The sequence below is a fragment of the Streptomyces sp. NPDC091412 genome (genome assembly GCF_044756885.1).
Taxonomy (GTDB): domain Bacteria; phylum Actinomycetota; class Actinomycetes; order Streptomycetales; family Streptomycetaceae; genus Streptomyces.
On the sequence record NZ_JBIVTV010000018.1, the window covers coordinates 57672 to 113988 of the forward strand.

Below are 56317 nucleotides of genomic sequence, written 5' to 3' on the forward strand. Positions count from 1 at the left end.
CTCCGCCTTTCCGCGCCCGGACGCGCCCCGGTCACCGTCTCCGTCCCCGCGCCGGGCGACACGGTGACCGTGGAGATCTTCGGCGAGAAGGTGGAGGCCGTCCCGGCGGACGCGGCCGCCCACGCCTGGTGCAGCGGCCTCACCGGGGACGACGTCCGCCTGGTCCACCTGGACGACCCCGCCACACGCCGGCCCGTCGACCCGGCCTACGCCCTGCCTGGCGAGACGGTGAGCTTCGCCGACGCCTTCCCGCTGCTGCTCACCACGCTCTCCTCGCTCGCCTCCCTCAACTCCCTGATCGCCGAGGGGGATCACGCCGGCGAGGGCCCGCTGCCCATGAACCGCTTCCGGCCCAACGTCGTGGTGGCCGGCACCACCGCCTGGGCCGAGGACGACTGGTCGCGCATCGCCATCGGGGAAGTCACCTTCCGGGTCGCCAAGATGTGCGGACGGTGCGTGGTGACCACCACCGACCAGGCCACCGGAACACGCGGCAAGGAACCGCTGCGCACCCTCGGCCGCCACCGCCGCTTCGGGGGCGAACTGGTCTTCGGCCAGAACCTGGTGCCCGAGTGCACCGGCACCATCCGGCTCGGCGACCCGGTCACCGTCCTCGAATGACGCCCGGCCACGGGCCGGGAACCCCGGAGCGCGGACCGGTCGTTGGGCTTTCGTGAGGAGTTCGTGAGAATGCCCGGCCCGAGGTGATTTCCCTCTCTCTTCGGCCGGCGAGGGGGCGAACCGCCCCGGCCGGGGTTATCACGGAGGGGAAGGGGGGTTCGGTAACCGTGCGAGCGATCAGCGGACTCTGGCGCTGGCGGCACAACCCGCTGCGGCGCAGGACCGATCTCGTCGAGGCCTGGGTGGCCCTGGCGGCGCTGCTGCTCGTCCTGGTCGCCGCCCCCGTGATCGGCTCCCTCGCCGGTTCCCTCGCCCAGGACGCCCTTCAGCAGTCCGTGCGCGAGCAGCGCCAGTCCCGCCACCCGGTGGCGGCCACGGTGGTGCGGATACTGAACCGGCCGGATCCCGACCCCGAGATCACCACGGGACGGGAGCTGCGCAGCCGCGTCCTCGCCGACTGGACGGCCCCGGACGGCACCCGGCAGCACGGCCCGGTCACGACGGGCCTGGGGTCCCCCCACCCCGGCGACCACTTCACGCTGTGGACGGACGGGCACGGCCGCACCGTGACCCGCCCCCTGGACTCCACGACGGCCACGACCCATGCGGTGCTGGCCGGTTGCGGCGCGGGCATGCTGGCCGCGGGCCTGGTGGAGGGGATACGCCGGCTGATCGTCTGGCGCCTGGTCCGCCGGCGGTACGCGCGCTGGGACCAGGCCTGGGACCGCGCGGGCCCGGACTGGGGCCGTACCGGCACCGGCAGCTGACGGCCTTTGGGCTCTGGTCAACCGAGCGTCCGCGCGCACGCTACGGTGGACCGGCCGACGCACTCGGCATCAACCAACCCGCGTACGACGAGGTGGGGGCACAGCAACGCCATGGCACAGGGCACGGTCCAGGTGACGCACACCGGCACATCGCGGTGGCGGCGCCGCACGGGTGAGTACACATCGCTCGCCGCCGCCCTGGAGGCCGCGGCCGACGGTGACGTGCTCACCGTCGCCCCGGGCACCTACCGGGAGAACCTCGTCGTACAGCGGGCGGTGACCCTGCGCGGCCCCGAGGGCGCCCCGGGCTCGGTGCGCATCGCCCCCACGGAGGGGGTGCCCCTGACCGTGCGTGCCTCCGCGGTCGTCCAGGACCTGCACGTCGAGGGCCAGGACTCCGCCGCGCCCGCCCTGTTGGTCGAAGAGGGTGCGCCGGAACTCAAGGACGTGCGGATCGTGACCCGGTCCGCGGCCGGCATCGAGGTGCGCGGCGGCGCCCGGCCCACCGTGCGGCGCTGCACGGTCGACAACCCGGCCGGTGTCGGCATCGCCGTACTCGACGGCGGCGGTGGGGTGTTCGAGGAGTGCGAGGTCGTCGCGGCCGGGCAGTCGGGCGTGGCGGTCCGCGGTGGCGCCCACCCCCGGCTGGAGAACTGCCGCATCCACCACGCCTCCGGCGCGGGCCTGACGGCGACAGGCGACAACTCCGCCCTGGAGGCGGTGGGTTGCGAGGTCTACGAGGTCCGGGGCAGCGGTGTACAGATCACCGGCCGGGCCACCGCGCACCTCACCGACTGCGATGTGCACCGCACCGCCGCGGACGGTGTCACGCTCGACACCGACGCCGTGCTGACGCTGGCCGACTGCCGCATCCACGACATCCCGGAGAACGCGGTGGACCTGCGTTCCCGCTCCGTGCTGACGCTGACGAGGACGACGGTGCGTCAGTTCGGGCGCAACGGCCTGTCGGTGTGGGATCCGGGCACGCGTGTGGACGCCAACCAGTGCGAGATCTTCGACAGCACCGGCGACTACCCCGCGGTGTGGGTCAGCGACGGCGCCACCGCGGTGCTCGACTCCTGCCGGGTGCACGACGTGCCCGACGCGCTGTTCGTGCTGGACCGCGGCTCCCGCGCGGACGTCGTCGACAGCGATCTCTCCCAGGTGCGCAACACGGCGGTTTCGGTGAGCGACGGCGCCACCGCGCAGCTCGACGACTGCCGGATCAAGGACGCGGCCACGGGCGCCTGGTTCCGCGACCACGGCAGCGGCGGCACGCTCAACAACTGCACCGTCGACGACACCCAGACCGGTGTGATCGTCACCAAGGGCGCCGACCCCACCATCGAGCGGTGCACGGTCACTTCCCCCGCCGAGGCCGGTTTCTACGTCTCCGCCGGCGGCCGCGGCAGCTTCCTGGGCTGCCGGGTGACGGGCAGCGGCGGCTACGGCTTCCATGTGATCGACGGCTGCCGTACGACGCTGAAGAAGTGCCGTACGGAGCGGTGCGCCCGCGGGGGTTACGAGTTCGCGGACGGCGGGCCGGACGCCGGGGCCGGGTCGGGCCCCGTGGTCGAGGACTGCACCAGCGACGAGAGCGGCGGCGTGCGCCCGCTCGTGGCCCGGGAGGCGGCCGTGCAGACCACGCCCCCGTCCACCGGCCTGCTGGGCGCGATCCCCGGGCAGCGCACCACCGAGCAGGAGCCGCTGGTGACCGCCGGTGAGCCGGAGGTGCCCGCGCGGACCGCGAAGGACGTCCTCGGCGAACTCGACACGCTGGTCGGCCTGGACAGCGTCAAGCGGGAGGTGCGCGCCCTGACCGACATGATCGAGGTGGGCCGGCGCCGTCAGCAGGCCGGGCTGAAGGCCGCCTCGGTCAAGCGGCATCTGGTCTTCACCGGCTCCCCCGGCACCGGCAAGACCACGGTCGCCCGTCTGTACGGCGAGATCCTGGCCTCCCTCGGTGTCCTGGAGAAGGGCCACCTCGTGGAGGTGTCCCGCGTCGACCTGGTCGGCGAGCACATCGGATCCACCGCGATCCGCACCCAGGAGGCCTTCGAACGGGCCCGCGGCGGAGTGCTGTTCATCGACGAGGCGTACGCGCTCTCCCCGGAGGACGCCGGGCGCGATTTCGGCAAGGAGGCCATCGACACGCTGGTGAAGCTGATGGAGGACCAGCGGGACGCGGTGGTGGTGATCGTCGCCGGCTACACCGCGGAGATGGAACGCTTCCTGTCCGTCAACCCGGGTGTGGCCTCCCGCTTCTCCCGCACCATCACCTTCAGCGACTACGGCCCCGACGAACTGCTGCGGATCGTGGAGCAGCAGGCGGAGGAGCATGAGTACCGGCTGGCTCCGGACACGGCCGAGGCCCTGCTGGCGTACTTCACCGCGGTCCCCAAGGGTCCCGCGTTCGGCAACGGCCGCACGGCGCGGCAGACCTTCGAGGCGATGGTGGAGCGGCACGCCGGCCGGGTCGCGCAGCTCGCCGAGCCGAGCACGGACGATCTGACGCTGCTCTACGCCGAGGACCTGCCCACGCTGCCCTGAGAGCCGGGCCCGCTCGGCGGCTCCGGACCGGTGTCCGCTTCCGAGGCGGGTGCGTCGGGCCGCCCGTGCCGGGGCGACGGCAGGTCCGGGCGCAGCCGCGCCAGCAGCCGGCGGCGTTCCTCGTCGAAGGCCGGGTCCGCCTGGTAGTCGGAGTGGCCGAGGATCGGGGCGGGCAGCGGATGGCGTGCGGTGCGGCCGTAGGCGAGCGGGTCCTTGAGCGGGGCGCGGTCCACCTCGGGGCCGCAGTCGCCGGGCAGCCGGACCGGGCCGCCGATGGGGTCGGTGAGCCGGTACAGGTTGCGCCAGCAGTCGACGTCCCGGTGCAGGGCGCCGAGCGCGGCCGGGCCGAAGTGGGCAGGGAACCACCGTCCGTAGAGCCGTTCCAGCGGGGATCCGTAGGTCAGCAGGGCGACCCGCTTGCGGACCGGCGGGGTGAGCTGCCACGCCGCGGCGGCGGCCAGCACACTGCCCTGGGAGTGCCCGGACAGCACCAGCCGTCCGCCGGTGGCCCGGGTCCAGGTCGCCATCCGCCAGGTGAGGTCGGGCACGGCGCGTTCGGCGTAGCAGGGCGGGGCGAAGGGGTGGGCGGCCCGCGGCCAGAAGGTGCCGACGTCCCACAGGATGCCGATGGTGCGCCGGGCGGAGGCGTCCTTGTAGGCGCGCCGGCCCCAGGTGACGAAGAGTATGAAGCCCAGTCCGATGAGCCAGGAGCCCAGTGCCTGCGCGGTCTGGGCCGCACCGTGCAGGACGGGGTGGGTTCCCGCCGCGGCCCCGGCAGGTGTCCGGTCGGTGCCGAGGGCGCCGACGAGTGCGCCGGCGCCCAGGAGGAGGGTGACGGCGGAGGTGGTGCCGACCAGGAGGGGGCCGTCGTCGGTGAGGGTGGCCATCGCCCGGGTGCGGGCGATCCGGCGGGTGCGCTCGGGGTCGGCCGGCTCGCCGGGGTGGTCGCGTTCCACCGCGAGACGCTCGGCGCGCGCGAGCCGCCGGGCGCGCCGGGCCGGCCGGGCACAGAGCGCCAGCAGCACGACGAGCAGCGGCGGGATGACGGAGGCCTGCCAGGTGAGCAGGACCGGCGGGCCCGGGATCGAGGCGCCGGTGCCGTCCAGCCAGTCGGCCACGCGCTGGCAGACCCCGCCGGACATCACGCCGCCGAGCGCGCAGGCCAGCGTCGCGACCGCGGGTCCGCCCAGGCCCCGCAGCGCGGCTCGCGGGTCGGGGCGGGTGCGGTACAGCGCGTGGGCGACGGCGGCGAGGACGACGACCAGGAGGCCTTGACCCAGCGCGATGCCGCCGAAGGCGGTGTCGCCCGCCAGCCGTCCGGTGGACTGCCAGCCCGGGCGCGACCATCCGGCGTACACGGCGGTGAGCAGGAGCAGCAGGAGGGCGCCGAGCGGCAGCCGCCGGACGAGGTGGCGGTCCAGCTGCCGGTCGAGCAGGTGCTCGGTGCGGCCACGGCGGCAGACGACCCAGACGACGGCGGCGGACCACACGAGCAGGACGGTGAGCAGGAGCCGGCCCGCCGTGTCGAGGGCCTGGGCGCCGCCGGGGCCGCGGTCGAGGGCCGCCGTGGGCACGGCGATCGTCGCGGCGACCGTCAGCAGGCCCGCGGCGGTGTGCGCGGCGCGCAGCCTGGCCACCAGTCGGCGCCCGTACCAGAAGCCGGGACGGCTCAGGGATCCGTTTCCGGAGTCGTCCTCGGGCTCCGGGTCGCGGGAGATCGGCTGCTGGGACTCGTAGGCGCTCCAGGTGCGGTGCGCCAGGTACCACAGCAGCCCGGTGAGCGCGGCGGGCACCAGGGCGGCCAGGGCGAGGCGGCGGCCGGGCGTGCTCCACCAGCCGCCGGCCTCGGGCGACAGGAAGCCCAGCCAGGAGTGCCGTGCGGCACACGCGTGCGTGCCCGCGCACTGCCAGGCCGTGAGGTCGAGGGCGACCTCGCAGGCGGCGGCGACGAGCAGCACCGTCAGGGTCAGCCCCGCCATCCGCACCAGCAGTCCGTACAGGCTCACGGCGCGCGGGCGGCCGGGGGCGGCGGGGCGCATCCAGTGGGCGAGGTTGACGACCATGAACGGCAGCAGCAACAGCCACAGGGCGCGGGCGCCGTTGCCGGAGGTGAGGTTGCACCAGACGTACGCCTCGGGCACCGGCGTGCCACGGGGCTCGCTCTCCTCGTCCGGGCGGCTCTCGGCGTCGACGTCCTCCGCGCGCCGGAAGACGGCCGCGGTGTCGTCGCCGGTGATCCGCACCGTGCGCGGGGCGTCCAGCATCTTCTCGGGCGTGGTGCCGCCGACGCCGTGGACCAGGAGTTCCAGGGTGCGTCCGGTCGGCTCGTCAGGTGCGGCGGGGCCGTCAGCCCCGGCGGTCTCCGGTTGCCGCTGCGCACGTTCCACTGTTCGCACTTCCCCCGTGACGCGTCCGTCGGTCTGTGTCCGTGCGGACACCAGGATCGCCTCCCGTGGCACGCGGCACATCCCTCGTCACCGAATCTCCCCGATCCGGGTGACGAGAGGCGCGTACGGGAGGGCAACGATGTCATGCGCGCGTCGGTCGGGCGATGGCGCGGTGCGGACCGCCCCGTGAAAGGATGGGACGTCCGCGCGCCGGAGGACATGACGGACCTTCTCGTCGCCGGCGGCTGCGCGGGGCGGGTCGGACGGCTTGAGGCGAAAGGAACCGGAGCGCACGTGAGTGAGAATCAGAACCTCCTCGCGGAGCAGCGGCGCGCACTGATCCTGGACGAGGTCCGGCGCCGCGGCGGTGTCCGGGTGAACGAACTGACCCGGAAGCTCGGCGTGTCGGACATGACGGTGCGCCGCGATCTGGACGCGCTGGCCCGGCAGGGCGTGCTGGAGAAGGTGCACGGCGGCGCGGTTCCCGTGGTGGAGGCCAGTACGCACGAGCCGGGCTTCGAGGCCAAGTCGGGTCTGGAGCTGACCGCCAAGGAGGACATCGCGCGGGCGGCGGCCGGGCTGGTCTCGCCGGGCACGGCGATCGCCCTGTCGGGCGGTACGACGACGTACGCGCTGGCCCAGCACCTGCTCGACGTGCCCGATCTGACGGTGGTCACCAACTCGGTCCGGGTCGCGGAGGTCTTCCACTCGGCGCAGCGCACCTCCGGCCGGCGACAGGGCGCGGCGACGGTCGTGCTGACCGGCGGAGTGCGCACGCCGTCCGACTCGCTGGTGGGTCCGGTGGCCGACCAGGCGATCGCCGCGCTCCACTTCGACGTGCTGTTCCTGGGTGTGCACGGGATATCGGCCGAGGCGGGCCTGTCCACGCCGAACCTGGCCGAGGCCGAGACCAACCGTCGGCTGGTGCAGTCGGCGCGCCGGGTGGTGGTGGTCGCCGACCACACCAAGTGGGGTGTGGTCGGCCTGAGTTCCTTCGCCGCGCTGGACCGGATCGACACGCTGGTGACGGACGCGGGGCTGCCCGCGGAGGCACGCGCCGAGATCTCGGAGCACCTGCGGCTGGTCGTGGCGGGCGAGCCCGGGGACGAGACGGACGCCTGAGGGGCCGTCAGCGAGGGCGCGCCGTGCCCCGTCCGACCGCCCGCCCACTCCGCTGCCAATCCGGGGCCGGCCGGTCCCGAGGACCTGGACCGTCCGGCCGTACCGGCCCTCTCAGCCCGGCCACTCGCCGGTCGTCAGGAACGACTCCAGCACCTGTGTGTACGGGGCGCTGTCGAGGCCCTGTGCGGTCAGCCAGGCGTCGGAGTAGTACTTGTCGAGGTAGCGGTCGCCCGGGTCGCACAGCAGGGTCACGACACTGCCCTGGCGGCCCTCCGCCAGCATTTCGGCGACGATCTTCAGGGCGCTCCACAGTCCCGTCCCGGTGGAGCCGCCCGCCTTGCGGCCGATGGCCCGCTCCAGGGCGCGTACGGCGGCCACGGCGGCGGCGTCCGGCACCTTCATCATGCGGTCGATCGCCCCGGGCACGAAGCTCGGCTCCATGCGCGGCCGCCCGATGCCCTCGATACGCGAGCCGCAGTCGCAGGTGACGTCCGGATCGCCGGTGGTCCAGCCCTCGAAGAAGCACGAGTTGTCGGGGTCGGCGACGCAGACGCGGGTGTCGTACTGCATGTAGTGGACGTAGCGCGCGAGGGTCGCGGAGGTGCCGCCGGTGCCCGCGGTGGCGACGATCCACGCCGGCTCCGGGAAGCGCTCCAACTCCAGCTGCCGGAAGATGGACTCGGCGATGTTGTTGTTGCCGCGCCAGTCCGTGGCCCGCTCGGCGTAGGTGAACTGGTCCATGTAGTGGCCCCCGGTCTCGGCCGCGAGGGCGGCGGACGCCTCGTACATCGTGCGCGGGTCGTCCACGAAGTGGCACCGCCCGCCGTGGAACTCGATCAGGCGGCACTTCTCGGCGCTGGTCGTGCGCGGCATGACCGCGATGAAGGGCACGCCGATCAGCTTCGCGAAGTACGCCTCCGAGACGGCCGTCGAGCCGCTGGATGCCTCGATGACCGGGCGGCCCGGGCGGATCCAGCCATTGCACAGCCCGTACAGGAACAGCGACCGCGCCAGCCGGTGCTTGAGGCTTCCGGTCGGGTGGGTCGACTCGTCCTTCAGATACAGGTCGATGCCCCACTCCTCGGGCAGCGGGAAGCGCAGCAGATGGGTGTCGGCCGAGCGGTTGGCGTCGGCCTGCACCTTGCGGACGGCTTCTTTCAGCCAGTCCCGGTATCCGCTGTCGCTGCGGTCGACGTCGAGGGTGTCGCCGGTCCGGCGCTGCTCGGTGGTGCTCACGGCGGGGCTCCTTACGCTGTGCGCCGGCAGCGTCCCGCGCGGCCGGACACGCTCGATGATAGACACCTTCAACACGCTTCTCACCTGCATAAACGCATCTTTGAGCGGCTCAAGGAGACGCTTGGGAGCAGACCGAGCCCGGGCCGATCCGCGGCGAGGGGGCGCACGTGTGGGGGCGCGTTCGCGCGAGTGCTCCGGGCGCCACCCGCGAGCGCTCCCCGCGCACTGGTGCTCCGTGCCGAAGGCGTGCAGACTGCACCGCGGCGGGACGAAGCGCCCGCCGTGACACACGGGATCTCGAACGAGCCGGGCCGGCTCGTGGACCAGGCGGAGCGGGAACCGGCGACACGCACGAAAGGGCGGGGAGATGGCCGAACCGGAGTTCACGGCCACGGGCGTACGCATCGACAAGCGGCTGCGCTCACTCACCCGGGCCGGACGGGTCCGGATCCGCGACGGCAGGCTGGAGCTGCTGACCAGCTACGGCAGTGAGATCGACAGCGCTCCGGTGCGGTCGGTGCGCGCATCCCAGCCCTGGTACGCGCCGGACGACCGGGCGCTGGCCGACCTGGGCGGCCAGCGGTACCTGCTGACCCTGGGCGACCACGACCCCGCACCGGGCGAGCCGGGGCCGCCCGCGGCCCGCCGGTTCGTCGAGGCCGTCCGTCGAGCGGCGCGGCGCGGCGGCTGAGCGAGGCGAGTTGCGTGACCCCACACCGTGGGCCACGCTTGTCTCACGTCACTCAGGGTTTACCGGCGATAACGCTGCGAACCAGCCCGCCGGCCAGACAGCAGGCGGCAATGTCACGCAGGCGTCCTGCTGCATCCGAAACGTCGTGTTCTTCCGGACCTCAACGTCGGGGAGTCGCAGCCGTGATCAGTCACCCGAGCAGGCACTGCACGGTGGAGCTCCAAGCCCTGCCGTCGCGGATCGGCCAAGTCCGCAGAATCGTATCGGCGCACTTGCGCTACTGGCATCTGGACCCTCTGATAGACCGGGCCGCGCTCGGTGTGACGGAGCTGTTGACCAACGTCCACCGGCACGCCCGGCCCGACAAGCTGTGCACCGTGGAGCTCGAACTGCTGCTCGAGCGACTCACGGTCTCCGTGCGCGACCACGACCCTCGGCTCCCCGTGGTGGAGAAGATGGGAGACATCGCGCCGCTGGCCACCGAAGGGCGGGGGCTGGCGATGGTGGCCGCGATGAGCGAGAGCTGGGGCGCGCGGCCGGACGGCGAGCAGGGCAAGGTCGTCTGGTTCACCCTGCCGACCGCCGCCCCCTCGGTCGCGGTGCCGGCCCGGGCACCGGCGCTCGTGACCGCGGAGCGGTCCGCGCGCCGCTTGGCCGAGGCCGCCTCCGCGCTCGACGCCGTCCGGCCCGTCCGGCCGGTCCACGCTCCGGCCGGCTCCGCTTTCGTCAGTTGACCGCGTCCGCCGTGGTCGGCTGACGGGGGTGGCGGCCGGGGCGGTGACGGGCTGAGGGCGGTGACGGGCCGGGGCCGTAGCCCGTGACGGGCCGAGGTGACGGGCCGAGGTGACGGGCCGAGGACGGTGACGGGCCTTAGGCCGTGACGAGTCCTGGGCGGTGACGGGTCCTGGGCGGTGACGGGTCCTGGGCGGTGACCGGGTTGCCGTCCGGTCACCGCCCGGCGGTGTGCCGCAACCCGGCGGCCACCGCCCGGTGGTGTGCCGCAGCCCGGCGGTGGCCGCCAGGCCGGTGACCGCCGGGACCGGAGTCGCAGTAACCGCCGGGCCGGAGTCCCGCGGTGGCCGCCGGGGGCCGGAGACCAGCGGAGACCGCCGGGCCGGTAACTGCCGGGATCGGAGTCGCAGTAACCGCAGGGCCGGAGTCACAGTGCCCCCGGCCCCCCAGCCCCGGTGCTCACTCGGTGGCGATGGCCCTCAGCACGTCCAGGCGGGCGGCGCGCCGGGCCGGGCGCAGCCCCGCGAGCCCGCCCGCCGCGATCCCCACCAGTGCCACCACGAGCAGCTGCGCCGGCGGTACCGCGAAGGCGAACGAGGTGCCGCTCTCGCCGTCGGACGCCTTCACCAGCACCCAGCCGAGGAAGGCGCCCAGAGCGAGTCCGCCCGCCGTGCCGAACGCGGCGACCAGGACCGATTCCCAGCGGACCATGGCCCGCAGCTGGGACCGGGTCTGGCCGACGGCCCTGAGCAGGCCGAGTTCGCGGGTCCGCTCGTGGATCGCCAGGGTGAGGGTGTTGGCGATGCCGAGGAGTGCGATGAACACCGCGAGGGCGAGCAGCGCGTAGACCAGGGTGAGCATCATGTCGATCCCGGCCGCCGAGGACTGCGCGTACTCGTCGCGGGTCTGCACCTGCGGGTCGCCGTACCGGGCGGCGACCCGCTCGACGGCTGCCTTGCCCGACTGCACGCTCACGCCGGGCCGGAGGGAGACGGCGACGAGCCTGTCGGAGTCCTGGGTGCGGTGCGGAGCCCAGGCGGAGCGGCTGACGACGTAGTCGCCGGCGAGTTCGGACCGGCCGTAGACCGCGCGGACGGTGAAGGTCCGCGTGGTGCCGTCGGCGAAGGTGAGCCGTGCCCGGTCCCCCGTCGTCAGGCCCCGCCGGTCGGCCTCGTCACGGGTGACGGCGAGGCCGTCGGTGCCCAGGCCGTTCAGGGAGCCGTCCACGGTTCCGAGGTCGAAGGTCCGGGCGAGCGCGACCGGGTCGGTGACGGTCAGGGCCCTCCCCTCGCCGTCGACCTCGGCGACGCCCCGGCCGAGTCCGACGGCCGTGTCCACCTCGGGCAGCCGCTGGATCGCTCCGGCCAGCCGGGGGCTCAGGCCGCTGCCGCCGGCGCCGAAGGACGGGGTGCTCACGGCGAGGTCGCCCGCGAACGACCGGGAGACGGTCTGGTCCATCGTGGCCTTGAGCGAGGCGCCGAAGACCGTGAACAGCGACACCACGGCGACCCCGATCATCAGCGCGCTCGCGGTGGCCGCGGTGCGCTTCGGGCTGCGCAGCGCGTTGCGCCGAGCCAGACCGCCGGTGATGCCGCGCAGCCGGCCGAGGGGGCTGCCGAGCAGGCGTACGGCGGTGGCGGAGGCGACCGGGCCGAGCACCACGAAGGCGGCCAGGGCGAGGACGGCGCCGACTCCGGCCGCCCATACGGACGGGGAGACCAGGACACCGGCGAGGGTCGCGGCGACGGCCGTCGCCGCGAGGACCGCTCCCGCCACGGCACGCGGGCGGGAGGCGCCGGAGGTGTCGACGGCCGTCTCCCGCAACGCGGCCATGGGCGCGGTGCGGCCGGCCCGTACGGCGGGCGTCAGCGCGGAGCCGAGACAGACCACGACACCGACCACCAGCGGCAGTGCCATCGACAGCGGCCGGACGACCAGGCTGCCCTCCGGGAAGGGGAATCCGATCGCCGGGAACAGCGCCTGGAGCCCGGCGGCGATCCCGATGCCGCCCGCCAGCCCGGCGGCGGACGCGGTCAGGGCGACGGCGCTCGCCTCCACGAGGGTGGCGGCGGTGACCTGCCGGCGGGAGGCGCCCAACGCCCGCAGCAGCGCGTTCTCGCGGGTGCGCTGGGCGACGACGATCGCGAACGTGTTGTGGATGGAGAAGGTCGCCACCAGCAGCGCCACGCCCGAGAACACCAGCAGGAACGTGGTGAAGACGGTCAGGAACTGGCTGGAGACCATGTCGGTGTTCTCCCGCGCGGCCTCCTGGCCGGTGACCGCCTCGACGCCCTTGGGCAGTGCGGGAGTCAGCCGCCGCACCAGCTCGGCCCGGCTCACCCCGGGTCCGGCCCGGACCCCGATGCTCGCCGCCTCTCCGGGCCGGGCGGTCAGGTACTTCTCGGCGTCGGCCCGGGTCAGTCCGGTGAAGGTCACCTGCGCCATGCCGTCCTCGCCGCCGAAGGTCGCCAGTCCCACGATCGTCACCTCGACGGGGTCGGGGGTGCGCAGCGTCGTGGTGTCGCCGATCCGCAGGCCGCCCTTCTTCGCGGCGCCGCGGTTGACGACGGCCTCGCCGGACTTCGCGGGGGCGCGCCCCTCGGCGAGCCGGTACGGATTGAGCTTCGGGTCGTTGATCCAGTTGCCGGCGAGGGTGGGCGGACCCTGGCCGCCGACGGGCTCGCCGTCGCGGCCCAGGAGCTGGCCCGCACCCTGGATGTCCGGGGCGGCGGCCGCGACCCCGGGCAGCCGCTCGATGGTCCTCACCAGCGCGGTGTCCACCGGCCGGCGTACGCCCTGGCCCTCGCCGGCCGCGGTGATGACGTCGGCGCTGCGGACGACGGCGTCCGTGCCGTCGGTCGCCTTGCCGAACATGGAGTCGAAACTGGCGCGCAGGGTGTCGCCCATGACCAGGGTCCCGGCCAGGAAGGCGACGCCGAGGAACACGGCGAGGAAGGTGCCGGCGAAGCGCCGCCGGTGGGCCCGCAGGGAGGAGAGGCTCAGGCGGAGGGAGGCGTTCACGTCCGCACCTCGAAGGCCTTCATCCGGTCCAGGACCCGGTCGGCGGTCGGGGACTCCATACGGTCGACCAGGCGTCCGTCGGCGAGGAAGAGCACCTCGTCGGCGTGGGCGGCGGCGACCGGGTCGTGGGTGACCATGACGACCGTGCGGTCCGTCTGCCGCACCGCGCGGCCGAGCAGGCCGAGCACCTCCTGGCCCGAGCGGGAGTCGAGGTTGCCGGTGGGCTCGTCGGCGAAGACGACGTCCGGGCGGGCGGCGAACGCGCGGGCCACCGCGACGCGTTGCTGCTGTCCGCCGGAGAGTTCGGCGGGCCGGTGGTGCAGGCGGTCACGCAGGCCGACGACCTCGACCAGCGCGTCGATCCACTCGGGATCGCCCCGCCGGCCCGCCAGATCGAGGGGCAGCGTGATGTTCTCGGCGACGGTCAGGGTCGGCACCAGGTTGAACGCCTGGAAGACGAAGCCGACGCGGTCGCGGCGCAGCAGGGTCAGCCGGCGGTCGTCGAGGCCGCCCAGTTCGGTGTCGCCGATGAACGCGCTGCCGGAGGTGAGCGTGTCGAGCCCGGCCGCGCAGTGCATCAGGGTGGACTTTCCGGAGCCCGAGGGCCCCATGATCGCGGTGAAGCGCCCGGCCGGGAAGCCGACGCTCACGCCGTCCAGGGCCCGTACGGCGGTGTCACCGGCGCCGTGGACCTTCACGGCGTCGACGACCCGCGCGGCCGTCCTGGTGGCGGATGTGGTGGAAGAGGCGGTGGAGGCGGGCGTGGTGGTCACCGGGCACCGCCGGTGCGGCCGAACTGCTCCTCCAGCACCGACAGCCGGCGCCAGTACTCGTCCTCGTCGATCTCACCGGAGGCGAAGCGGCGGCCGAGGACGGCGAGCGGCGAGTCGGCGGCGGGGCGCCCGTCCGGGCCGCGCCAGGGCCCGGTGTCCATGCCGCGCCAGGGGGCGCCGCGGCCGCGCCGGGCGGTACGGCGCAGCAGGGTGACGGCGCCGACGACGACGGCCGCCCAGAACAGCGGGAAGAAGAGGATCCACGGCCCGGGGCCGCCGTCCCAGTTCGCCAGGGTCTGCATCTTGGTTCATCTCCCTCGAGGGGTCTGCCGAGAGGCTGCGGAGAAGTTCTCCGGTGCTGCGTCGACAGTGGCTCGGGGAGGGGCTCCGGGTCGTCGTACGGCCAGCGGCAGTGCGGCTACCTCCCGGGGAGTACGGGGGCGTGCCGCGGCTGCTCCGTCCGGCCCGCCCCGGCGTGCGGGACGGATCCGGCGCGGGCCCGCGGTCCGGCGGGTGGGGAGCCGCGGGCTACCGCGCGGGAAGTACGGGGGGGGCGCCGGGCCGGGTCAGGTCAGGGCGGCCAGCGGGTCGTCCAGGACCGGCTGCCAGGCCAGTTCGGCCGCGCCGACCAGGCTGTTGTGGTCGAGGGTGCAGGAGAGGATCGGGACGACGCCGCTCCGGCCCCACAGGCTGCGGTCGGCGACGACGGCGCGCAGACGGTCGGGGGCGGCGTCGAGCAGGGTGCGGTGCAGGCCGCCGAGGATGATCCGGTCCGGGTTGAGGATGTTCACCAGGCCGGCCAGGCCCAGACCCAGGCGGTCGACGAGGGCTTCGACGGCCCCGCGGACGGCCGGGTCGTCGTACTGGTCGCGGATCAGGTCCTCGGCCTGTCGCAGCAGGGACACCTCGGGGCCCGGTTCGCGGCCCGCGGTGGTGAGGAACGCCAGCGGGTCCGTCTCGACGTCCAGGCAGCCGCGGCTGCCGCAGTGGCAGGGACGGCCCTCGGGGTTGACGGTGAGGTGGCCGACCTCCAGCGCCAGGCCCGAACTGCCCGTGTGCAGCCGCCCGTCGAGGACCAGCGCGCCGCCCACGCCCCGGTGCCCGGTCGCCACGCACAGCAGGTCACGGGCGCCGCGCCCGGCACCGTGCCGGTGCTCGGCGAGCGCGGCGAGGTTGACGTCGTTGGCGGCGAAGGCCGGTCCGGCGATTCCGGCCGCGCGCACGCACTGCGCGAAGATGCGCCGCACCGGTGCTCCGGCCGGCCAGGCCAGATGGAGCGGGTTGAGGGCGAGGCCCTCCGGCTCGGCGACCGCGGACGGCACGGCGAGTCCGGCGCCGACGCAGCGCCGGCCGGTCGTGCGGAGCAGCTCCGCGCCGGCCTCGACGACGGAGCCGAGCACGTCGGCCGGGTCGGCGTCGACGGTCCCGCGGCCGGGCGCGGTCGCCACGATCCGGCCGCCGAGGCCGACCAGGGCGGCGCGGAATCCGTCGGCGTGCACCTGCGCGGCGAGGGCGACGGGCCCGTCCTCGGCGACCGCCAGGCGGTGCGAGGGGCGCCCCTGGGAACCGGCCGCCGCGCCGGGCCGGGCGTCCACCCGGATCAGGCCCAGCGCCTCCAGTTCGGCGGCCACCGCGCCGGCCGTCGCCCGGGTCACGCCCAGCTCGGCGGTGAGGACCGCGCGGGTCGGGGCGCGCCCGGTGTGCACGAGTTCCAACGCGGGCCCGAGCGCGCCGCGCCCCCGGTCCAGCCGGGTCCTGGAGGTGCTCCCTTCCCCCGCCGTCCGGGGGTCCGCCTTGCCGCTCATGGGGGCGAGTCTCCCATGATCCGTACATCCGGTGACCAGCGACTCGTCCGGCGGGCCGGGCTAGAGGCCGCTCACCCTGAGGGTGAGGTTCAGCCGGCCGGTCAGCCCCAACTCGGCTGGTGCCGTGCCCGGATGGACGCGCGGCACCCCGTGGTGGGCGAGGCGGGACGGCCCGCCGAACACGAACAGGTCTCCGCTGCGCAGTTCGACGTCGGTCCAGGGCCGGGTGCGGGTCCCGCTGTTGCCGAAGCGGAACACGCACGTGTCGCCGAGGCTCAGCGACACCACCGGCGCTCCGGACTTCTCGTCGCTGTCGCGGTGCATGCCCATGTGCGCCTCGGCGTCGTAGAAGTTGATCAGGGCGATGTCGTACGGCGCCGGGCCGGCCGCGCGCGGGCCCAGCGCGTCGGTCACCGCGCCGCGGGCCAGCTCGTCCAGCCACGCGGGGAACGGCTTGACCGGGGCGCCGTCGCCGTCGACGGCGGTGTCGGCGTAGCCGTACGGGTACCAGTGCCGGCCCAGGCAGACCTGCCGGGCGGTCATCGTGCCGCCGCCGGGAGTGCGCACCGTGCGCAGGCCGGCCGGTGGGCGGGCCCACTCCCGGCAGGCGGCGAGCAGCGCGCGCTGCCGGGCCGGATCCAGCCAGTCCGGCAGGTGCACGGCGCCCGGCGCGATCTGCCTGCGGTCGCGCGGGAACAGCTCGGCGTCCATGCTTCCCATCCTGCCGGACACGCCGTGAGCTGCGGCTCCGCTAGCCTTGACGAGCCATGAACGACCGTATGACCACACCGTGGGGCGAGCTGGAGCTCGCCCGGTTCCCGCAGGACCCCCGTGACCTGCTGCGGGCCTGGGACACCGCCGACGAGTACCTGCTGGGGCACCTCGACGAGCAGGGGACCGACCTGTCCGGGACCGTCGTGGTCGTCGGCGACCGCTGGGGCGCCCTGGTCACGGCGCTGGCCGCGCACCGGCCGGCGCAGATCACCGACTCCTTCCTCACGCAGGAGGCGACCCGCGCGAACCTCGCCCGGCGCGGCGCGGAGCCCGGCGCGGTGCGCCTGCTGACCACGCAGGATCCCCCGCCCGGCCGGATCGACGTGCTGCTGGTGCGGGTGCCCAAGAGCCTGGCGCTGCTGGAGGACCAGTTGCTGCGCCTGGCGCCCGCGGTGCACGAGGGCACGGTCGTCGTCGGCACCGGGATGGTGAAGGAGATCCACACCTCCACGCTGACGCTGTTCGAGCGCATCCTCGGACCCACCCGGACCTCGCTCGCGCGGCGCAAGGCCCGCCTGATCCTCTGTACGCCGGACCCCTCCCTGGAGCGGCCCGCGAACCCGTGGCCGCACACCTACACGCTGCCCGACGGCATCGGTGCCGCCTCCGGGCGGACCGTCGTCAACCACGCGGGCGTCTTCTGCGCCGACCGGCTCGACATCGGCACCCGGTTCTTCCTGCGGCACCTGCCGGACGGCGACGGCCGCCGGGTCGTGGACCTGGGCTGCGGCAACGGCGTCGTCGGTACGGCGCTGGCGCTGGCGAACCCCGGCGCCGAGGTGCTGTTCACGGACGAGTCGTTCCAGGCCGTGGCCTCCGCGGAGGGGACGTACCAGGCGAGCGGCGTGCCGGGGCAGGCCGAGTTCCGGGTCGGCGACGCGCTGGCCGGGGTGCCGGCCGGCAGCGTGGACCTGGTGCTGAACAACCCGCCCTTCCACTCGCACCAGGCGACCACGGACGCGACGGCCTGGCGGATGTTCACCGGGGCGCGGCGCGCGCTGCGCCCCGGCGGCGAGCTGTGGGTGATCGGCAACCGCCACCTCGGCTACCACGTCAAGCTGCGCCGGCTGTTCGGCAACAGCCGGCTCGTCGCGAGCGACCCGAAGTTCGTGGTGCTGCGGGCCGTCAAGAGGTAGGTGCCGTACGGCGCGAGCCGATCACGCCGATGAGCCGCTCCACCTCCCCCACCATCGCCTCGCGGCCCACGCTGAGGTACTTGCGGGAGTCGACCGCCTCCGGGTGGGCGGCGAGGAAGTCGCGGATCGCGGCGGTCATCGCGAGGTTGAGGGCGGTGCCGACGTTGACCTTGGCGATGCCCCCGGTGACGGCGGCGCTCAGTTCGCCGTCGGGGACGCCGGAGGAGCCGTGCAGGACGAGCGGCACGTCCAGCGCTCCGGCGAGTCGCTTGATGAGGTCGTGGTCGAGGGCGGCGGTGCGCTCGGTCATGGCGTGGGTGCTGCCGACGGCCACGGCCAGGGCGTCCACCCCGGAGCCGGTGACGAACGCGTGGGCCTCGGCGGGGTCGGTGCGCGCGCCGGGAGCGTGGGCGTCCAGCGGCGGCGCGCCGTTCTTGCCGCCGACCTCACCCAACTCGGCCTCGATCCACAGCCCTTGGGCGTGTGCCCAGGCCGCGGCGGCGCTGGTCGCGGCGAGGTTCTGCGCGTACGGCAGCCGGGAGGCGTCGTACATGACGGAGCTGAAGCCGGCGTCGGCCGCCTGGCGCAGCAGGTCGTCGCTCTGCACGTGGTCGAGGTGCAACGCGACGGGTACGGTGGCGCGTTCGGCCGCCGCGGCGGCGGCGCGGGCGAGTGGCAGCAGCCGTCCGTAGCGGAACATGACGGCGTTCTCGCTGACCTGGAGGACCACCGGCACGCCGGCCGCCTCGGCCCCGGCGACGACGGCCTCGACGTGTTCCAGCGTGATGATGTTGAAGGCGGCGACTGCGGAGCGCGCGGCGGCCGCGTGGGCGACCAGCTCGCCGGTGGCTGCAAGCGGCACGGTCTGTCCTTTCCGGTACCGGTTCGGGTGACGGGGCGTCAGGGGGTCAGGATCACCGAGCGGGTGAGGTGGCGGGGCTGGTCCGGGTCCAGTCCGCGGGCCGTGGCGACGGCGACGGCGAGCCGCTGGGCGCGGATCAGCTCGGCGAGCGGGTCGAGTGCGCCCTCGATCCACAACGCGCCTGTGGCACGGACCTGTTCGGCGAGCCCTTCCGGTGCCCGGCCGAGCATCCAGGTGGCCGTTCCGTCGGTGGTGACGCTGATCGGGCCGTGCCGGTACTCCATCGCCGGGTAGGCCTCGGTCCAGGACAGCGAGGCCTCGCGCATCTTCAGTCCGGCCTCGTTGGCCAGTCCGACGGTCCAGCCCCGGCCCAGGAAGGTGAACTGCGTGCAGTCGACGAGCCGTTCGGGCAGCGGAGCGGACAGGGCGGTGCGGGCGTCGACGACGACCTCGTCGGTGTGCAGTCCGAGGTGGGCGCGCAGCAGGGTGAGGGCGGTGGTCGCGAACCGGGTCTGCACCACGGAGCGTTCGTCCGCGAAGTCGAGGACCACGACCTCGTCGGCCGCGTCCATCACGGGGGTTTCGGGGTCCGCGGTGATCGCCGTGGTGCGGGTGCGGCCCTTCACCTCCCCCAGCACGTCGAGCACTTCGGTGGTGGTGCCGGAGCGGGTGAGGGCGAGGACCCGGTCGTAGGAGCGGTCGCGGGGGAACTCCGAGGCGGCGAAGGCGTCCGTCTCCCCCTGTCCCGAACCCTCGCGCAGCGCGGCGGCGGCCTGGGCCATGAAGTACGACGTGCCGCAGCCGACGATCGCGACCCGCTCGCCCTGGGCCGGCAGCGCCCGGCCATGGACGGCGACGTCGGCCGCGACGCGGGCCCAGCACTCGGGCTGACTGGTCAGCTCGTCCTCGACATGGCTCATGGCCCCTCCTCCTGCTCGACACGGATGCGCGTGAATGCGATGCGTGTTTATGCAAGATATCGTCGAGTTTCGAGCAAAATCAAGCATCCAGGGGAATGCCGAGTGCGCTAAGGTCACGGAGAACCCAGGGAACGGAGGAGGCGGATGTCACGCGACGCCCGCTGGAAGGCGCTGCTGGAGCTGCTCGTCGAGCGCGGCCGGCTGGACGTCGAGGAGGCGGCGGCCGGACTGGGGGTGTCGGCCGCGACGATCCGGCGGGACTTCGACCAGCTCGCCGAGCAGCAGATGCTGGTCCGCACCCGGGGCGGCGCCGTGGTGCACGGCGTCTCCTACGAGCTGCCGCTGCGCTACAAGACCGCCCGCCACGCCTCCGAGAAGCAGCGCATCGCCAAGGCCGTCGCGGATCTCCTGGCGCCCGGCGAGGCGGTGGGCCTGACGGGCGGCACCACCACCACGGAGGTGGCCCGTGCCCTGGCGGTGCGCGCCGACCTCGCGTCCGGCTCCCCCGCGCTGACCGTGGTGACCAACGCGCTCAACATCGCCAACGAGCTCGCCGTCAGGCCCCAGTTCAAGATCGTGCTGACCGGAGGGGTCGCACGGCCGCAGTCGTACGAGCTCATCGGGCCGCTGGCGGACGGGGTGCTGAGTCAGGTCACCCTCGACGTGGCGGTGCTCGGAGTGGTCGGCTTCGACGTCGCGCACGGCGCGGCGGCACACGACGAGGCCGAGGCCGCCGTCAACCGCCTGCTGTGCGAGCGCGCCGAGCGCGTCGTCGTGGCCGCCGACTCCAGCAAGCTGGGCCGGCGGGCCTTCGCCCGCATCTGCTCGGCCGAGTCGGTGGACACCCTGGTCACGGACGCGGCGGCGGGGCCGGAGACAATCCGCGCGTTCGAGGAGGCGGGCCTGCGGGTGCTGGCCGTCTGACGTCGCCCGTCCCGCCGCCACGTCAGATCCGCACGAAGCCCACGCCGCGGACGTCGTTGCAGCCGCAGGGTGTGGTCCGGCCGTCGTCCGGCCGCCCCTGGCGGGCCTTGAGCGCCACACTCATCAGGCTCATCAGCAGATCCACGTCGGCCGAGGCGTCGAGGCGAATGGTCACCCACGAGGAGCCCGGCACCACGCGGACCGCGGCGAAGCGCCGCAGGTCGCCCTCCAGGCGGCGGATCGCCCGGGCGGTCAGGTGGAGGTCAACGTCCCGGCCGGAGTGGAAGTGGGCGATCTCCCCGCCCGCCGAGCTGAGCGCCTGCCCGCTGCCGCAGCTCGGCACCGCCTCCGTGAGATCGGGCCAGGTTGCCAGCTGGGCGAGAGCGCGCGCGGCGAGCGTCATGGCTCCATCATGGCGCGCTCACCGTATGGCAACGGCCCCGCGAGAAAGCCTTAACCGTTCCGTGTCCGAAGGTCCGGCGCGGACCGGTGGTCCGTGCGCGGGGACGGCCGTACCACCGGCCCCGGCCCCCCTCGCCGGGCTCCCCGGAAGCCATGGATCGCACCTGGGGGCACACTGGTCAGTGGGGGCCGTCGGTGCTCACGAGGGGGTGTCGAAGGTGACACGTCGTGCGGGAGTGTGGCTGTGGCGATGGCGGCGCAATCCGCTCAGGCGGACCAGCGACGTGGTGGAGGCGTGGATCCTGCTCGTCGCCTGGGTCCTCGCCGTGGTCGGCGGTGTCCTCGCGGGTGTGCTGACGGCGGGCGCGATGCAGCGGGCCGCGGACCGGGTCCGCGCCGAGACCCACCCCGTGCCGGCCGTGGTGACGCAGGAGGCGGCCCGCGGGGGGATCCGCCCGGTGAGCAGTTCCCTGGGCTGGGGGACGGTCCGCTGGACGGACGCCGACGGCTCGGCGCGCACGGGCCGGACCAGGGTCCCGGTCTCCGCGACACCCGGCGCCCATGTCACGGTGTGGACGAACGGGCAGGGCACGCTGGTCCCGCCGCCCGCCTCACGGGCCGACATCGCCTTCCAGACGACCCTGGGCGGACTCTGGGCGGGTTCGACCGCCGTGGGCGTCGTCTTCGGCGGTGCCAAGCTGGCCCGGACCCGGCTCGACCGCCGGCGCTTCGCCCAGTGGGACGAGGAGTGGGCGCGCGTGGACACGCCCTGGGGCTGGAAGACAGGCTGAGGACGGGTCGGGCACGAGGGAGGGGCGCCTCTCCCCGGAACTGATCGCCGTACACTTTGAGCCCGAATGACCGGGCGGGCGGCACCGGCCCGCCCGGTCCCGGCGATCAGAGCGAGGGAGTGCCCGTGCCCGGCCACCGTTCCATCACCGAGGCGGAGAAGCTCGCGCAGGCCAAGCTCGGTGGCATCCGCGTGCGCCGGGAGCAGATGGCGGCGGTCGCCAACATCTACCGGGCCGCCTCCGCGGTCCGCCAGCACCTGGAGAACTCGGTGCTGCGCGGCTCGGACCTCACCTGGACCGCGTTCGTCGTGCTGTGGGTGGTCTGGGTGTGGGGCGAGTCGGAGACCCGGCACGTGGCCGAGGAGGCCGGCATCTCCAAGGGCACCCTGACGGGCGTCTCCCGCACGCTGGAGTCGCGCGGGCTGCTGCGCCGCACCGGGCACCCCACCGACGGACGGCTCGTCCTGCTCTCGCTGACCGCCGAGGGCGAGGAGTTCATGAGCCGGGTCTTTCCGGAGTTCAACGAGGAAGAGGCCTTCGTCACCTCGCAGTTGAGCGGCGAGGAGTGCCGGGGTCTGGCGGAGATGCTGCGGCGTGTGGTCCTCCAGGTCGAGGAGCACGGCGAGGAACGCCGCCGGTCGCTGCTGGACGGCGCGGACCCGGCGCCGCGCCGCAGCGGACGCCGCGCCAAGGGCTGACCCGTCGGGTTCCGCGCCGCCTCCGGTGCGCCGGGGTACTCAGGCGCGGGCCGCTCCCACCAGCGCGTCGAACAGGCGCCGCTGCGCCGGATCCTCGTGCGCGGTGTCCTCGGGATGCCACTGCACGGCCACGAACCAGCCCGTGCCGCGCCGCCTCCGGTGCGCCGGGGTACTCAGGCGCGGGCCGCTCCCACCAGCGCGTCGAACAGGCGCTGCTGCGCCGGATCCTCGTGCGCGGTGTCCTCGGGATGCCACTGCACGGCCACGAACCAGCCCGTGCCGTCCGCGCGCTCCACGCCCTCCACGGTGCCGTCGGCGGCCCGGGCGGTGACCGTCAGGCCCTCGCCGAGCCGGTCGATGTGCTGGTGGTGGTAGCAGGAGGCCTCCACCTTGTCGGCACGGGTGATCCGGGCCAGTGCCGAGCCGGGGGCGAGGGACACGGGGTGCCGGACGTGCCGGTGGTCCTGGCCGGGGCCGCCCATGTCCTGGTGCAGCGTGCCGCCCAGCACGGTGTTGACCACCTGGAGACCGCGGCAGATCGCCAGCAGCGGCAGTCCGGACCCCAGGGCGCGGCGGGCCACCTCAAGGTCGAAGGCGTCCTGGAGGTCGTCGACGTCGTACACGCTGTCGTGGGCGTCGGCGGCGCCGTACCGGTGCGGCGCCAGGTCGCCGCCGCCGGGCAGCAGTACGCCGTCGAAGCGGGCGAGCCGCGCGGCGACGTCGTGCCCGGCGGGGTCCGCCGGGTGGATGGTGGCCGGCTCGCCGCCGGCCCGCCACACCGCCTCGACCAGGGCGCGGGCGTTGACCTCGGCGGCGAAGCGCAGCGCGGAGGTGGTGGCGGAGAAGCGGGCGGGGACCGCGATCAGGGGACGCACGGGGGTTCGGCTCACAGCTGGATCCAGGTGGTCTTCAGTTCGGTGTACTTCTCCAGGGCGTGGACGGACTTGTCCCGGCCGTTGCCCGACTGCTTCATGCCGCCGAAGGGGACGGTGAGGTCTCCCTCCTCGTAGCAGTTGACCCAGACGGTGCCGGCCCTCAGGGCGCGGGAGACGCGGTGCGCGGTGGACAGGTCGGAGGTCCACAGGCCGGCGGCGAGACCGTACTCGGTGGCGTTGGCGAGCGCGACCGCCTCGTCGATCCCGTCGAAGGTCAGCACGGACAGGACCGGACCGAAGATCTCCTCGCGGGCGAGCCGGCTGCGCGGGTCGACGCGGTCGAAGACGGTGGGCTCGGCGTAGACACCGCCGGTCTCCGCCAGGATGCGCCGGCCGCCGGTGCGCAGGCGGGCCCCGTCGCTGGCGCCCTGCCGGACGTGGTCCAGCACACGGCCCAGGTGGGCCTCGCCGACCAGGGCGCCCATCTCGGTGGCGGGGTCCAGGGGGTCGCCCACCCGCAGCTCGCGCGCCCGTGCCACGACCGCCTCGGTGACCTCCTCGGCGATCGAGGAGTGCACGAGCAGCCGGGAGGGCGCGGTGCACATCTCGCCCTGGTTGAAGAAGATGCCCCAGGCGGCGGTGGCGGCGGCCCTCGCCAGGTCGGGGGCGTCGGGCAGGACGAGGTTCGGCGACTTGCCGCCGAGCTCCAGCCAGACCCGCTTGAGGTTGGAGTCGGCGGAGTAGCGCAGGAAGTGGCGGCCGACGGCCGTGGAACCGGTGAACGCCAGCACGTCGACGTCCGGGTGGAGGCCGAGGGCCCGCCCGGCCACCGGCCCGTCGCCGTTCACCACGTTGAGCACCCCGGGCGGCAGCCCTGCCTCGGTGGCGATCCGGGCGAGCAGCAGCGCGGACAGCGGCGCGTTCTCCGAGGGCTTCAGTACGACGGTGCAGCCGGCCGCCAGCGCGGGGGCGACCTTCCAGCCGGCGAGCGTGAGAGGGAAGTTCCAGGGCACCACCGCGCCGACGACGCCGGTCGGCTCCCGGGTGACCAGGGCGAGCGCGTCCGCGGCCGTGTGCGGGGACTCGTCCGTGAGCTTGTCGGCGAGCTGCCCGTACCAGCGGAAGGTGTTGATCACGGCGCGCAGTTCGATGTCGTGGGCGTCGCTGACCGGCTTGCCCATCTCCAGGCTCACGGCGAGGGCGAGGTCCGTACGCCGCTCCTGGAGGAGATCGGCGATGCGCAGGAGGACCCGGCCGCGGTCGGCGGGCGCCCACCGCGGCCACGGTCCGCTGTCGAAGGCACGGCGAGCGGCGGCCACGGCGGCGTCGACCTCGGCGGGGCCGGCGTCGGCGACCTCGGTCAGCACCTGGCCGTCCCGGGGCGAGACGACCCGGAAGGCGCCGTCGCCGGGCTCCTCGGCGCCGTCGATGTGGTGCGCCCGAGGGGGCTGGAACTCCTTGGCCCGGTGGAGCCATTCGTCGTGGGTGACAGCGGACATGCGGTCCTCCAGACCACGTTGATCGTGCGTCGTTTCAGAGTGGGTGAGGGGGTTACGGCGTCGCCGCGCGCCGTCGCCCGACCCGTTCGTTGACCGCGCCGAGCGCCAGTACCGCCGGCACCAGGAGGGTGAGGCACACGGCCGTGCCGGTCGAACCGCCGATCAGGGTCGTGAAGTTGACGAGGATCAGCCAGATCGCGCCCGCCAGGCCCAGCACGCCCAGCACCGGGGCGACGAGCGTGTTCCACACCCGGCTGTCCAGGCGCTCGCGGCGGAAGAAGACGACCACCGACACCGAGGTCAGCAGGTAGAGCAGCATCATCGCCAGGACGGCCACCCCGCTGAACCAGGAGAAGAGGGTCAGCACCGGGTCCTTGCCGGTCAGCGCGAACGGGACGACCAGGGCCACGGCGACCACGGTCTGCACCCAGCCGGCGGCCGCGGGCGCGTGGCGGGAGTTGAGCCTGCACAGGCCCGGCGGCAGCAGCCCGTCGCGGCCGAGCGAGAACAGGTAGCGGTTGGCGGAGTTGTGGAAGGTGAGGATGCCCGCGAACAGGGAGGTGGCGAGCAGGATCGGCAGCACCTGGTTCACCCAGCCGCCGAACTCCGCGGCGATCGGCGCGAAGACGAAGCCGGTGGAGTCCCCGCTCGCCAGCGCCTCGCCCGCGGCCGCCGACGCCTTCGAGGCGCCGTAGGCGGAGATCAGCATCCAGGAGGTCAGCGCGAAGAAGCCGGTGACCACGACGACGGACAGGTAGGTGGCCCGCGGCACGGTTCTGCTGGGGTCGCGCGCCTCCTCGCCGTAGATCGCGGTGGCCTCGAAGCCGAACATGGAGGCGACGGCGAACATCACGGCGACCCCGGGTGCGCCCCGGAGCGCCGCGGACGGCGAGAAGCTGTCGGTCACGCCGAGCCCCTCGGGCCCGCCGCCCTTGAACAGCATGACCAGTCCGAACACCAGCAGGATGCTGAACTCGGCGGTGACGAAGACGGCCAGTACGCGGGCGCCCATCTCGATGCCGGCGGCCCCGAGCACCTTCACCACGGCCATGGTGGCCAGCGCCCAGACCCACCACGGCAGGTCCAGGCCGGTGTGGTGGGCGACCAGTCCGCTGACGATGGAGCCGTACAGCCCGTACATGGCCGCCTGGATGACGCAGTACGAGAACAGGGCGAGGCCCGCGCTGCCGGCTCCGGCGGTACGGCCGAGCCCGGTGCCGATGTAGGTGTAGAAGGCGCCGGCGTCGACGACGTGCCGTCCCATGGCGACGAAGCCGACCGAGAACAGCAGGATCATGGCGCCCGCGAGCACATAGGCGGCGGGTGTGCCGGCTCCGTTGCCGATGGCCACGGAGATCGGGGCCGCCCCGGCGATCCCGGTGAGGGGGGCCTGCGCGGACAGGACGAAGAAGAGGATGCCCAAAACGCCCAGCGCATTGGGCTTGAGCGTGGCTGCGGTGGATGTGTCCCGTACGGTCCGCTCCGCGGAGGCCGTCTGACTGTCCACTCGGATCACCTGCCAGAGAAAGGAGGGTCGTTTCAGGCCAAACGAGTTGCCTCATCGTGAGGGCGGAACTATCCGTTTGACAAGGGGGTGAGGGCGGGGAATCCGTGCGGATCGGCGATTCCTGCGCCACCGTGGCCCACGGCCCTGGCCGCGCCGGTGCGGCGTACGGGTCAGGCCTCGTCGGGGTCGGCGGCGAGCTGCCCGAGCAGTTCGCGCAGCCGGGCGAGGGCCTCTTCGGTGACCTCGCGCTCGCCGAACACGAGCTGGTGCAGGACCAGGCCCTCCAGGGCCGCGAAGACCAGCCGGTACAGGCCCCGGTCGACCGGCCGGGCGAGCATCTGGGACAGCTCCCGCCGGGTGGCGCCGAAATACTCCTCGTACAGGGCGCGCAGGTGCGGCATGAGCTCGGGACGGCGGCGCGCCTCCAGCAGCAGCTCGTACTGGAAGGCCTGGAGGTCCGGGCCGGACTCCACCATGTCCGACAGCCCGGCGGAGAAGTCCGCGACCCTGCCCGTGCCGGGTTCGAGCGCGCTGCTGTTCAGTGAGGAGCGCACGGCGTGGGCGAGTGCCTCCTCGATCAGGGCGTCACGCGAGCCGAAGTGGTGCACGACGAGCCCGTGCGTGACCCCGGCCTCCTGCGCCACGGCCCGGTAGGTCAGCTTGCGCAGCCCGCCGCGGGCCACCACCCGCACGGCGGCGTCGAGCAGCGCGTCCCGGCCGGCCCCGTAGTTCCGCACGCGCTTGCGCGACCGCCGGCCAGGACCGGCTGCGGCGGGCGCGCCGGACTCCACGGCCGCATCAAGCCCGGTGGCCTCACAGGGTTCTACGGCTTGGTCGGGCCCGGCGGCCTCATGGGACTCCTCGGCCTGGTCCATCCCGTTGGCCTCACCGGACTTCACCCCGGAAGCGGAAGCCGCAGACCCGGCGGGCGCCCCCGTCCCCGCGGTGGGCGCGGGGGCGGCGGGGCTGCCGGGAGCCGTGAGGTCCGTGCTCTCCGCGGGTGCCCCGGACTCCGCTGCCTCGTCTGGCTGTCCGGGCTCGGTCATCGAGGTACCTCCGAGGAAACCCCCGCCTTCAGGCAGGGGAGGAATCGGACTCCTGCGGAGCAGGGCAGGGAATGGCGAATCGCCGCTGGGCGATTCGTTGTCCACCAGCCGGATACCAGCAGATCGTCACAGGCTGATTTGATAGTTTGTGAGGTATGACGGCCATTCAGGTGAAGCGGGCGTTCAAGTACCGCTTCTATCCGACCGATGCGCAGGCAGCCGAGCTGTCGCGCACGTTCGGCTGTGTGCGCAAGGTCTACAACATGGCACTCGCGGCCCGTACCGAGGCGTGGGCGCGGCAGGAGCGGGTCAACTACAACCAGACGTCGGCGATGCTGACTGAATGGAAGAAGACCGAGGAACTGGCCTACTTGGGCGAGGTGTCCGCGGTGCCGCTTCAGCAGGCGCTGCGACACTTGCAGGCGGCGTTCACAGGCTTCTTCGGCAAGCGGGCCAAGTACCCGCGGTTCAAGTCGCGCAAGAAGTCGCGCAGGAGCGCGGAGTACACCACCAGCGGGTTCCGGATCCGGGACGGGCAGCTGACGCTGGCCAAGATGGACCGGCCGCTGGACATCGTCTGGTCCCGGCCCCTGCCTGAGGGCGCATCCCCGTCCACGGTGACCGTCTCCCAGGACAGCGCGGGGCGCTGGTTCGTGTCGATGCTGTGCGAGGACCCCAGCGTGCGCCCGCTGCCGGCTGCGGACGCGGCGGTCGGGATCGACGTGGGACTGGACCACCTGCTGACCCTCTCGACCGGTGAGAAGATCGCCAACCCGAGGCACGAACGCAAGGACCGCGCCCGCCTGGCCAGGGCCCAGCGGGAGCTGTCCCGCAAGGCCAGGGGCGACGGCGCCAACCGGTGCAAAGCCCGGCTGAAGGTCGCGAGGATCCACGCCCGGATCACCGACCGCAGGCGTGATCACCTGCACAAGCTGACCACTCGACTCGTGTGTGAAAACCAAACGCTCGTGATCGAGGACCTCACCGTGCGCAACATGGTCAAGAACCGGAGCCTGGCCCGCGCCATCAGTGATGCGGCATGGTCTCAGTTCAGGAGCCTTCCGGAGTACAAGGCCGCCTGGTACGGGCGGGAAGTGATCGCGGTCGACCGCTTCTTCCCGTCCTCCAGGCTGTGCTCCGCCTGCGGCGCTCTCGCCGAGAGCATGCCGCTGAGCGTCCGTACCTGGACGTGCGCCTGCGGGACGACCCATGACCGGGACGCGAACGCGGCGGAGAACCTCCTGGCCGCCGGGCTGGCGGCGTCGGTCTGTGGAGCCGGTGTAAGACCTCAACGGAGAACTCCGGACGGGCAGTCGGCGACGAAGCAGAAAACCTCACAGCGCGAGCCGTGAGAATCCCCCTCCTTCAGGAGGGGGAGAAGTCAAGGCACCGACCCTATCGAGCACGGGCCGTTCAGCGGCGTGGTGGGCGGATGCCACGGAATTCCCAGTCGCCGCCGAGCGCGGTGGACAGCACCTCCTCGGACTCGGTGGGCTGGGCGCCGACGTCGGTCCGGATCGGGGTCGGACCGGTGACGACGTGGTTGGTGAGCCGGCCCAGTCCCTCGACCTCGACCTCGACGACGTCGCCCGGCCGGACGGGACGCGAGTTGGCGGGAGTGCCGGAGAGCAGCACGTCACCGGGGTGAAGGGTGATGGTGCGGGCGATGTCCGCGACCAGGTAGTGCATGTCCCAGGTCATCTCGTCGGTCGAACCGTCCTGGACGACCTCGCCGTTGACGTAGGTCCGCAGCCGCTTGCCGTGGAAGTCCCAGTCGGTGACCAGGCCGGGGCCGAGCGGGCAGAGGGTGTCGGAGCCCTTGACGCGCAGCATGGAACCGGCGTCGGTGTCGCGGAAGTCGTGCAGGCCGTAGTCGTTGGCGACCGTGTACCCGGCGATGTACTCCCCCGCCTCGGCCGGCGAGATGTTGCGCGCCGTCCTGCCGATGACGATGGCGACCTCGCCCTCGTAGTTGAGCCACTTGCAGCCCTCGGGGCGCACGATCGCGCCCTTGTGGGAGTTGAGCGCGGAGGTCGGCTTGTGGAAGTACGTCGGGGTGTCGGGCAGGCCGATCCGGAACTCGTCCACCCGGCTGCGGTGGTTGAGGTGGACGGCGATCACCTTGGACGGGACCACCGGGGGCAGGTGCTGCGCGTCGTCGGTCTTGACGCGGCGGCCGTCCCCGGCGACCAGCTCGTCCCCGTCGACGGTGACCTGGACGGCGGCACCGTCGAGCAGGATGCGGCGGTACTCGGGCATGAGGGGCCTTTCTAGGCGGTCGGGTGCGGGGCGGTGGACGTGGGCAGACCGCTGCCGGTCCAGCCCTCGGCCGGGCGGTCGAACCACAGGTGGACCTGGCCGGTGCCGATGGAGTTCTCGTACTCGCCGTACTGGCGGGCCCTGGCGACGCAGGCCCGCTCGCCGAGCGCGCCGGCCATCATCAGGTAGTGGAAGAACTTCGCCTCGGGCTTGTACCTCCAGAACTCGTCCATGGTGTCGAGGACCCTGTCGTGGCGGCCCTCCTTGAACCAGGCGATGCGCTCGTGGTCCGCCTCGCGGGCCTCGGGCGTGAAGATGTGGGCCGGGTCGCTGGCCTCGTGGTCGCGCAGCTCGCGCAGCGGCCAGAAGGTGTGCGACAGGGCACCGGAGGCGATGAGCAGGACCCGGCGGCCGGGGGTGGCGGCGATGCCGTCGGCGAGGGCGCGGCCGAGGCGCAGGTGGTCCTCCATGTCGCCGGTCTGGCAGACACCGATGGTCACCCACCGCTTGTCGGGCAGTCCCTCGCCGAGGAACTTCCACAGGTTGATGGTGGCGTAGTAGATCGGCAGGTACTCGTCGTCGATCGCCGTGATCCAGGTGCCGTGCTTGTCGGCGAACGAAGCGATGTTTCGCGCGAGTTCGGGGTCGCCGGGGAAGTCGAAGGGCATCCGGCACATGCCGCGCGGCAGCTCCTCGGAGGTGAACAGGCCCGCGCGCCGGTGCTGGGCGGTGACGACGAACTCGACGGTGGTCGCCCAGTGGGAGTCCAGGACCACCACAGTGTCGTATGCGTGGGCGTCATCACGTGCGAAGACGTCCTCGCGCAGCTGCTGAAGGCCGGTGACGAGGGTGATCTCCTTGCCCTCGTTCAGCTCCAGCCGCGTCTCTTTCGGCAGTACGACGGTGGGGACGTGGGCGAGCAGCCCCGCCCCGACGATCTCACCCATGGTCCTTCCATCCCTCCGGGGCGGTGACGGTGTTCTTCAGGTCGCAGTAGAAGTCGAAGCTCCAGGTGCCGCCCTCCCGGCCGACGCCGGAGTGGCGGGAGCCGCCGAAGGGGGCCTGGAGGTCGCGGACGAAGAAGCAGTTGACCCAGACGGTGCCGGCGACGAGCCGCGCGGTGACGCGTTCGGCGCGCTCGTGGTCGCCGGTGGTGAGGGTGGCGGCCAGGCCGAAGCGGGTGTCGTTGGCGAGGCGGACGGCCTCTTCCTCGGTGCCGAAGGTCTGGAGGGTCAGCACGGGGCCGAAGACCTCCTCCTGCACGATCTCCGAGTCCTGGGCGACGTCGGTCAGCAGCGTCGGTGCGTAGAACCGGTCGTCCTTCCGGTGGCCGCCGATGACGGCCCGGGCCCCGGCCGCGAGCGCCCGCCGCACGAAGCCGTCGATCTTCTCCAGCTGGCGGGGGTGGATATTGGGGCCGATGTCGGTGGCCTCGTCGCGCGGGTCGCCCTGCACCAGCCGGGAGGCCTTCTCCCTGAAGCGACGGGTGAACTCCTCGGCGATCGACTCCTCCACCAGCAGCCGGGTGCCCGCCAGGCAGACCTGGCCGGCGTTGTCGTACTGCTCCACCGCGAGGTCCACGGCGAGGTCGAGGTCGGCGTCGGCGAACACCAGCAGCGGGGACTTGCCGCCGAGTTCGAGGCTGAGCGGGGTGAGGTTCGCGGCGGCCGACGCGGAGATGCGCCTGGCCGTCGGGACAGAGCCTGTGAAGCTGATCCGGCGCACGTCCGGATGCGAGGTGAGCGCGTCGCCGATCTCCGAGCCGAGGCCCTGGACGACGTTGAGGACGCCGGCCGGGAGCCCGGCCTCGGCGGCGATGTCGGCGAGCAGCGAGGCGGTCAGCGGGGACCACTCGGCGGGCTTCAGGATCACCGTGTTGCCGGCGGCGAGGGCCGGGGCGACCTTCCAGGTGGCCAGCATCAGCGGCGCGTTCCACGGCGTGATCAGCACGCAGGGGCCGGCCGGGTCCCAGCTGACGTGGTTGGTGTGGCCGCGAGTCTCGAAGTCCTCGTGGCCGAGCTGGAGCAGCCAGTCGGCGAAGAAGCGGAAGTTGTGCGCGACGCGCGGCATGACACCGCGGCGGTGGGAGCGCAGCAGGGCACCGTTGTCGGTGGTCTCGACGATCGCGAGTTCTTCGAGCCGCTTCTCCACGCCGTCGGCGATGGCGTGCAGGAGGCGGGCGCGTTCGGCGGGCGGGGTGGCGGCCCAGGCGGGGAAGGCGGCCTTGGCGGCGGCCACGGCCGCGGCGGCCTCGCTCGCGGTACCGCGGGAGATCTCGCCGAGCGCGGCGCCGTCGATGGGCGAGACGTCGGTGAAGGTGCCCGCGGAGGCGACGCGTTCGCCGCCGATCCAGTGCCGGGTGTCGACGGCGACTGAGGCGACGGTGATGGTGTGGGTGTCGGTCATGTCCGGTCTCCAGGGTGTCTCGTCTGCGGGTGCGTCACTCGGCTCCGGACGTGCCGGACTCCAGCAGGCGGCCGCCGTCCCACACCACGCCGACCTGGCGGTAGTACGCGGCGATGGGCTCGCGCACCTCCAGCCGGGCCAGTTCCTCGGTGGGCGCCTCGAACAGCTCCAGATCGGCTTCGCCGACCCACGGCTGCCCGCCCTCGAAGGAGGCGGCGCCGGACTCGATCAGCTCGTCCAGGGCGAGGCCCTTGCCCTTCTCGACGGACGGCAGCCAGCGGTGGTGGGCCATGGGGTGGCCGTTGACGAAGCCGTTGGTGTCGGACGGCTCGCGCAGGGTGACCACGGCCTGGGCGATACGGCGGTCGGCGGCGGCGAGCGTCGCGCCGAAGCGGGCGCCCGCCTCGATCCGCGGGGCCGGCCCGTAGGGGTGCGGGCGGGTCTGGTGGATGGAGCCGAACTTCTTCGGGTAGCCCTGGTGCAGCCCACGGGCGATGGCGAAGTCCTTGTCGACCCAGATGTGGACGCACCGCGTGTACGTCTGCCCGCGGTACGTGCAGCGGACGACGGCGAAGGCCTCCTTGTACTGGGCTCGCACCGGGTCGAGCAGCTCTTCGCCGGAAGCGGCGCAGGACTGCCAGTCGGCCCAGATCAGCGCCACGGCGCCGGGGTCGTCGTCGGCGAGTTCCAGCGGCTCGGGCAGCAGTTCGCGCACGCGTGCCGGGTCGGTGCGGTACTCGACGGTGAGCAGGTCGCCGGAGTAGTGCCACGGCGGGGAGGGGATCAGCGACGAGGCGCCCGTCGCCGTCTTGGGGTGGAAGAATCCGCGGACGGTGGTCATGGCAGGCGTTCCTTACGCGGTGAGGGCGGGCAGCTTGAGCAGTTCCGCGCGGTGGCGGGCGGCGGCGGCCGCCGCAGCCTGACCGCCGAGGGCGACGACGCCGACGAGGCGGCCGCCGGTGTGGTAGCCGGCGAGCACGTCCCCCTCCGGGTCGCCGTCGAGGATCCGTACGTCGCCGAGGCCGAGCCCGGGCGCGCCGAAGGACTGGAGGCGGAAGTCGTGCTGGTCGCTCCAGAAGGTGGGCAGCGGCGCGAACGCGTCGAGGCCGGCGTCGGTGCCGTCGAGGCGGGCGGCGAGCACGCGGGCGGCGTGCTTGGCGGTGTCGGTGGGGATCGACCAGTGCTCGACGCGGCGGGGTACGCCGTCGTAGCGGGCGTTGGGGAAACGGGCGACGTCGCCGACCGCCACCACCTCGGGGCGTGAACCGACGCGCAGGTGCTCGTCGGTGAGCACCCCGTCGGTGAGGTCGAGGCCGTTGCCGTCGAGCCACTCGGTGTTGGCGACCGATCCGACCGACTCCACCACGACGTCCGCGGGGAGCACGGTCCCGTCGCCGAGCAGCACGCCGGTGACCTGGTCCGAGCCCTCGAAGCCGGCCACACCGGTGCCGAGCGCGAAGCGCACTCCGCGTTCCTCGTGCCGTTTCAGCAGGGCCCCGGCGAGCAGTTCGCCGAGCGGTGCGGCCATGGGCAGGGGCAGCGGGTCCACGACGGTCACCTCGGCGGCGCCGAGGGCGACGGCGGTGGCGGCGACCTCGCAGCCGATGAAGCCCGCGCCCACCACGACCACCCGGGCGCCCGGGCGGGTCAGGGCCGCGCGCAGCTCGCGGGCGTCGTCGATCGTTCGGACGGTGTGCCGTCCGCGCAGGGGTCCGGGGCAGCGCAGGCGGCGGGGCCGCATCCCGGTGGCGACGACGAGTCCGGAGTAGGAGAGGGTCTCGCCGTCGTCGAGTTCGACGAGGCGGCGGTCGAGGTCGGCGGCGACGACCCTGGTGCCCAGGCGCCATTCGGCGTCGGCGACCGCGGCACGGGGCCTGAAGGCCAGCGACTCGAAGGCCGCCTTGCCGGCCAGGACCTCCTTGGACAGCGGCGGCCGGTTGTAGGGCATGTGGGGTTCCTCGCCGACCAGGGTGATCGGGCCGGGGTATCCGGCGGCCCGTAGCTGTTCGGCGGCACGCAGACCGGCCATGGAGGCGCCGGCCACGACGACGGGTGCGCGCACGGCTCAGTCCTCGATCCGGATGGCCTGGAGCGGGCAGACGTCGGCGGCCTCCTCGACCTCGTCGCGCAGCGCGTCGTCGGGGTCTCCGACGTAGGCCAGACGGCCGGTGTCGTCGAAGCTGAAGACGTCGGGGGCGGCGAAGACACACTGACCGTGGTCCTGGCACTTGTTCATGTCGACGACGACCTTCATGGCCGGTCCTCCTGGTGCTGAGGGCGTCGGGCGGGGGAGCTGGGAGGGAATGGGGCCCGGACCGGATGCGGCCGGGCCCCGGCCAACGGGGTGGGTGACACCGCACCCCGAACTCGTTTGGCGTCAAACAACATAGGAAGCGGCCGGACCCTGGTCAATAGCTATCCGGATGGATAAATTTTTGCGGCCAACCTCTTGCGGCGAGGTGACGGGGGTCCATACCGTTTGGCACCAAACGTTGAGCGGCCCCTGCTCCTCCCCGCAGTGCGGCGCCGCCCCTCTTCCCCTCTCCCAGCGCCCACTCCGGCCTGGGAAGCGCCCCACATTCCCCAGAGGAGACTCCGGTGAGCGCATCCGACTCCCCATCCGTCCGCCGGCACCGGGACCGGCTCGCCGCCGAGGGCGTCGACGTGGTCCGGGTGACCTACCCCGACCTCATCGGCACCGACCGCGCCCGGGACGTCCTGCTGGAGCACCTGCCCTCGGCCTGCGACCACGGACTGGCCTTCTGCCGCGCCGTCTACCACACCAGCCCGCAGGGCGACGTCGTCCCAGTCGCCGGCGGGCTGGACGCGGGGCTGCCCGACATCTGCGTACGACCGGATCTCGACACCCTCGTGTCCCTGCCCTGGGAACCCGGCGTGGCGAGCTGCCTGGGCGACGTCACCGACCCGGCCACCGGGCTGCCCGCCCCCGAGTCACCCCGCGACCTGCTCCGCGCCGTCCTCGACCGCTGCCGCGCGCACGGACTGCACCCGGTGATCGGCCCCGAGCTGGAGTACTTCCTGTGCGAGCCCGCGCCCGGCTCCCCGCGCGGCTGGCGCCGCTACAGCGAGGCCCGGGGCGTCGTCTACACCGCGGGCTTGCGCGCCGACGACGACAACCACCTGCTGCGCACCCTGCGCCTGCTGCGCGCCGCCGACCTCGGCGTGAGCAGCGGAAACCACGAGTTCGACGGGGGCCAGTTCGAGATCAACCTCACCCACTCGGAGGCGCTGTCGGCCGCCGACCGGGCCTTCCGCTTCAAGTCGGCGGTCAAGGAGCTGGCCCGCAAGGAGGGGCGCCTGGCCACCTTCATGGCCAAGCCGTTCAACGACGCGGGAGGCTCCGGCTTCCATCTGCACCTGTCCTGCGAGGACGACGACGGCGGCAACGTCTTCGACGACCCGGCGGCGCCGTACGGCCTGTCCGCGAGCGCCCGGCACGCCGTCGCCGGCATCCTCGCCCACGCGCCCGCGCTCGCCGCGCTGGCCAATCCGACGGTCAACTCCTACAAGCGTTTCGGCCCGGACACCCTCGCCCCCTGGCTGATCGACTGGGGCCTCGACAACCGCAGCGCCATGGTCCGCATCCCGCCCGAGCGGGGCGCCGGCTCCCGGCTCGAACTGCGCCTGGGCGACGCCGGCGCCAACCCCTACCTGCTCATCGCCGGGACCGTGGCCGCCGCCCTGCTCGGCGTCCTGGCCGGCGAGGAACCGCCCGCCCCGCTGGACGGATACGGCTACGACACCGACCGGTCCGCCATGCTCCCGGCCACCCTGTCCGCCGCGCTGGACGCCCTGGAGGCGGACACCGCGCTGACCGACGTCCTCGGCAAGGACTTCACCGCCTCCTACCTCACCTACAAGCGCGACGAGGTCGAACGCTTCGGACGGCACGTCACCGACTGGGAGTTCACCGAGTACGCCTACCACCTCTGACCGAGCCCGCCCCGCCCGTGGCACCGGGCCGCCCCGCCCCCTGACGCCGGACCCCGCCGGCACCGAGCCCCGTGACGCCGAGGAGACACCGCCCATGACCACCCCGACCCCGTCCGACGCCGTCCGCGAGCCTCTGCCGCTGGCCGACGTGAACCTCGCCGACCTGGACCACTTCACCGACGGAGTCACCCCCTGGCGCATGTTCCACACCCTGCGCCACGAGGACCCGGTGCACTGGCAGCCCGAGGAGGCGCCCAACTCGGGCTTCTGGAGCGTGACCCGGCACGCGGACATCGCCCGCGTCGACCGCGACGCCGACACCTTCACCTCCACCCGGTTCGTCAACCTGGAGGAGGTCGACGACGACCAGATCAAGAAGCGCGCCTCCATCCTCGAACTCGACGGGGTCCGCCACCGCGCACTGCGCAGCCTGATCCAGCGCCAGTTCGGCGCGAACGTGATCAACAGCTACGGCGACTTCCTGCGCGGCCTGACCGCGACCACCCTGGACGCGGCCCTGGCCAAGGGCACCTTCGACTTCGTCAAGGACGTCTCCGCGGACTTCCCCATCAACGTGCTGGCCCGGCTGCTCGACGTGCCCCCGGAGGACAACCAGCAGCTCATCGACTGGGGCAACCGCATCATCGGCAACACCGACCCGGACTACGCCGACGTGCTCCTGCACAGCGAGGAGAGCGAGAAGTACCGCGACCTGCCCTTCCGCTCCCCCGCCTCCCTGGAGGTCTTCGACTACGGCCGGGAGCTGGCCCGGCAGCGACGCGGCGGCGACGGCACCGACCTGGTCTCCCGGCTGGTCAACGGCACCCCGCGGGACGGGGTCCCGCTCTCGGCGCAGGACTTCGACAACTACTTCCTGCTGCTGGTGGTGGCGGGCAACGAGACGACCCGCCACACCATCAGCCACTCCATGCTGGCCCTGCTCCAGCACCCCGAGCAGCTGGCCCGCCTCCAGGAGGACCCCTCGCTGATCCCCACCGCGGTCGAGGAATTCCTGCGCTGGGCCTCGCCCGTGTACCACTTCCGCCGCACCGCCACCCGCGACACCGAACTCGGCGGCAAGCGGATCAAGGAGGGCGACAAGGTGGTCATGTGGTTCGCCTCCGGCAACCGTGACGAGGAGGTCTTCGGCAACCCGTACGACTTCGACGTCACCCGGCGGAACAACGACCACGTCACCTTCGGCAAGGGCAGCCCGCACCTGTGCCTGGGCAACCTCCTGGCCCGCACCGAGATCCGGATCATGTTCGAGGAGCTCGTCCCGCGCCTGGCCGGCATCCGTCTGGCAGGGGACGTGCCCCGGGTCCGCTCCAACTTCGTCAACGGCATCAAGAGGCTGCCGGTGGAGGTGACCCTCGCCTGACGGGCGCAGGCGGCCCCGCCCCACGGCAGCCTGCCTCATCAGGTCATCCGGCCGGGGACCTCCGGGTGTTCGACCCGGCAGACCAGGGCGTCCTTCTCGACGTCCGCCACGATCGTGTCACCGGGGTCGGCCGAGTCGCTCAGCAGCAGGGAGGCGATGCGGTTGTCGAGTTCGGCCTGGATGGTGCGGCGCAGCGGACGGGCGCCGAACTCGGGCTGGTGGCCGTGGGCGACCAGCAGCCGCTTCGCGGCGTCGGTGACCTCCAGCTCCAGGCCCTGGGCGCGCACCCGCCGGCGGCTGTGGTCCAGCAACAGGTCCAGGATCCGGTCGAGGTCCTCCTTGCTCAGGCCGTGGAAGATGATGATGTCGTCGATGCGGTTGAGGAACTCGGGCAGGAACCTTCCGCGCAGGTCCTCCATCAGCTGGTCCTTGATGGCGGCGACGTTCCCGTGGTGGGCGAGGATCCGCTGGGCGCCGATGTTGGAGGTCATGATGACCACGGTGTTGCGGAAGTCGACGGTACGGCCCTGGGCGTCGGTGAGCCGGCCGTCGTCGAGGACCTGCAGCAGGGTGTTGAAGACGTCCGGGTGGGCCTTCTCCACCTCGTCGAAGAGCAGCACGCTGTAGGGCTGGCGGCGCACCTTCTCGGTGAGCTGGCCGGCCTCCTCGTGGCCGACGTAGCCGGGCGGGGCCCCGACGAGCCGGGAGACGGTGTGCTTCTCCTGGAACTCGCTCATGTCGAAGCGGACCATCCGGTTCTCGTCGCCGAACAGCAACTCGGCGAGCGCCTTGGCCAGTTCCGTCTTGCCGACCCCGGTGGGGCCGAGGAACAGGAAGGAGCCCACGGGCCGGTTCGGGTCGCCCATGCCGGCGCGGCTGCGACGCACCGCCTGCGCGATCGCGGTGACGGCCTCGTCCTGGCCGACGACCCGGGAGTGCAGCGCCTCCTCCAGCTTCAGCAGCCGCGCCTTCTCGCTCTCGGTCAGCTGGGAGACGGGGATGCCGGTGCGCCGGGACAGCACGTCGGCGATGTCGTCGACGGTCACCTCCAGCACGCCCTCGCGGCGCTCGGCCAGGCCCTCCAGCTCCGTCTCCACCTCGGCGATCCGGTCCTTGAGCCCGGAGGCCCGTTCGAAATCCTCGGCGGCGATGGCCTGGTCCTTCTCACGGCGCAGCTTGGCCAGCCGGTCCTCGCGCTCGACGACCTCGGTGGACCGTCCCAGGGACCGCAGGCGCACCCGGGCGCCTGCCTGGTCGATCAGGTCGATGGCCTTGTCGGGCAGGAACCGGTCGGTGACGTAGCGGTCCGACAGCTCCGCCGCGGCGACGAGGGCGTCGTCGCTGTAGCGGATCTGGTGGTGGGCCTCGTAGGAGTCGCGCAGACCCTCCAGGATCTGCACGGTCTCCTCGACGGTCGGCTCGGGCACCATGACGGGCTGGAAGCGGCGCTCCAGGGCGGCGTCCTTCTCCACGTACCGCCGGTACTCGTCGAGGGTGGTGGCTCCGACGACGTGCAGCTCACCGCGGGCGAGGGCCGGTTTGAGGATGTTGCCCGCGTCCATGGAGCCCTCGCCGGTGGCTCCGGCGCCGACGACGGTGTGCAGTTCGTCCAGGAACAGGATCGTCGACTCGGAGGCCGCCTTGACCTCGTCGATGACGTTCTTCAGCCGCTCCTCGAACTGGCCCCGGTACTGGGCGCCCGCCACCAGTCCGGTGAGGTCCAGGGCGACCACCCGCTTGTTCTCCAGGGTCTTCGGCACGTCCCCGTTGACGATCCGCTGGGCCAGCCCCTCGACGATGGCGGTCTTGCCGACGCCCGGCTCACCGATCAGGACGGGGTTGTTCTTCGTGCGGCGGGAGAGGACCTCGACGGTCTGCTCGATCTCCATGGCCCGCCCCACCACCGGGTCCAGCTTCGCGGCCCTGGCCTCCTCGGTCAGGTCGCGCCCGTACTGGTCAAGGGTGGGGGTGTCGCTCGGGGGCTCGGCCCCGCCGGGCGCGGTGTCGGGGCGGGACGCCGTGTCGGCGCTGCGGCGCAGCTGGTCCGACTCGATGCCGTGGGCGCTCAGGGCACGCGCCGCCGCGGCGCCCGGGGTGTCCAGCAGCGCGCCGAGGATGTGCTCGGGACCGATGTACGACACTCCGGCCGCGCGGGAGTGCTCGTAGGCGCGCAGCAGCACCCGCTTGGCCGCCGGGGTCAGGCCGGGCTGCGCGGAGGGAGTGCCGCTCTCGCCGGGCAGCGCCTCGGCGAGGGCCGCTCCGAGCCGGTCCGGGTCGGCCCCGGCCTGGGCGAGCAGGCCGCGGGCCGGCTCCACCTGGGTGCACGCCCAGAGCAGGTGCTCGGTGTCCAGGTCGGAGCTGCCGTCCTCGGCCGCCCGCCCGGTGGCCTGGTTGATCAGCTCGCGCGCGGAGTCGGTCAGCAGCCGCCCGATCGGCACCCGCTGCACCTGCGGGGGCGCCGCGCCCGGCGTCATGCCGAAGAAGCGGTTGAGGATCTCGGAGAACGGGTCCGGGCCGCCGAAGGAGGCGCCGAAGGGGGACATCGTCATGATCGCCGTCCGGAACGTGGGCAATGAGTCACCTTCCAGCCCAACCCGCCGAATGGAGTACCGCAACGCGGCCTACGCCGGTCCGGTGCCGGAGGCGGCTCTCCCCCGAGCCGGACCGCGTCCGGCAGCTCTCCCCGGAACCGGGCCGCATCCGGCAGACTCCCGGCATGGAGACCGCCGCGCACCTTCACGCACTGGACCGCCACGGCACTCTGCTGGCGGCCGCCGCCGAGCAGGCGGGGCCCGACGCCGCGGTGCCGGCCTGCCCGGGGTGGCGGGTACGGGACCTGCTGCGGCACACGGGCGTGGTGCACCGGTGGGCCGCCGGCATCGTCGCCGACGCCCGCACGTCACCGCGCCCGATGGGCGATCCGCCGGACCTGGACGGCGCCGCGCTGGTGGCCTGGTACCGGGCCGGTCACCGCCTGCTCGTCGAGACGCTGACCACGGCGCCCGCCGACGTGGAGTGCTGGACGTTCCACCCGGCGCCGTCCCCGTCCCCGCTGACTTTCTGGACCCGGCGGCAGGCACACGAGACGGCGGTCCACCGCCACGATGCCGAGGCCGCGCGCGGCGGCACCCCGGACCCGCTCGGCACGGCCTTCGCCGTGGACGGCATCGACGAGCTGCTGGGCGGCTTCCACGCCCGCACCCGCAGCCGGGTCCGCAGCCGCGAACCGCGGGTCCTGCGGGTGCGCGCCACGGACGCGGACGCGGTGTGGACCGTGCGGCTGTCCGGCGGGCCACCGGTCACCACCCGGACCGCGTCCACCGCCTGCGACACCGAACTATCGGGCCCCGCCGACCAGTTGTACCTCGCCCTGTGGAACCGCGTCCCGATGCCGAACGTGACGGGAGACCACTCCCTCGCCACGCTGTGGCGGGAGACGTCGGGCATCGTCTGATGCCTCGCCGCGCCGCTCTTGCCCGCCGGGTACACGGCTGTTCGACTCCCGCCATGAAGGCTCACGGGGGACGGCGGAGTCAGGCCGAGCGGGACGCGATGACCATCGAGATCGGGTACGCGCTGTGCAGCGCGGCGTTCGCGGCCGCGGTGGTGTTCGGGGCCGTGGCCGGCCCGGTGCTGCTGTTCGACCTGCCGCGTGGCGTCTCCACGGTGCTCCTCGGGGCGGGCCTGGTGCTCGCGCCGGTCGTCTTCACGGTCCGGGTCGTCAGCACGCTGGTGCGTTTCCGGCAGGCGTCTCAGCCCAGCCAGCCCGGTCGCACCAGGCCCGACTCGTAGGCCAGGACGACCAGTTGGGCGCGGTCCCGGGCGCCGAGCTTCACCATGGTGCGGCTGACGTGGGTCTTGGCGGTGAGGGGGCTGACGACCAGCCGGCGGGCGATCTCCTCGTTGGACAGGCCGATGCCGACCAGGGCCATCACCTCGCGTTCGCGTTCGGTGAGCTGCGCGAGGGCGTCGGCGGCCGCCGGTTCCTTGGAGCGGGCGGCGAACTCGGCGATCAGGCGCCGCGTCACTCCGGGGGACAGCAGGGCGTCGCCGCCGACCACCGCCCGTACCGCGCGCAGGAGTTCGTCGGGTTCGGTGTCCTTGACCAGGAAGCCGGAGGCGCCCGAGCGGATCGCCTCGAAGACGTACTCGTCGAGTTCGAAGGTCGTGAGCATGACCACCTTGACGTCCTTCAGCCGCGGCTCGCCGGTGATGCGGCGGGTCGCGGCCAGTCCGTCGAGCAGCGGCATGCGGATGTCCATGAGCACCACGTCGGGGCTCAGGTCGCGCACCTTGCGCAGGGCCTCCTCCCCGTCCGCGGCCTCCCCGGCGACCTCGATGTCCGGCTGGGCGTCGAGCAGCGCCTTGAAGCCGGCCCGCACCAGCGACTGGTCGTCGGCCAGCAGTACCCGGATCACCGGTTCTCCTCCTCGGTCGTCAGGGGCAGTACGGCGAGCACCCGCCAGCCGCCGTCGGGGCGCGCTCCCGCGTCGATGGTGCCACCGAGGGCGGCGGCCCGCTCACGCATCCCGGCCAGGCCGTTGCCGCTGCCGCCGGCGTCCGCCCCGGTCGCGGGCCCGTCGTCGTCGATGCGCAGCCGCAGCGCGCGGCGGTCGTGGTCGAGACGTACGCGTGCGTGCCGCGACCCCGAGTGGCGTACGACGTTGGTGAGCGCCTCCTGGACGATGCGGAAGGCGGCGAGGTCCGTGCCGGGCGGCAGCCGGGGCGGCGCCCCCTGGACCTCGACGGTGAGGCCGGCCGTCGCCGCCTGGTCCACCAGCTCGGGCAGCCGGCCGAGGCCGGGCGCCGGGGCGCGCGGGGCGTCGCCGGGGGTACGCAGGGTGTCCAGCACCTGACGCACCTCCCCCAGCGCCTCCTTGCTGGCGGCCTTGATGGTGGTCAGCGCCGTGCGCGCCTGCTCCGGGTCGGTGTCGAGCAGGGCGAGGCCGACGCCCGCCTGGACGTTGATGACGGAGATGCTGTGCGCGAGGACGTCGTGCAGTTCCCGGGCGATCCGCAGCCGTTCCTCGTCGGCCCGGCGCCGGGCGGCCTGGGCGCGCTCGGCGCGTTCCTTGGCCCACTGCTCGCGGCGGACACGGGCCAGTTCCGAGACCGCGACGAGGGCCACCACCCAGGTGGCGACGGCCAGTTCCTGCCCCCAGGAGGCGGCGGTGTCGCCGGGCGGCGGCAGCCGGCGGTACAGCCAGAGCGCGATCAGCGCGTGCCCGGCCCACAGCATGCCCACCGACGCCCACGCGGCCCTGCGGTGCCCGGTGACGACGGCGCTGAAGCAGCTGACGGCGACGGCCAGGAAGACGGGGCCGTACGGGTATCCGGCGGCGTAGTAGGCGAGGGTGGTCGCCGCCGTGCCGAACGCCACGAACGCCGGATACCGCTTGCGCCACAGCAGCAGTCCCAGGGTCACGAGCAGCAGCGCGAACCCGAAGGCGTCCAGGGGCTCCCGGTGGCCGTGCTGGTTGCGGGCCGAGAAGTGCGTGCCGACGAGCACGAAGGCGGTGAACAGCGCGGTGGAGAGCCAGGGCCAGTGACGGCGGCCGGACGCCTCCTCCTCGTCGGCACGATGCCACCACGAGGGGCCGTGCCGCCACCACTGCGGCGGGCCGCCCCGGCGTACGCGCTGCTCCGTCATGACCGCCACGCTAGACGGCCGACGCCACCGGGGGCGTCAGCCGAGCGAGGTGATCACACGTACTTCCCGGGGAGTACGCGCCCTCGCGGGTGCGCGGCCGGTGGCGGCGGTGGTCAGGTTCCCAGGCCGATCCCGTGCGCGAGCCGGACCACCGCGTGCCGGAAGAACGGCTCGCGGTCCTCCACCACCCGGTTGAACTGTCCGAACAGCTCGAACCCGACCAGCCCGAAGAGCTGCGCCCAGGCGGCGACGAGGGCGGCCCCCACCTCGGGCGGCAGACCGGGCGCGAGGTCCGCGGTCATCCGCTCGGCCTCGCCCCGCAGCTCGGCGGGGAGCGGCGGCACGGTCAACCCGTGCCGCTCGTGGGCCTCGCGCACGATGCCGATGAGGACCAGACCGACACGGGCCGCGGCCGGGACGGTGGTCATCGGGGCGGTGTAGCCGGGCACGGGGGAACCGTAGATGAGGGCGTACTCGTGCGGGTGAGCGAGCGCCCAACCGCGCACCGCCTCGCACACGGCGGTCCAGCGCGCCAGGGGCTCGGCGCCGGACGCGTCCGCGTTCGCGGCCTCCGCGGCCTCCGCGGCCTCGCCCACGGAGTCGTAGGCGTCGATGATGAGCGCGGTCAGCAGGTCGTCACGGCTCGGGAAGTACCGGTACAGCGCGGAGGAGACCATACCGAGTTCGCGGGCCACGGCACGCAGCGAGAGTTTCGCGGCGCCCTCGGCCGCGAGCTGTCTGCGGGCCTCGTCCTTGATCGCCGCGGTGATCTCCGTCCTGGCCCGGGCGCGGGCTCCCTGTGCGGTGCTCATACGGACCAGTGTTCCATGAACTCAGAGCACTGCACACAAAAAAGAGCAGTGCTCTTGCTTTGGATCACCGATCCACCCCACACTGTTCATCGAGCGAGAGCACTGCTCTCCCGAACCCGTGGGGGTCATCGTGTCGTCTTCTTCCACCTCTTCGTCGTCCTCGTCGCCGTACTACCTCAAGGGCAGCCCGATGGCCGTCCGCCTCAACGGCGTCATCGGCTGGCTGGCCCGCCACGGGCTGAGCCTCGCCGGCTCGGCCGAGCTGTCGGTGCGCGGCCGCAAGAGCGGCGAGCCGCAGCGCATTCCGGTCAACCCGCACACGTACGAGGGCGGGCAGTACCTCGTCTCGGCGCGCGGCCACTCCCAGTGGGTGCGCAACATGCGCGCGGCGGGCGGCGGGGAACTGCGCGTCGGGCGGAAGGTCCGCGAGTTCACCGCGGTGGAGCTGCCCGACGCCGAGAAGCTCCCGGTCCTGCGGACCTACCTGGAGCGGTGGGGCTGGCAGGTCGACGGGTACTTCAAGGGCGTCACGGCGAAGTCCTCCGACGAGGAGATCACCGCGTCCGCCCCCGACCACCCGGTCTTCCGCATCACGGTCAGGAACTGACCGTCTCCTCAGCGGCGGGCGGGGCCGGCCGCCGGTCCAGCGCCGTCAGGGCGCGGTGGGCCATGGGGTGGGTGCGGACGAGTTCACCGAGCGAGGTCGAACCTTGCGTGATCTCCTTGAACGCCTTCCAGGCGGGCCGGAAGCCGGTCAGGACGGCGTGGAAGACCCCCGGCCGGCGCTCGAACACCGCGAGCATCCGCTTGCCCACGGCCATCTCCACGCCCAGCCCCGCCTTGATGGCGAACGCGTAGTTCAGAGCCTGGCGCCGGGCGTCCACCGCGTCGTGCGCCTCGGCGACGCGCACCGCCCACTCCCCCGCGAGCCGCCCGGACCTGAGCGCGAAGGAGATGCCCTCGCGCGTCCACGGTTCGAGGAGTCCGGCCGCGTCCCCGCACACCAGCACCCGCCCGCGCGAGAGCGGCGAGTCCTCGGCCCGGCAGCGCGTCAGATGCCCCGAGGAGATGCTCGGTTCGAACCCGGCCAGGCCCAGCCGGGCGATGAAGTCCTCCAAGTACCGCTTGGTGGCGGCGCCCTCGCCGCGCGCCGAGATCACCCCGACGGTCAGCGTGTCCGCCTTGGGGAAGACCCAGCCGTAACTGCCCGGCATCGGCCCCCAGTCGATGAGCACCCGCGCGCGCCAGTCCTCGGCGACGGTCTCCGGCACCGGGATCTCCGCCTCCAGGCCGAGATCCACCTGGTCCATCTTCACCCCGACATGGGCTCCTATCCGGCCGGCACTGCCGTCGGCGCCGACCACCGCGCGCGCGAGCACCGTCTCACCGCCCTGGAGCACCACGGCGACCGTGCGCCGGTCCGGTACCGCCGAACCGTGCTGCTCGACCCGCGAGACCGCGGCGCCGGTCCGCAGCTCGGCGCCGGCCTTCTGCGCGTGCTCGACCAACTGCTGGTCGAACTCCGGCCGGTTGATCAGGCCGAACATCATCTGCTTGGAGCGGCGGGTGCGGGTGAAGCGGCCGTTGTGGGAAAAGGTCACCGCGTGCACGCGGTCCTTCAGCGGGAGCTCGAAGCCGGGCGGCAGCGAGTCGCGCGAGGGGCCGATGATCCCGCCGCCGCATGTCTTGTACCGGGGCAGCTCCGCCTTCTCCAGCAACAGCACGCGTCGTCCCGCGACCGCCGCCGCGTAGGCGGCCGAGGCCCCCGCGGGTCCCGCGCCCACCACGACGACGTCCCACACCCGCTGCACGTCGTCCGCCGAAGAGTTGTCGCTGCTCACGATGGTCTACCGCTCCCGATCAAGCCGCCTGCCGCTGCTGTCTCCCGCATCCTACGGCGGCCCCGGCGGTGGGCCGCTGTGGGAGGATCGGCAGCGTACGTGCCCCGTACACAGGGTCGCGCCTACGCTGACACGATCATCCGGAATACAGAAGTGCTCGCAAGTATCACTCTGGGTACTCACGAGTGCGCCTTCGCACCTACAAGGAGCGTGCCCATGTCGTCGAATCCGGTCGCCGAGACCGTCGCCTCCCTCATGCCCAGGGCACGGGCGGAACTCGCCGAGCTGGTGGCCTTCCAGTCGGTGGCGGACTTCGACCAGTACCCGAAGAGCGAGAGCGAGGGCGCCGCGAACTGGATCGCCGACGCGCTGCGCGCCGAGGGCTTCACCGACGTGGCCCTGCTCGACACACCGGACGGCACCCAGTCGGTGTACGGCTACCTGCCCGGCCCGGAGGGCGCGAAGACGGTCCTGCTCTACGCCCACTACGACGTGCAGCCGCCGCTGGACGAGGCCGGCTGGACCAGCCCGCCCTTCGAGCTGACCGAGCGTGACGGCCGCTGGTACGGGCGCGGCGCCGCCGACTGCAAGGGCGGCCTCATCATGCACCTGCTCGCCCTGCGCGCCCTGAAGGCCGACGGCGGCGTCCCGGTCAACGTCAAGGTGATAGCCGAAGGCTCCGAGGAGCAGGGCACCGGCGGCCTGGAGCGCTACGCCGAGGAGCACCCCGAACTCCTGACGGCCGACACCATCGTGATCGGCGACACCGGCAACTTCCGCGTCGGTCTGCCCACCGTCACCAGCACCCTGCGCGGCATGACCCTGGTCCGGATCCAGGTCGACACCCTCGAAGGCAACCTGCACTCCGGCCAGTTCGGCGGTGCCGCCCCGGACGCGCTCGCGGCGCTGATCCGTGTGCTGGACTCGCTGCGCGCCGAGGACGGCTCGACGACCGTCGACGGCCTGTCCGGCGACTCCGTCTGGGACGGCCTGGCCTACGAGGAGGAGCAGTTCCGCAAGGACGCCAAGGTGCTGGACGGCGTGGAGCTGATCGGCTCCGGCACGGTCGCCGACCGCATCTGGGCCCGCCCGGCCGTCACCGTGCTCGGCATCGACTGCCCGCCGGTCGTCGGCGCCACCCCGTCCGTGCAGGCCGGCGCCCGCGCCCTGGTCAGCCTGCGGGTGCCGCCGGGCGTCGACGCGGGCGAGGCGACCAAGCTGCTCCAGGCCCACCTGGAGGCCCACACGCCGTGGGGCGCCCGGGTGCGCACCGAGCAGATCGGCCAGGGCCAGGCCTTCCGCGCCGACACCACCAGCCCGGCCTACCGGGCGATGGCCGACGCGATGGCGGTCGCCTACCCCGGTCAGGACATGCAGTACGCCGGTCAGGGCGGCTCCATCCCGCTGTGCAACACCCTCGCCGCGCTCTACCCGCAGGCCGAGATCCTGCTGATCGGCCTGAGCGAGCCGGAGGCGCAGATCCACGCGCTGAACGAGAGCGTCTCCCCCGAGGAGTTGGAGCGCCTGTCGGTGGCGGAGGCCCTGTTCCTGCGCAACTACGCGGCGAGCTGATCCTCGCTCCGTCCGCGGCCCAGGTCCTCCGCCGTACGGCGGGATCCTGGGCCGCGGACGCACTCACGACGGCCTCGACGTTCAACTCCCGTGCCACGACGCGCCGTTCCCGAGGCAAAAGGGGCCGACGAGCGCCCGGCGTCCGGATGAGGATGGGATCATGACCCACTCCACCCGCATCGCGGCACACACCGACATCGCCACCGCCCTCTCGCTCCTCAGCGACGGCGAACTCGCTCAACTCCTCGCAGGCGGCAAGCCGTTCGGCACCGGGATCGGCGGCCGCTCCGCGATCGTCGACGTGGACGGCCACCAGGTCTTCGTCAAGTACGTGCGCCTGACCGACGTCGAACGGCTCACCGACCACCTGCGGTCGACCGCGAACCTCTTCGACCTGCCGCCCTACTTCCACTACGGCATCGGCAGCCCCGGACTCGGGGCGTGGCGGGAACTCGCCACGCACCACATGACGACGAACTGGGTGCTCTCCGGCCGCTTCTCCGGCTTCCCCCTGCTGCACCACTGGCGGGCGCTGCCCGACACGCCCGGACCGCTGCCGGAGCTGCTGGCCGACGTGGAGCGGACCGTCGCCTACTGGGGCGGCGCCCCGCAGGTGGAGCACCGCATCGAGGCCCTGCGCACGGCCACCGCGAGCCTGGTCCTGTTCCTCGAGTACGTGCCGTACACCGCGGACGACTGGCTCGCCGCCCGGCTGCGCGGCGACGCGGCGGACAGCGCGTGCAAGTTCGTCGAAGCTGGCCTTGAGGCCCTCACCGGCTTCCTGCGCGAGCACCGGCTGCTGCACCTGGACGCGCATTTCCACAACATCCTCACCGACGGCACCCGGCTGTACCTCTCCGACTTCGGTCTCGCGCTGAGCGACCGGTTCCGGCTCACCGAGCGGGAGCGCGAGTTCTTCGGCCGGCACCGCGGCTACGACCGCGCCTACACCGTCACGCACCTGGTGAACTGGCTGGTCAACACCCTGTATGCAGACGACCTGGAGGAACGCCGGGCCTTCGTCCGCGCCTGCGCCGACGGCGCGCGGCCCGAGGGCGTCCCGGCGGCGGCCGCGGCGCTTCTGACCCGTCACGCGCCGATCGCCGCGCGCCTGAACGCCTTCCACGACCGCCTGCGCAAGGAGAGCAGGCTGACCCCCTATCCGTACGAGGAACTGCGAAGCGTCGGCGACAACCCCACGCATTCCGCTTAGGCACGGGCGTCAGCCGACCGGGACGCCCGCCTCCAGGTACGCCGCCGCGCCGCGCTCGCGGGCCCGCAGTGCCCAGCGCAGCCGGGCGTAGCGGACGGGCGGGAGCAGGTCGGCGGCCTCCCGCTCGGTGACGAAGCGGCAGGCGCGCAGCTCGGGTCCGGGCAGCAGCAGTCGCTGGGCCGCCGCGGAGTCCAGCCGGCCGCCGTCGAAGAGGAAGCGCAGACCGCCGAAGGCGGGGGGCGCGGGCGGCTCCCAGTCGACGACGAGCAGCCGGGGCACGTCGTCCAGCCGCACCCCTGTCTCCTCGGCGACCTCGCGCATTCCCGCACGGGCCGGTGCCTCACCGGGTTCGACGACACCGCCGGGGAACTCCCAGCCGGGCTTGTAGGTGGGGTCGACGAGCAGTACGCGGTCCCGTTCGTCGAACAGGAGCACCCCGGAGGCGACGGTCTCGGCCGTGGGCTCCGGGGTCTGCACGATGTCGCAGACGGGCACGGCACCGCTGCTGACGGCCTCGACGACGCGGACCGCCGTCTCGTGCGGGGTGAGGGCGCTGGTGTCGACGGGGTGGGCGTCGGCGGTGAGCCAGGAGGCCAGCGCGGTCCGGTAGGGCTCGATGTGGTCGTAGGCCCACTGGCGGACGCGTATCTCGCCGTCGGGCAGGTCGGGCGGGACCTCCCGGTGGGCTATCCGCTCCCGCAGGATCGTTTCGGCCGGGGCGAGGAGTACATGCCGCACGGCGATGCGGCGGGCGGCGAGCCCGCCGAAGATCTCGTCGCGGTGCTCCTGGCGCAGCAGGGTCATGGGCACCACGAGGGTTCCGCCCAGCTCGGCGAGCATCGCGGCCGCCGTGTCGATCACCATGCGCCGCCAGATCGGCAGATCCTGGTAGTCGCCGACCTCGGCGAGGTGTTTGGGCGGCAGCAGATACGTCAGCGCACCGCCGATGACCTCGGGGTCGAAGAGCGTACTGTTCGGGATCAGTTCGATCAGTTCCCGTGCGGTGGTCGTCTTCCCCGCACCGAAAGCGCCGTTGATCCAGACGATCACGGGTCCCCCTCTGCTGTCGGCCCCCTGTGGCTTGCCCGCTCCACCCTGCCACGGAAACCAGCCCCAGTTGAGGGCTGCCCACAGGACGGCGCCGGCACCCCCGCGACGGGGGCGCCGGCGCCGTGCCGGGCCGACGGGCCTCAGCCGTGGTGACGCCCGGGCGCGTTGTCGTCCGTCGTGCGGCCTTCCTGACCGACGACCTGGTCGACGGTGCCCACGATGTCCTTCACGCTCCGATCACCGAGCCCGTCGTGGTCGACGGCGTGCGACGGCGTGACGGCGGCCACGACGAATCCGGTGGCCAGGGACGCGAGGGCGAGCATGCTGCGCTTCTTCATGCTCGGTTCAACTGCGCCGACCGGCCGCGGGTCACGCTCGTGCACCCGACGGGAGCACTCACCCCTTCGTCGACCCCAGCGTCAGTCCCGCGATGAAGTGGCGTTGCAGGAGCAGGAAGACCACGATCGTCGGAAGCGCCACCAGGACCGATCCGGCCGCCAGCAGGTTGTAGTCGGTAAAAAACTGTCCGCGCAGGTTGTTCAGGGAGGAGGTGATCGGGAGCTTGCCGGGGTCGGAGATGAAGATCAGGGCCCAGAGGAAGTCGTTGTAGACCCAGGTGAACTCGAGGGTGGCCAGGGCCGCGAGGGCGGGTCGGCACAGCGGCAGCGTGATGCGCCAGAACCGGGTCCACACACCGGCGCCGTCGACGATCGCCGCCTCCAGGATCTCCTGGGGCAGCGTGCGCATGAAGTTGGCCAGGACGAAGACGCAGAAGCCCAGCTGGAAGCCGATGTTGACGACGATGACGGCCCAGTAGGAGTCGTACATCGTCAGTGAGTCGGACATCCACCACGGCAACGGGATCCTGTTGAACAGGACGTAGAGGGGCGTGACGATCACCTGCTGCGGGAGCAGGTTTCCCGCCGTGAAGAACATCAGCAGGACGAGGCCGCCGCGCAGTCTCAGGCGCGAGACCGCGAACGCCACGAACGCCGCCAGGAACAGCGTGACGATCACCGCGGGCACCGCGATGATCAGCGTGTTGACGAAGTACCCGCCCATGCCGGACTCGGTGTAGGCCTGGCGGTAGTACGCGAAGGACAGACGGCTGGGCCAGGAGAAGTAGCCGTTCTGTGCCGTGTCCTGGTAGGGGCGCAGGGAGGCGTAGACGGCGAGCAGCAGCGGCGCGACGAACGCCAGCGACACCGCCGCCAGGAAGATCTGCACGCCCCAGCGGCCCCGCCGCCGGGGTCCCGCCGGCCGTGCGGGCGCCGGCGCCGGGCGGTGTACGGGCGCGGTGGTGCGGATGTCTGCCGTCATCGGTCGCGGGCCCCTCGCAGCTCTTGGACCAGGAACGTCACGATGCCCCCCAGGGACACGGTGAGCAGGACCACGGCGATGGCGGAGCCGAAGCCGATGCGGCTCGCCTCGCCGATGATGTTGTCGGTGATCAGCACCGACAGCAGTTCCAGGCCGTTGCGGCCCTTGTTGACCGCGTAGACGATGTCGAAGGCGCGCAGCGCCTCGATGACCGTGATGACGCCGACCACGACGTTCACCGGGCGCAGTGTCGGCAGGACCACGCGGAAGAACGTCTGGCGTTCGTTCGCCCCGTCGATCGCCGCCGCCTCCTTCAGCGCCGGGTCGACGGACTTCAGGCCGGCCAGGTAGAGGATCATGACGTAGCCGACGTGCCGCCAGCTCGCCGCGATCATCATCATCCAGATGTTGAGGCGGGAGTCTCCGAGCCAGTCGACGGGGTCGGCGCGGTTGCCGAGAAGGGTGTTGACCGCGCCCTGGTCGGTGCCCAGCAGCAGTTGGGCGATGAAGCCGACGATGGCCAGGGAGAGCACCACCGGCAGGTAGAGCACGGACTGGTAGAAGCGGCTGAAGCGGACCCCCCGGTCGATGAGCACGGCCAGGAACAGTCCGAACGGCGTCGCGATCAGCCCGAGGAAGAGCAGCCAGAGAACGTTATGGCGGACCGCGGGCCAGAACGGCGGGTAGTTCTCCGCGAGGTTCCGGTAGTTCTCGCCCCCGGCCCAGTGGATGTCCCCGATGCCGTCCCAGGAGGTGAAGGACAGTCCGATGGAGGCCAGCGTCGGACCCCAGACGATGGCGACGTCGAGCAGCACCGGTATGCCGAGCAGCACGACGAGGACGGCGAGGTCGCGACGGGTGAACCGGCGCAGCCGTGGCCGTCCGGTTCGCCGCGGGGAGGTGAGCGCCACGGAAGATGTCCCCCAGTGATCAGCCGACGGGCTGCGAGAAGATGGTCTTCTTCTGCCGTTCGATGCTGTTGCACAGCCCGTCGACGTCCTTCGGGTCGCCGATGAAGTCCTGGATCGCCTGGATCATCACGGTGGAGGCGAAGTCGGGGCGGGTGTCGCGGTCCAGGAACTGCGAGATCTGCCGGGCGCCGGAGACGAGTTCGGCGGACTTCTTCTGCAGGGCGCTGTACTTGGAGGTGTCGGCGCCGGAGTTGACGGCCACGTTGTTCGGGTCGTACTGGAGGTAGATGTCCTCGGCCTTCGGTGTGCCGAGCCACTTGAGCAGGTCCTTGGCGGCGGCGACGTTCTTGGACTTCTTCGCCACCAGGAAGCCGTCGATGGGCGCCTCCACGGCGTCCTGGCCGTACTGCGGGTCGATCTCGGGAAACGCGAAGAAGTCGATGTCGTCGCGCTCGTTCTCCGGGAACTGGCTGCCGGGGTGCGGCATGCCGAAGACGGCCATGCCCGTCCTGCGCTGCTGAAGGCTCTGCCCGGCCTCCTCCCAGGTCCGGCCGAGGGCGCCCTTCTGGTAGTACGGCATGAGTTCGCGCCAGGTGTCGAAGACCTTCTTCACCCGATTGTCGGTCCACGCCTCCTGGCCCGCCATCAGGGACTTGTGGAAGTCGTATCCGTTCAGGCGCAGGTTGATGTAGTCGAAGGTGCCCATGGCGGGCCAGCCGTCCTTGTCGCTGAAGGCGACCGGGGTGCCGTCCTTGGACATCTGCTTGGCCAGCGCGATGAACTGGTCCCAGGTCTTGGGCTGCTGGTAGCCCTTCTGCTGGAACAGGCTCGTCCGGTGGAAGACGGCCCACGGATAGTAGTAGTACGGCACGAAGAACTGCCGGCCGTCGTGCGTCGACTGCGCCTTGAGGGCGTCGGAGAACCCGGAGAAGGACGACCACACGTCGCTGATGTCGGTCAGCAGCCCCTTCTCCGCGAAGTACTGCATGCGGTACCCGGCGAACCACATGAAGACGTCGTCGGGCCGGCCCTGGAGATACCGGTTGATGTTCTCCTGGAAGTCGTTGTGGTCCTTGGTGTTGACCTTGACCTTCTTGCCGGACTGCTTCCGGTAGGCGTCGAACGCCGCCGCGTACGCCTTCTTCGGTACCGCGTCCGAGGCGTTCGACCCGACGCTGACCTCGTTCTTGCCGCCACCGGGCCCGGAACCGCAGGCGGACAGCAGGGCGGGAAGTGTGACCATGCCCGCTCCGAGGGCCGCACCCCGCAGAACATTGCGCCGGGAGATCGGATGTCCTGCTTCATCTGTCGGCGGAACGAGCCGGTTGAACGATGACTGCGCCATATCCCCCTCCTCGGGGTGCACCCAACACAACCGAACGAGAGGGTTGGATCTCACCGCCAACTTGCCTTGGAGTCAAGGGCTCTGACGGGATATCGAACAACCGTTACCGCTTCTCTTCCAACAGAGTCCGACAGCTCCTACCATAACCGCGCACCGATGACGCGGACATGATGTCATCCCATCTTTCGCGAGTTCGGAGGAGCGTTCTTATGCGTCACCCGCACATGCGCACCGCCCGCCGCACAGTGGTCGGGGCTCTGGCCGCAGGACTGCTGTGCACCACGGGACTCGCCGTCCCGGCCGTGGCCGCGCCCGCCGCAGCGGCCCCCGATCGGGAGTCCGTCACGCCCACGCGGTCCGACGGGCTCGCCCTCACCCCTCCGATGGGCTTCAACAACTGGAACTCCACGCACTGCCGGGCCGAGTTCGACGAGTCCATGGTCAAGGGCATCGCCGACCTCTTCGTCGCCAAGGGGCTGAAGGACGCCGGGTACCAGTACGTCAACCTCGACGACTGCTGGGCCCTGCCCGCCCGCGACGCGAACGGCAAGCTCGTGCCCGACCCGGTCCGGTTCCCGAACGGCATCGAGGCCGTCGCGGACTACGTGCACTCCAAGGGACTCAAGCTGGGCATCTACACCAGCGCCGGCACCAAGACGTGCAACAGCGCCGGATTCCCCGGCGCGCTCGGCCACGAGTACAGCGACGCCCAGCAGTTCGCCGACTGGGGTGTGGACTACCTCAAGTACGACAACTGCAACAACCAGGGCGTGGACGCCGAGCTGCGGTACACCACCATGCGGGACGCGCTGAGGGCGACCGGCCGGCCCATCGTCTACAGCCTCTGCGAATGGGGCGAGAACAAGCCCTGGGAATGGGCCTCCGACGTCGGGCACCTGTGGCGCACGACCGGTGACATCAGCGACAGCTGGGGCTCGATGCTGTCGATCCTGAAGCAGAACCTGCCGCTCGCCCCGTACGCCGGTCCGGGCCACTGGAACGACCCCGACATGCTGGAGGTCGGCAACGGCGGCATGACGGACGCCGAGTACCGCACCCACTTCTCGATGTGGTCCGTGATGGCCGCGCCCCTCCTCATCGGATCGGACCTGCGCAAGGCCTCCGAGGCGACCTTCGACATCCTGGCCAACAAGGAGGTCATCGCCGTCGACCAGGACCCGCTGGGCGAGCAGGGCGCCGTCGTCTCCTCCGAGGGCGGGCGCTGGGTCGTGGCCAAGGAGATGAAGGACGGCAGCCGCGCCGTCGCCCTGTTCAACGAGACCGGCAGCCCGCAGCGCGTCGCCACCTCCGCGCGGGCCGTGGGCCTGCCCGACGCCGCCGCCTACACCCTGCGCGATCTGTGGCGGCACCGCTCCTACAACACCGCGGGCACGATCTCGGCGACCGTTCCGGCCCACGGCACCGTCCTGGTCCGGGTCTTCCCCGACCGTCGCTGGGCAGCGAACCCGCCCGCCGTCGAACTCGGCCTGGACGGCACTCCGTTGCTGGAGGCGGGCAAGCCAGCGACGCTGACCACGACCGTCACCGACCTGGGCCGTACGCCGGCCACGCAGGTCTCCGTGGCCCTGACCGGCCCCGAGGGCTGGACGGTACGGCCCGAGTCCGCGACCCGCGCCGAGTCGGTACCGACGGGCAAGGCGCTGCGCACCCGCTGGACGGTCACCGCACCGGCCGGAACGCCGACGGGGTCGTACGACCTGACGCTTCAGGCGAGTCACCGCTCCCCCGGCGGCGCCCGCGCCGACGGCGTCCTGGCCTTCGCCGCCGGCGTGGTGGTGCGGCCGCCCGCCGGGACGTCGTACCTCAGTGACCTTCCCTGGCTCTCGGCCACCAACGGCTACGGCCCGGTGGAACGCGACACCAGCAACGGCGAGAGCGCCGCCGGTGACGGTCACCCGATCACCCTCGGCGGGGTCGTGTACGCCAAGGGGCTCGGCGTCCACGCGGAGAGCGCCGTCGAGTACTACACCGGCGGGACCTGCCGGACGGTCACCGCCGACGTCGGCGTCGACGACGAGAAGAACGGCAAGGGCACGGTCGCGTTCGAGATCTGGGCGGACGGCAGGAAGGCCGCCGCCACCGGGGTCCTCACCAACGCGACCGGCGCGCGGCCGCTGTCGGCCGACGTGACCGGCGCGCAGGTGGTCCGCCTCGTCGTCACGGACGGCGGCGACGGCATCGACTCCGACCACGCGGACTGGGCGGACGCCCGCCTGATGTGCTGAGCCGTGCGAGGAGGCGTTCCCCGGCGACTCACGCGCCGGGAGCGCCTCCTCGCACGCGTCCCGCTCTCAGAGGGGGCCGAGGTCGCCCAGCGGGTCCTCGTAGGGGTCCGGCCGCTGCCGCCCCAGGAAGAGCACCAGCGAGGCGGCGACGGCCACCAGCCCCGGCACCACGCTGAGCGGGCCCGGCCCCAGGGCCCACCAGCACACGACGAACAGCGGCGGCGAGAAGGCGACCGCCACCAACGCGATGCGCTGGGTGGCCCCGGCCGACCAGGCCGACCGCAACGGGCCCGGGTCGGTCCGCCACCGCAGGACCATGCCGATCACGACCAGGGATGTCGTCACGACGCAGGTCGGCAGGCCGATGTGCGGGAGCTTCTGCCATGCCACCCCGGAACTCGGTTCGAGCAACAGCGCGCCCTGCACGAGCGCCCCGGCGCCGATCAGGGCGAAGGCTCCACCGAACGTCCGGACGAGCTTGATGTCGCGTGACGTTCTCGGCCGCCACGGCCGGCCGTTCAGCCGGAACCTCTGCCGTGTCGCCCCGCGATGGTCGAAGGCCAGTCCGCCGCCGAACACGACGGCCACGACTCCCCACACCAGCAGGAAAAGCGCCAGGGCGTTTCCGCCCCCGGCCGTACTCTGCTGCGCCACCACCAGTCCCCCTCCGGCTTCCGACGTGCACGGCTCACATCATGGACCGCGGCCGCCGTTTCAGACCCCGGCCGCCGTCACGCCCGTTCGCGCCGCGAGCGCTGCCGCCGCCGCTCCCACCAGGCCGGCGTCCGTGCCCATCTGGGCCGGGGCGACCGTCAGACGCCGTACGAAGGAGAGGGTGGCGTAGTCGGCCAGGGCCCGGCGCAGCGGGGCGAGGAGCACCTCCCCCGCCTTGGCCACTCCCCCGCCGATCACCGCGATGTCGATCTCGACCAGGGTCGCGGTGGCGGCGATGCCCGCGGCCAGGGCGCGGGCGGCGCGGGCGAAGGAAGCCATGGCGACCGGGTCCCCGGCGCGGGCTGCGGCGGCCACCGCGGCGGCCGAGGTGTCGCCGTCGGGGCCCGGGCGCCAGCCGTCGTCCAGGGCCCGGCGGGCGATGTTCGGGCCGCTCGCGATGCGCTCCACGCAGCCCCGCGAACCGCACGGGCACGGGTCGCCGTCGAGGTCGACGCTGATGTGGCCGATGTGTCCGGAGTTGCCAGTCGGGCCGGGGTGCAGCCG

51 protein-coding genes (2 of these 51 only partly in view) are annotated in these 56317 nt (G+C 72.7%); 19 read left to right on the forward strand and 32 right to left on the reverse strand.

Features of this window, described 5'->3' with window-relative positions:
• The 3 genes from ACIQMV_RS31375 to ACIQMV_RS31385 form a co-directional block, all read left to right on the forward strand.
• Positions 1-621: the 3' portion of an MOSC domain-containing protein gene (locus tag ACIQMV_RS31375; RefSeq protein WP_402596610.1), read on the forward strand. Its footprint begins 204 nt before the window's first position; the window shows 621 of its 825 coding nt (coding positions 205-825); its start codon lies beyond the left edge, outside the window; the stop codon is at positions 619-621.
• Between the two features lie 167 nt (positions 622-788).
• A complete protein-coding gene (locus tag ACIQMV_RS31380; protein WP_141363876.1) occupies positions 789-1388 on the forward strand; it encodes a hypothetical protein in 600 nt (199 codons plus the stop codon).
• 111 nt (positions 1389-1499) lie between these two features.
• Positions 1500-3938: a right-handed parallel beta-helix repeat-containing protein gene (locus ACIQMV_RS31385; RefSeq protein ID WP_402596611.1), complete on the forward strand. Its 2439-nt coding sequence runs from the start codon at positions 1500-1502 to the stop codon at positions 3936-3938.
• Here ACIQMV_RS31385 and ACIQMV_RS31390 read toward each other — a convergent pair.
• Positions 3908-6325, reverse strand: coding sequence for a hypothetical protein (locus ACIQMV_RS31390; RefSeq protein WP_402596612.1), 2418 nt, complete (start codon positions 6323-6325; stop codon positions 3908-3910). The two genes, ACIQMV_RS31385 and ACIQMV_RS31390, sit on opposite strands and share 31 nt — an antisense overlap.
• 294 nt (positions 6326-6619) lie before the next feature.
• Between ACIQMV_RS31390 and ACIQMV_RS31395 the strand changes: the two genes are divergently transcribed.
• On the forward strand, positions 6620-7447 hold the full coding sequence (locus tag ACIQMV_RS31395; protein WP_141363870.1) for a DeoR/GlpR family DNA-binding transcription regulator: 828 nt from the start codon (positions 6620-6622) through the stop codon (positions 7445-7447).
• A 111-nt stretch (positions 7448-7558) separates the two neighbouring features.
• On the opposite strand, the gene ACIQMV_RS31400 is transcribed toward ACIQMV_RS31395, so the two are convergent.
• A complete protein-coding gene (locus ACIQMV_RS31400; protein ID WP_402596613.1) occupies positions 7559-8683 on the reverse strand; it encodes a PLP-dependent cysteine synthase family protein in 1125 nt (374 codons plus the stop codon).
• 367 nt (positions 8684-9050) lie between these two features.
• Between ACIQMV_RS31400 and ACIQMV_RS31405 the strand changes: the two genes are divergently transcribed.
• Both ACIQMV_RS31405 and ACIQMV_RS31410 read left to right on the forward strand, forming a co-directional pair.
• Positions 9051-9374 carry a hypothetical protein gene (locus ACIQMV_RS31405; protein WP_402596614.1) on the forward strand — a complete coding sequence of 108 codons (324 nt, stop codon included), beginning with the start codon at positions 9051-9053 and terminating at the stop codon, positions 9372-9374.
• Positions 9375-9556: 182 nt separating this feature from the next.
• Positions 9557-10108, forward strand: a complete 552-nt coding sequence (locus ACIQMV_RS31410; protein ID WP_402596615.1) for an ATP-binding protein — start codon at positions 9557-9559, stop codon at positions 10106-10108.
• Between the two features lie 457 nt (positions 10109-10565).
• On the opposite strand, the gene ACIQMV_RS31415 is transcribed toward ACIQMV_RS31410, so the two are convergent.
• The 5 genes from ACIQMV_RS31415 to ACIQMV_RS31435 all read right to left on the reverse strand — a co-directional run bounded on the left by ACIQMV_RS31415 (position 10566) and on the right by ACIQMV_RS31435 (position 16416).
• Entirely contained in the window at positions 10566-13127 is a 2562-nt protein-coding gene (locus ACIQMV_RS31415; protein WP_402596616.1) for an ABC transporter permease, read from the reverse strand.
• Positions 13124-13900, reverse strand: coding sequence for an ABC transporter ATP-binding protein (locus ACIQMV_RS31420; protein ID WP_141363861.1), 777 nt, complete (start codon positions 13898-13900; stop codon positions 13124-13126). Before ACIQMV_RS31420 ends, ACIQMV_RS31415 begins: the two co-directional genes overlap by 4 nt.
• Complete coding sequence (locus ACIQMV_RS31425; RefSeq protein ID WP_361420738.1) at positions 13897-14202, reverse strand: SHOCT domain-containing protein; 306 nt, start codon at positions 14200-14202, stop codon at positions 13897-13899. Before ACIQMV_RS31425 ends, ACIQMV_RS31420 begins: the two co-directional genes overlap by 4 nt.
• A 264-nt stretch (positions 14203-14466) precedes the next feature.
• Positions 14467-15705, reverse strand: a complete 1239-nt coding sequence (locus ACIQMV_RS31430; protein ID WP_141363857.1) for an ROK family protein — start codon at positions 15703-15705, stop codon at positions 14467-14469.
• Between the two features lie 60 nt (positions 15706-15765).
• Positions 15766-16416 carry an alpha-ketoglutarate-dependent dioxygenase AlkB family protein gene (locus ACIQMV_RS31435; RefSeq protein ID WP_402596617.1) on the reverse strand — a complete coding sequence of 217 codons (651 nt, stop codon included), beginning with the start codon at positions 16414-16416 and terminating at the stop codon, positions 15766-15768.
• Positions 16417-16484: 68 nt separating this feature from the next.
• Here ACIQMV_RS31435 and ACIQMV_RS31440 point away from each other — a divergent pair, with 68 nt between their 5' ends.
• The gene (locus ACIQMV_RS31440) at positions 16485-17615 is read left to right on the forward strand and encodes a methyltransferase (RefSeq protein WP_402596669.1); all 1131 of its coding nucleotides are present in this window, start codon (positions 16485-16487) and stop codon (positions 17613-17615) included.
• On the opposite strand, the gene ACIQMV_RS31445 is transcribed toward ACIQMV_RS31440, so the two are convergent.
• Entirely contained in the window at positions 17605-18477 is an 873-nt protein-coding gene (locus tag ACIQMV_RS31445) for a ketose-bisphosphate aldolase (protein ID WP_402596618.1), read from the reverse strand. The two genes, ACIQMV_RS31440 and ACIQMV_RS31445, sit on opposite strands and share 11 nt — an antisense overlap.
• A gap of 38 nt (positions 18478-18515) precedes the next feature.
• Entirely contained in the window at positions 18516-19397 is an 882-nt protein-coding gene (locus ACIQMV_RS31450; RefSeq protein WP_402596619.1) for an SIS domain-containing protein, read from the reverse strand.
• Between the two features lie 144 nt (positions 19398-19541).
• Between ACIQMV_RS31450 and ACIQMV_RS31455 the strand changes: the two genes are divergently transcribed.
• Entirely contained in the window at positions 19542-20321 is a 780-nt protein-coding gene (locus ACIQMV_RS31455; protein ID WP_141363849.1) for a DeoR/GlpR family DNA-binding transcription regulator, read from the forward strand.
• 22 nt (positions 20322-20343) lie between these two features.
• On the opposite strand, the gene ACIQMV_RS31460 is transcribed toward ACIQMV_RS31455, so the two are convergent.
• Positions 20344-20724 carry a luciferase family protein gene (locus ACIQMV_RS31460; RefSeq protein WP_172633086.1) on the reverse strand — a complete coding sequence of 127 codons (381 nt, stop codon included), beginning with the start codon at positions 20722-20724 and terminating at the stop codon, positions 20344-20346.
• A gap of 217 nt (positions 20725-20941) precedes the next feature.
• On the opposite strand from ACIQMV_RS31460, the gene ACIQMV_RS31465 reads away from it, so the two are divergent.
• Positions 20942-21514, forward strand: a complete 573-nt coding sequence (locus tag ACIQMV_RS31465) for a hypothetical protein (RefSeq protein ID WP_402596620.1) — start codon at positions 20942-20944, stop codon at positions 21512-21514.
• A gap of 125 nt (positions 21515-21639) precedes the next feature.
• The gene (locus ACIQMV_RS31470) at positions 21640-22212 is read left to right on the forward strand and encodes a MarR family winged helix-turn-helix transcriptional regulator (protein ID WP_141363847.1); all 573 of its coding nucleotides are present in this window, start codon (positions 21640-21642) and stop codon (positions 22210-22212) included.
• A 173-nt stretch (positions 22213-22385) separates the two neighbouring features.
• On the opposite strand, the gene ACIQMV_RS31475 is transcribed toward ACIQMV_RS31470, so the two are convergent.
• The 4 genes from ACIQMV_RS31475 to ACIQMV_RS31490 all read right to left on the reverse strand — a co-directional run bounded on the left by ACIQMV_RS31475 (position 22386) and on the right by ACIQMV_RS31490 (position 26884).
• A complete protein-coding gene (locus ACIQMV_RS31475; protein WP_402596621.1) occupies positions 22386-23102 on the reverse strand; it encodes a gamma-glutamyl-gamma-aminobutyrate hydrolase family protein in 717 nt (238 codons plus the stop codon).
• The gene (locus ACIQMV_RS31480) at positions 23099-24586 is read right to left on the reverse strand and encodes an aldehyde dehydrogenase (protein WP_402596622.1); all 1488 of its coding nucleotides are present in this window, start codon (positions 24584-24586) and stop codon (positions 23099-23101) included. The genes ACIQMV_RS31475 and ACIQMV_RS31480 overlap by 4 nt, the downstream gene beginning before the upstream one ends.
• A gap of 52 nt (positions 24587-24638) precedes the next feature.
• Positions 24639-26093: an APC family permease gene (locus ACIQMV_RS31485; RefSeq protein WP_402596623.1), complete on the reverse strand. Its 1455-nt coding sequence runs from the start codon at positions 26091-26093 to the stop codon at positions 24639-24641.
• Positions 26094-26263: 170 nt separating this feature from the next.
• Positions 26264-26884 (reverse strand): TetR/AcrR family transcriptional regulator, encoded by a 621-nt coding sequence (locus ACIQMV_RS31490; protein WP_253266457.1) that lies wholly within the window; start codon positions 26882-26884, stop codon positions 26264-26266.
• A 410-nt stretch (positions 26885-27294) separates the two neighbouring features.
• Here ACIQMV_RS31490 and ACIQMV_RS31495 point away from each other — a divergent pair, with 410 nt between their 5' ends.
• The gene (locus ACIQMV_RS31495) at positions 27295-28491 is read left to right on the forward strand and encodes an RNA-guided endonuclease InsQ/TnpB family protein (RefSeq protein WP_402596624.1); all 1197 of its coding nucleotides are present in this window, start codon (positions 27295-27297) and stop codon (positions 28489-28491) included.
• Between the two features lie 61 nt (positions 28492-28552).
• Here the strand turns inward: ACIQMV_RS31495 and ACIQMV_RS31500 are convergent, their stop codons facing one another.
• From ACIQMV_RS31500 to ACIQMV_RS31525, 6 genes are read right to left on the reverse strand one after another with little or no spacing between them, the layout of a single operon-like run.
• Positions 28553-29398, reverse strand: a complete 846-nt coding sequence (locus tag ACIQMV_RS31500; protein WP_401778790.1) for a fumarylacetoacetate hydrolase family protein — start codon at positions 29396-29398, stop codon at positions 28553-28555.
• A gap of 11 nt (positions 29399-29409) precedes the next feature.
• The gene (locus tag ACIQMV_RS31505; RefSeq protein ID WP_402596625.1) at positions 29410-30345 is read right to left on the reverse strand and encodes a 3,4-dihydroxyphenylacetate 2,3-dioxygenase; all 936 of its coding nucleotides are present in this window, start codon (positions 30343-30345) and stop codon (positions 29410-29412) included.
• Complete coding sequence (locus tag ACIQMV_RS31510; protein WP_402596626.1) at positions 30338-31804, reverse strand: aldehyde dehydrogenase; 1467 nt, start codon at positions 31802-31804, stop codon at positions 30338-30340. Before ACIQMV_RS31510 ends, ACIQMV_RS31505 begins: the two co-directional genes overlap by 8 nt.
• Before the next feature lie 34 nt (positions 31805-31838).
• Positions 31839-32645, reverse strand: coding sequence for an acetoacetate decarboxylase family protein (locus tag ACIQMV_RS31515; RefSeq protein WP_141363833.1), 807 nt, complete (start codon positions 32643-32645; stop codon positions 31839-31841).
• 12 nt (positions 32646-32657) lie between these two features.
• A complete protein-coding gene (locus ACIQMV_RS31520; RefSeq protein WP_402596627.1) occupies positions 32658-33866 on the reverse strand; it encodes an NAD(P)/FAD-dependent oxidoreductase in 1209 nt (402 codons plus the stop codon).
• A 3-nt stretch (positions 33867-33869) separates the two neighbouring features.
• Positions 33870-34058, reverse strand: a complete 189-nt coding sequence (locus ACIQMV_RS31525; RefSeq protein ID WP_141363829.1) for a ferredoxin — start codon at positions 34056-34058, stop codon at positions 33870-33872.
• Between the two features lie 344 nt (positions 34059-34402).
• Here ACIQMV_RS31525 and ACIQMV_RS31530 point away from each other — a divergent pair, with 344 nt between their 5' ends.
• Both ACIQMV_RS31530 and ACIQMV_RS31535 read left to right on the forward strand, forming a co-directional pair.
• The gene (locus tag ACIQMV_RS31530) at positions 34403-35758 is read left to right on the forward strand and encodes a glutamine synthetase family protein (protein ID WP_402596628.1); all 1356 of its coding nucleotides are present in this window, start codon (positions 34403-34405) and stop codon (positions 35756-35758) included.
• 94 nt (positions 35759-35852) lie between these two features.
• Positions 35853-37139 carry a cytochrome P450 gene (locus ACIQMV_RS31535; protein ID WP_402596629.1) on the forward strand — a complete coding sequence of 429 codons (1287 nt, stop codon included), beginning with the start codon at positions 35853-35855 and terminating at the stop codon, positions 37137-37139.
• Positions 37140-37177: 38 nt separating this feature from the next.
• Here ACIQMV_RS31535 and ACIQMV_RS31540 read toward each other — a convergent pair whose 3' ends face one another.
• Entirely contained in the window at positions 37178-39688 is a 2511-nt protein-coding gene (locus ACIQMV_RS31540; protein ID WP_402596630.1) for an ATP-dependent Clp protease ATP-binding subunit, read from the reverse strand.
• Between the two features lie 167 nt (positions 39689-39855).
• Between ACIQMV_RS31540 and ACIQMV_RS31545 the strand changes: the two genes are divergently transcribed.
• Together ACIQMV_RS31545 and ACIQMV_RS31550 are read left to right on the forward strand one after the other, a co-directional pair.
• On the forward strand, positions 39856-40593 hold the full coding sequence (locus tag ACIQMV_RS31545; protein ID WP_402596631.1) for a maleylpyruvate isomerase family mycothiol-dependent enzyme: 738 nt from the start codon (positions 39856-39858) through the stop codon (positions 40591-40593).
• A 53-nt stretch (positions 40594-40646) separates the two neighbouring features.
• Positions 40647-40931 carry a DUF6332 family protein gene (locus ACIQMV_RS31550; protein ID WP_141363821.1) on the forward strand — a complete coding sequence of 95 codons (285 nt, stop codon included), beginning with the start codon at positions 40647-40649 and terminating at the stop codon, positions 40929-40931.
• Here ACIQMV_RS31550 and ACIQMV_RS31555 read toward each other — a convergent pair.
• The 3 genes from ACIQMV_RS31555 to ACIQMV_RS31565 form a co-directional block, all read right to left on the reverse strand.
• Positions 40892-41557 (reverse strand): response regulator transcription factor, encoded by a 666-nt coding sequence (locus ACIQMV_RS31555; protein ID WP_141363819.1) that lies wholly within the window; start codon positions 41555-41557, stop codon positions 40892-40894. The genes ACIQMV_RS31550 and ACIQMV_RS31555 overlap by 40 nt on opposite strands.
• Entirely contained in the window at positions 41554-42789 is a 1236-nt protein-coding gene (locus ACIQMV_RS31560; protein ID WP_402596632.1) for a sensor histidine kinase, read from the reverse strand. Before ACIQMV_RS31560 ends, ACIQMV_RS31555 begins: the two co-directional genes overlap by 4 nt.
• Before the next feature lie 113 nt (positions 42790-42902).
• The gene (locus ACIQMV_RS31565) at positions 42903-43601 is read right to left on the reverse strand and encodes a TetR/AcrR family transcriptional regulator (protein WP_402596633.1); all 699 of its coding nucleotides are present in this window, start codon (positions 43599-43601) and stop codon (positions 42903-42905) included.
• Positions 43602-43791: 190 nt separating this feature from the next.
• On the opposite strand from ACIQMV_RS31565, the gene ACIQMV_RS31570 reads away from it, so the two are divergent.
• Complete coding sequence (locus ACIQMV_RS31570; protein WP_402596671.1) at positions 43792-44208, forward strand: nitroreductase family deazaflavin-dependent oxidoreductase; 417 nt, start codon at positions 43792-43794, stop codon at positions 44206-44208.
• Here the strand turns inward: ACIQMV_RS31570 and ACIQMV_RS31575 are convergent.
• Positions 44198-45442 carry a geranylgeranyl reductase family protein gene (locus tag ACIQMV_RS31575; protein ID WP_402596634.1) on the reverse strand — a complete coding sequence of 415 codons (1245 nt, stop codon included), beginning with the start codon at positions 45440-45442 and terminating at the stop codon, positions 44198-44200. The two genes, ACIQMV_RS31570 and ACIQMV_RS31575, sit on opposite strands and share 11 nt — an antisense overlap.
• A gap of 216 nt (positions 45443-45658) precedes the next feature.
• Between ACIQMV_RS31575 and ACIQMV_RS31580 the strand changes: the two genes are divergently transcribed.
• Entirely contained in the window at positions 45659-47014 is a 1356-nt protein-coding gene (locus ACIQMV_RS31580; RefSeq protein WP_141363811.1) for a dipeptidase, read from the forward strand.
• A gap of 160 nt (positions 47015-47174) precedes the next feature.
• Positions 47175-48227 (forward strand): protein kinase family protein, encoded by a 1053-nt coding sequence (locus tag ACIQMV_RS31585; RefSeq protein WP_402596635.1) that lies wholly within the window; start codon positions 47175-47177, stop codon positions 48225-48227.
• A 9-nt stretch (positions 48228-48236) separates the two neighbouring features.
• On the opposite strand, the gene ACIQMV_RS31590 is transcribed toward ACIQMV_RS31585, so the two are convergent.
• The 5 genes from ACIQMV_RS31590 to ACIQMV_RS31610 all read right to left on the reverse strand — a co-directional run bounded on the left by ACIQMV_RS31590 (position 48237) and on the right by ACIQMV_RS31610 (position 52796).
• Positions 48237-49277: an NUDIX domain-containing protein gene (locus ACIQMV_RS31590; protein WP_402596636.1), complete on the reverse strand. Its 1041-nt coding sequence runs from the start codon at positions 49275-49277 to the stop codon at positions 48237-48239.
• Positions 49278-49417: 140 nt separating this feature from the next.
• A complete protein-coding gene (locus ACIQMV_RS31595; protein ID WP_402596637.1) occupies positions 49418-49615 on the reverse strand; it encodes a hypothetical protein in 198 nt (65 codons plus the stop codon).
• 58 nt (positions 49616-49673) lie between these two features.
• A complete protein-coding gene (locus ACIQMV_RS31600) occupies positions 49674-50597 on the reverse strand; it encodes a carbohydrate ABC transporter permease (RefSeq protein WP_401778824.1) in 924 nt (307 codons plus the stop codon).
• On the reverse strand, positions 50594-51508 hold the full coding sequence (locus ACIQMV_RS31605; RefSeq protein WP_402596638.1) for a carbohydrate ABC transporter permease: 915 nt from the start codon (positions 51506-51508) through the stop codon (positions 50594-50596). Before ACIQMV_RS31605 ends, ACIQMV_RS31600 begins: the two co-directional genes overlap by 4 nt.
• 19 nt (positions 51509-51527) lie before the next feature.
• The gene (locus ACIQMV_RS31610) at positions 51528-52796 is read right to left on the reverse strand and encodes an ABC transporter substrate-binding protein (protein ID WP_402596672.1); all 1269 of its coding nucleotides are present in this window, start codon (positions 52794-52796) and stop codon (positions 51528-51530) included.
• Positions 52797-53062: 266 nt separating this feature from the next.
• Between ACIQMV_RS31610 and ACIQMV_RS31615 the strand changes: the two genes are divergently transcribed.
• Positions 53063-55099: an NPCBM/NEW2 domain-containing protein gene (locus ACIQMV_RS31615; protein WP_402596639.1), complete on the forward strand. Its 2037-nt coding sequence runs from the start codon at positions 53063-53065 to the stop codon at positions 55097-55099.
• 66 nt (positions 55100-55165) lie between these two features.
• On the opposite strand, the gene ACIQMV_RS31620 is transcribed toward ACIQMV_RS31615, so the two are convergent.
• Positions 55166-55753 (reverse strand): hypothetical protein, encoded by a 588-nt coding sequence (locus tag ACIQMV_RS31620; protein ID WP_402596640.1) that lies wholly within the window; start codon positions 55751-55753, stop codon positions 55166-55168.
• 60 nt (positions 55754-55813) lie between these two features.
• Positions 55814-56317 carry the 3' portion of an ROK family protein gene (locus ACIQMV_RS31625; RefSeq protein WP_402596641.1) on the reverse strand. It continues 450 nt past the right edge of the window, so only the last 504 of its 954 coding nucleotides appear in the window; the start codon falls outside the window, past its right edge; its stop codon occupies positions 55814-55816.

Bases quoted from the DNA above. Each gene is read 5' to 3' on its own strand.
- ACIQMV_RS31580 (WP_141363811.1), top strand. From the start codon at position 45,659: ATGTCGTCGAATCCGGTCGCCGAGACCGTCGCCTCCCTCATGCCCAGG.
- ACIQMV_RS31385 (WP_402596611.1), top strand. From the start codon at position 1,500: ATGGCACAGGGCACGGTCCAGGTGACGCACACCGGCACATCGCGGTGG.
- ACIQMV_RS31425 (WP_361420738.1), bottom strand. From the start codon at position 14,202: ATGCAGACCCTGGCGAACTGGGACGGCGGCCCCGGGCCGTGGATCCTC.
- ACIQMV_RS31480 (WP_402596622.1), bottom strand. From the start codon at position 24,586: ATGTCCGCTGTCACCCACGACGAATGGCTCCACCGGGCCAAGGAGTTC.
- ACIQMV_RS31430 (WP_141363857.1), bottom strand. From the start codon at position 15,705: ATGAGCGGCAAGGCGGACCCCCGGACGGCGGGGGAAGGGAGCACCTCC.
- ACIQMV_RS31615 (WP_402596639.1), top strand. From the start codon at position 53,063: ATGCGTCACCCGCACATGCGCACCGCCCGCCGCACAGTGGTCGGGGCT.
- ACIQMV_RS31545 (WP_402596631.1), top strand. From the start codon at position 39,856: ATGGAGACCGCCGCGCACCTTCACGCACTGGACCGCCACGGCACTCTG.
- ACIQMV_RS31510 (WP_402596626.1), bottom strand. From the start codon at position 31,804: ATGACCGACACCCACACCATCACCGTCGCCTCAGTCGCCGTCGACACC.
- ACIQMV_RS31550 (WP_141363821.1), top strand. From the start codon at position 40,647: ATGAAGGCTCACGGGGGACGGCGGAGTCAGGCCGAGCGGGACGCGATG.
- ACIQMV_RS31505 (WP_402596625.1), bottom strand. From the start codon at position 30,345: ATGGGTGAGATCGTCGGGGCGGGGCTGCTCGCCCACGTCCCCACCGTC.
- ACIQMV_RS31405 (WP_402596614.1), top strand. From the start codon at position 9,051: ATGGCCGAACCGGAGTTCACGGCCACGGGCGTACGCATCGACAAGCGG.
- ACIQMV_RS31500 (WP_401778790.1), bottom strand. From the start codon at position 29,398: ATGCCCGAGTACCGCCGCATCCTGCTCGACGGTGCCGCCGTCCAGGTC.
- ACIQMV_RS31495 (WP_402596624.1), top strand. From the start codon at position 27,295: ATGACGGCCATTCAGGTGAAGCGGGCGTTCAAGTACCGCTTCTATCCG.
- ACIQMV_RS31525 (WP_141363829.1), bottom strand. From the start codon at position 34,058: ATGAAGGTCGTCGTCGACATGAACAAGTGCCAGGACCACGGTCAGTGT.
- ACIQMV_RS31560 (WP_402596632.1), bottom strand. From the start codon at position 42,789: ATGACGGAGCAGCGCGTACGCCGGGGCGGCCCGCCGCAGTGGTGGCGG.
- ACIQMV_RS31515 (WP_141363833.1), bottom strand. From the start codon at position 32,645: ATGACCACCGTCCGCGGATTCTTCCACCCCAAGACGGCGACGGGCGCC.
- ACIQMV_RS31440 (WP_402596669.1), top strand. From the start codon at position 16,485: ATGACCACACCGTGGGGCGAGCTGGAGCTCGCCCGGTTCCCGCAGGAC.
- ACIQMV_RS31435 (WP_402596617.1), bottom strand. From the start codon at position 16,416: ATGGACGCCGAGCTGTTCCCGCGCGACCGCAGGCAGATCGCGCCGGGC.
- ACIQMV_RS31585 (WP_402596635.1), top strand. From the start codon at position 47,175: ATGACCCACTCCACCCGCATCGCGGCACACACCGACATCGCCACCGCC.
- ACIQMV_RS31600 (WP_401778824.1), bottom strand. From the start codon at position 50,597: ATGACGGCAGACATCCGCACCACCGCGCCCGTACACCGCCCGGCGCCG.
- ACIQMV_RS31535 (WP_402596629.1), top strand. From the start codon at position 35,853: ATGACCACCCCGACCCCGTCCGACGCCGTCCGCGAGCCTCTGCCGCTG.
- ACIQMV_RS31460 (WP_172633086.1), bottom strand. From the start codon at position 20,724: ATGACGCTCGCCGCGCGCGCTCTCGCCCAGCTGGCAACCTGGCCCGAT.
- ACIQMV_RS31595 (WP_402596637.1), bottom strand. From the start codon at position 49,615: ATGAAGAAGCGCAGCATGCTCGCCCTCGCGTCCCTGGCCACCGGATTC.
- ACIQMV_RS31570 (WP_402596671.1), top strand. From the start codon at position 43,792: ATGGCCGTCCGCCTCAACGGCGTCATCGGCTGGCTGGCCCGCCACGGG.
- ACIQMV_RS31565 (WP_402596633.1), bottom strand. From the start codon at position 43,601: ATGAGCACCGCACAGGGAGCCCGCGCCCGGGCCAGGACGGAGATCACC.
- ACIQMV_RS31450 (WP_402596619.1), bottom strand. From the start codon at position 19,397: ATGAGCCATGTCGAGGACGAGCTGACCAGTCAGCCCGAGTGCTGGGCC.
- ACIQMV_RS31455 (WP_141363849.1), top strand. From the start codon at position 19,542: ATGTCACGCGACGCCCGCTGGAAGGCGCTGCTGGAGCTGCTCGTCGAG.
- ACIQMV_RS31540 (WP_402596630.1), bottom strand. From the start codon at position 39,688: ATGACGATGTCCCCCTTCGGCGCCTCCTTCGGCGGCCCGGACCCGTTC.